Raw genomic sequence first — 55,019 nt, 5'->3', positions numbered from 1 at the left:
CGGCGTGATCTGGTGCAGCAGGCTCATCGCCATGGGCTGCACCGAGCCCAGCGCAAAGCCCAGCAGCACCGAGCACGCGCCCATGGCCAGGGCGCTGCCCAGCAGCGGATAGACGCCGAACAGCAGGGCCGTGGCCGCCATGGCGCCCGCCACCACCACACGCTCGCGCAGTCGCTCGGCCACCAGCGGCATCAGCAGCCGCACCACGGCGGCGGCCACGGCAAAGGCGCCCAGGATGGAGCCGATGACCGAGGCCGACAGGCCCCGCTCGTGCCCCAGCAGCGGCACGACGAAGGTGTGTACGTCCCAGCAGGACGACAGCAGCCAGTTGACGATGATCAGGCGGCGAAACGGCGGCTCGTTCAGCAGGTCCCACGCGCGCTGCGGCGGCCCCCCTTCGGCGGCGATGACGGGCGGCAGCTCCACCGTGCCGCGCACCCAGAACCAGGTGAGCAGCGGCAGCACGGCCAGCAGCGCGAACGCGGCGCGGTAGCCCTCGTTGCTGCCCGCCCCGGCGCCCGAGATGGCGCCCGCGTGGTCGATCATGATCCCCGCGAAGAACGGGCCAATGAAGTTGGACACCGCAGGCCCGATGGCGAGCCAGCTGAACACCTGCTTGAGCTGCGTGGCGTCGTGCGCCGCGCGCCCCACGTGGCGCTGCAGGGCGATGACGGCCGCGCCGGAGGCCCCGCCCGTCATCAGCGCGGCCAGGCACAGCACGGGGAAGACGGGGAACACCAGCGCCAGCCCCGCCCCCGTGGCGGCCACGGCCACGGCCAGGCCCACGGGGCGCTTCAAGCCATGCCGGTCGGCATAGCGGCCTGCGGGCAGCGCCAGGAACACCTGCGTGAGTGCGAACAGCGCCAGCAGCACGCCCACCGCCGCCGCGCTCATGCCCTCGCGCAGCGCGAGCAGCGGTGCGGCCATGCGCATGCCCGCCATGCTGGCGTGGATGCAGATCTGCCCCGCGATCAGCCGGGCCAGCGCCCAGTTCACGGCAGATCGTCCTCCAGCCCCGGCAAGGTCTGCGTGACGGGGGCGTCGGCGCCGGGCGCGGGCAGCTCCTGCACGTCGCGCAGCCTGCGCTGGATGGCGCGGGTGCGCACGCCCACCTCGTCGAACTTGCGGGCCGCCGCGTCGATGGATTTCTTGGTGGCTTCCACCACGTCGCCGAACTTGGCGAACTCGGTCTTGACCGTGCCCAGCAGGCTCCACACCTCGGACGAGCGCTTCTCGATCGCCAGGGTCTTGAAGCCCATTTGCAGGCTGGAGAGCATGGCTGCCAGGTTGGCCGGGCCGGTGATCATCACGCGGCAGCCGTTCTGCACGGCCTCGACCAAGCCAGGGCGGCGGATGACCTCGGCGAACAGGCCCTCGGTGGGCAAATACAGCACGGCGAAGTCGGTGGTGTGCGGCGGCGAGACGTATTTGCTGAAAATCTTCTTCGCCTCGGCCTTGATGGACGCCTCGAAGGCATTGCCCGCCGCCGCGATGGCGCCCTTGTCCGCCGCGTCCTGCGCGTCCAGCAGGCGCTGGTACTGCTCCACCGGGTACTTGGAGTCGATGGGCAGCCACACCGGGTGCTCGTCGCTCTTGCCCGGCAGGCGGATGGCGAACTCCACCAGCTCGTCGCTGCCCGGCACGGTCTTGACGTTGCGGGCGAACTGCTCGGGCGTGAGCACGTTGTCGATGATGGCGCCGAGCTGCATCTCGCCCCAGGTGCCGCGCGTCTTCACGTTGGTCATCACGCGCTTCAAGTCGCCCACGCTGCCCGCCAGGGTCTGCATCTCGCCCAGGCCCTTGTGGACCTGCTCCAGCCGGTCGCTGACGAGCTTGAAGGACTCGCCCAGGCGCTGCTCCAGCGTGGCGTGCAGCTTTTCGTCCACCGTGCGGCGCATTTCTTCGAGCTTGGCGGCGTTGTCGGCCTGGATGGCGGCCAGGCGCTCATTGAGCGCCGTGCGCAGCTGCTCGGCACTCTGCTGGCTGCCGCGCACCAGGCCCGCCAGCGTGTCGGACAGCTTGGCCTCGAACTGGCCGAAGGCGGCCAGCAGCTCGGCGCGGCCATGGCGCGACTCGGCCACGGCCTGGTTCAGCCGCTCGTCCACGGCCTGGCGCAGCGATTCCAGCGCGTGCTGCGTGGACTGCGTGAAGCCGCTGATCTGCTGGGCCAGCGCGTCCATGGCGCCGTCGTTGCGGGCCACGGCCAGTTGCGTGGCCTGCGCGGTGCGCTCCAGCGCGGACAGGCGCTCCAGCCATTCGGGCGGCAGCTCCACGCGCGGGCGGCGTATCAGCAGCAGTACCAGCAAGAGCACTACCAGGGCCAGCGCGGCCAGCAGGATAAGGGTGTCGGTCGTCAAGGTATTTACTATGATTTGTATAGCTGCCTGTGCTTGCTGCATAAGCGATAGAGGCCAATTTGGCTTAGATTTTGTTGACTGGCGTCAGCGGCCCGCGCCCGCCAAAGAAAGCGATGAGATTGTCCGCCGCCAGGTCGGCCATGGCGCGGCGCGTGGGCACGGTGGCGCTGGCGATGTGGGGCGTGAGCACCACGTTGGGTACGGTCAGCAGGTCGGGGTACACGTTGGGCTCGCCCTCGAAAACGTCCAGGCCCGCCGCCGCGATGCGCCGGTCCTTCAACGCCAGGGCCAGCGCCGCGTCGTCCACGATGCCGCCGCGCGCGATGTTGACCAGCGTGGCCGTGGGCTTCATCAGCGCCAGCTCCGCGCTGCCTATGGTGTGGTGCGCCTCGGGCGTGTAGGGCAGCACCAGCACCACGTGGTCTGCGGTGCGCAGCAGCTCGTCCTTGCTGACGTAGGTGGCCTTGCACTCGGCCTCCAGCGCGGGGGCCAGGCGCGAGCGGTTGTGGTAGATGACCTTCATGCCAAAGCCGTGCGCGCCGCGCTTGGCAATGCCCTGCCCTATGCGGCCCATGCCGATGATGCCCAATGTGCTGCCGTGGATGTCGCTGCCCGCGAACATGTCGTAGCGCCACTGGGTCCACTTGCCGGCGCGCAGGTAGTGCTCGGACTCGGTCATGCGGCGCGCCGTCGCCATCAGCAGCGCAAAGCCGAAGTCGGCCGTGGTCTCGGTCAGCACGTCGGGCGTGTTGGTGCCCTGCACGCCTGCGGCAGTCATGGCCTGCACGTCGAAGTTGTTGTAGCCCACGGCCATGTTGGCGACGATCTTCAGGCGCGGCGCTGCCGCCAGCAAGGCGGCGTCGATGCGCTGGCTGCCGGTGGAAAGCAGGCCGTCCTTGTCGGCCAGGCGCTGTGCCAGCTCGGCGGGCGTCCACAGGGCGTCGCCGGGGTTGTCCTGCACGTCGAAGTGCTGGCGCAGGCGATCGACGGTTTCCGCAAAGATGGCGCGGGCGACGAGGATTTTGGGTTTGTTGCTCATATCAACGGAACCAGATGAAGGTCATGACGACGAAAAGCGGCACCAGGATGCCGCCCGACCACAGCATGTAGCCGAAGAAGCTGGGCATCTTCACGCCCCGGTCTTCGGCGATGGCCCGGACCATGAGGTTGGGTGCGTTGCCGATGTAGGTGTTGGCGCCCATGAACACGGCCCCCGCCGAGATGGCGGCCAGCGTAGGGGCCAGTGTGGTCATCAGCATGGCCGCGTCGCCGCCCGCCGTGTTGAAGAACACGAGGTAGGTGGGCGCGTTGTCCAGAAAGGACGACAGCGCGCCCGTGGCCCAGAAGTACATGGCCGGGTCGGGCGTGCCGTCGGCGCGGGTGACGGCGGAGACGACGGGGCCGAACGGCCCGTGTGCGCCCGCCTTCAGCATGGCGATGACGGGGATGATGGTCAGGAAGATGCCCGCAAAGAGCTTGGCGACCTCTTGCATCGGCGCCCAGCCGAACTGGTTGTCCTGGTAAACCTTGCGCGGCGTGAGCCACAACGACAGCAGCGTCACCCCCACGAGCCCCGCGTCGCGCACGATGGCGGGCAGGCCGACGGGTGTGCCCGCCACGTCGAACGCCACGGGCGACTTCCACAGGCCGCTCGCCAGCACCAGCACCACGGCCACACCCAGCAGCGCGACGTTGACCTTGCCGTCGAAGCCGATGCGCCGGGTGCCGGGCGCCGGGTCGGGGCGGGTGGCTGCTTCGCGGCGGTGGCAATACCAGGAATCCAGCGCGAAGAAGATCGCCAGCAGCGCGCCGACCAGGAACAGCGTCTGCGCGAAGATGTGGCGCACCGTCCAGAAAAAGTCCACGCCTTTCAAGAAGCCCAAAAACAGCGGCGGGTCGCCCAGCGGCGTGAGCGCGCCGCCCGCGTTGCCCACGATGAAGATGAAGAACACCACCACGTGCGCGACGTGCCTGCGGTGGCCGTTGGCGCGGATCAGCGGGCGGATGAGCAGCATGGACGCGCCCGTGGTGCCCATGAAGCTCGCCAGCACGGCGCCCACGCCCAGCATGGCGGTGTTCAGCCCCGGGCTGCCGTGCAGGTTGCCCCGGATGTGGATGCCGCCCGCCACCGTGAACAGCGCGGTGAGCAGGATCACGAACGGCAGGTACTCGGCCACCAGCGCATGCACCAGGCCGGCGCCCGCCGCGCGCGGCCCGAAGACGAAGGCGCACGGCACCAGAAAGGCCAGCGCCCAGGCGGCGGCAACCTTGCCGTAGTGGCGGTGCCAGAAACGGGGCGCCACGAGCGGCACCAGGGCGATGGACAGCAGCGTGCCCGCAAAAGGCAGGCCCCACAGCACAGAAAGGCGGCTTCCGTCCAGGTCGGCGGCCATGGCGCTCTTTCGCCAATCGGTCAGGCCGCAGGCGCGTCGAACACCTGGCGCAGATAGGCCAGGTATTTTTCGTCGTCGCACATGCCCTTGCCGGGGGTGTCCGACAGCTTGGCCACCGGCTGGTCGTTGCAGCGCGTCATCTTGATGACGATCTGCAGCGGCTCGTGGGCGGGCGGGCTGCCCAGATCATTCGTCAGGTTGGTGCCTATGCCGAACGCGAGCTGGCAGCGGCCATGGAACTGGCGGTGCAGTTCCACGATGCGCGGCACGGTGAGCGCGTCGCTGAAGATCAGCGTCTTGGTCAGCGGGTCCACGCGGTTCTTGCGGTAGTGCTCCAGCAGGCGCTCGCCCCAGGCGAAGGGGTCGCCGCTGTCGTGGCGCGCGCCGTCGAAGAGCTTGCAGAAGTACAGGTCGAAGTCGCGCAGGAAGGCGTTCATGCCGTACACGTCCGACAGCGCAATCCCCAGGTCGCCCCGGTATTCCTTGGCCCACATCTCGAAGCCGTACACCTGGCTGTCGCGCAGGCGCGGCCCCAGGGCCTGGCAGGCTTGCAGGTATTCGTGCGCCATGGTGCCCAGCGGCGTCACACCCAGCTTCATGGCGTACAGCACGTTGCTGGTGCCCGCGAACTGGCCCGGCCCCGCTGGCGCGCCGGGGCGGCGGTCGCCCGTGCCCAGGCGGGCCACCAGCACGCGCAGCACTTCCTCGTGCCAGGCGCGGCTGAAGCGGCGGCGCGTGCCGTAGTCGGCGATTTTCAGGTCGGACAGGCCCTCGCCCTGCAACTGGGCGATCTTCTCGTCGAGGCGCCTGCGGCCCTCGGGGAAGTCGGGCACTTTCTGCGTGTTGCGGAAATAGACCTCGTTGACGATGGCGAGCACCGGAATCTCGAACAGGATGGTGTGCAGCCACGGCCCGCGGATGGTGATGTCGATCTCGCCGGTGTGCAGGGGCGTGACGGTGATGTACTTCTCGTTGAGTCTGAACAGCCCCAGAAAATCCACGAAGTCGCTCTTGATGAAGCGCATGGAGCGCAGGTAGGCCAGTTCGGAGTCCTGGAACTGCAGGCCGCACAGCGCGCGGATTTCGTCCCGGATTTCGTCGGCGAACGGAGCGAGGCGTACGCCGGGGTTGCGGCACCTGAACTTGTATTCGACCTGCGCGCCCGGAAACTGGTGCAGCACCACCTGCATCATGGTGAACTTGTACAGGTCGGTGTCGAGCAGGCTGGTGATGATCATGGGCACAGAGTGTAGGCCATCGCCTCCGCCTTCACCGGGCCGGGGAATTCAGGCCAAATTGGCCTCCAGCGCTTGCCAGTCAATCGCAAGCAGCTATCAATTTGATGGCACCAGCAGCGCCTGCAGCACCTCGCGCAGCGGCGCGGGCACGGGCACCGGGCGGCGCGTGGCGCGGTCCACATAGACGTGGATGAAGTGCCCCGCCGCCGCCGTGAACGGCTCGCCCTGCGCGAACAGGCCCACCTCGTAGTACACGCTGGAGCCGCCCAGGCGCGCCACGCGGATGCCCGCCTCCACCGTCTGCGGGAAGGCCAGCGGGGCAAAGTAGTTGCACTGGGTCTCGATCACGAGGCCGATGGTCTGGCCCGCGTGGATGTCCAGCACGCCCTGCTCGATCAGGTGCGCGTTCACCGCCGTGTCGAACCAGCTGTAATAGACGACGTTGTTCACGTGGCCGTACACGTCGTTGTCGGCCCAGCGCGTGGTAATGGGGCGGAAGGCGCGGTAGGCGCTGCGCGGCTGCGGCGCAGGGCGGGCAGATGCGGATGCGGATGCGGTGGAGGTCATGGCTGGGCATTCTGCCAGCGCCACCCCGCGCTACCGGCATGGCGTGACGCCGCGGTGACGGGCGGCCTGTTTGGGTGTTCTCACCTAATTTGTTGCAGTGCAGCAAAAAACACTTGCAATAACGCGCCGAGTGCCTAAAATTCGCCCTATGCTGCACTGCAACATGCCCCGCCGGGTCAGAGCCAGCGCAGATATCCGATGACCACCCGCCCTGTTTTGGGGCACGATTTTTTAGGAGATATGACATGACGCTGACCGCAGAACAAATCCTGGCCTCGCACAAAGCCAACCTGGAAACCCTGTTTGGCCTGACCACCAAGGCTTTCGAAGGCGTGGAAAAGCTGATCGAGTTGAACGTGACCGCATCGCGCGCCGCGCTGAACGAAGCCGCCAGCCACGCCCAGGCCGTGCTGAGCGTGAAGGACGCGCAAGAGCTGCTGACCCTGCAAGCGGGCCTGCTCCAGCCCCTGGCCGAAAAGACCGCCGCCTACAGCCGCCATCTGTACGACATCGCCGCTGGCACTGGCGCCGAGTTCACCAAGGCTTTCGAAGCCCAGACTGCTGATTCGCAAAAGGCATTCACCAGCCTGGTGGACAGCATCTCCAGGAACGCCCCCGCCGGTTCCGAAACCGCCGTGGCCGTGATGAAGAGCGCCGTCTCCGCCGCCACCAACGCCTTCGAGTCCGTGCAAAAGGCCGTGAAGCAGGCATCCGACATGGCCGAAGCCAACTTCAACGCCGTGGCCACCACTGCCGCCAACGCCGCCAAGACGGCTGCCCCCCGCAAGCGCTGAGCCGCGTACCGAACGGTCTGGAGTGAAAGCTCTAGGCCGCCGCAAGGGAATACCCTGATAATCCAACCCATGCGCTGCGGCTGGTTCCGTGGCGCCCCAGTTGTCTCCTTGGATCCTCTCGAAACCCCCGTTTCAAGGATCCCTTCAAAGCCCGGCTCTGCCGGGCTTTTTTTTGCCCCGATGGCCGCCTCCCATACCCCGCCGAAGTCCAGGCACTTATTAAGAACAATTCGCGTTGGGGCCTATCATGGGGCGGTTCCAACCCTGAAAGACGCACATCCCATGTCGAAGACCGTGAAAGCCCTGCTCGGCGCCTGCGCGCTGGCCGCCGCTGCGGGCACCGTTTCTGCCCAGGACCAGGTGGTCAACCTCTACTCCGCCCGCCACTACGCCACGGACGAGGCGCTGTACAGCGGCTTCACCAAGGCCACCGGCATCCGCATCAACCGCGTGGATGCCGACGACGCGGGCATCCTGGCCCGCCTGAAGGCCGAGGGCACGGCATCGCCCGCCGACGTGATCCTGCTGGTGGACGCCGCCCGGCTGTACAAAGGCGAAGTGGACGGGCTGTTCCAGCCCATCAAGTCCCAGGTGCTCAACGACGCCATTCCGGCCAACCTGCGCAGCGCGCCCGCCGCCGACGGGGGCATCGCCTGGTTCGGGCTTTCAACCCGCGCGCGCGTGATCGTCTATAGCAAGGCCAGGGTGCAGAAGGAAGATGTCGATACCTACGAGGAACTGGGCGCCCCCAAGAACAAGGGCAAGCTGTGCATCCGCTCCGGCTCGCACCCCTACAACCTGAGCCTGTTCGGCGCCGTGACCGAGCACATGGGCGAGCAGAAGGCCGAAGCCTGGCTCAAGGGCATGGTCGCCAACCTGGCGCGCCCGCCCAAGGGCGGCGACACCGACCAGATCAAGGCCGTGGCGTCCGGCGAGTGCGACATCGCCGTGAGCAACAGCTACTACCTGGCCCGCATGATGCGCTCCAGCAAGCCCGAGGACCAGGCCGTGGTGAGCAAGGTGGCCGTGGTGTTCCCCAACCAGAACTCCTGGGGCACCCACATGAACATCGCCGGGGGCGCCGTCGCCCGCCATGCCAAGAACCGCGCCAACGCCATCAGGTTTCTGGAATACCTGGCCAGCCCCGAGGCGCAGAACTACTTCGCCAACGGCAACAACGAATGGCCCGCCGCCAAGGGCGTGACGCTGGACAACCCTGCCCTCAAGGCCATGACCGGCGGTGCGCCCTTCAAGAGCGAGACCATCCCGATCAGCGCCGTGGGCGCCCACATGACCAAGGTACAGCAGATGCTGGACCGCGCGGGTTTCCAGTAACCCCCTGCCCTGCGCTCCCCTTGCAAGCCCGGCTGGTCCGGGCTTTTTTTCGTCCCGCCCAGGCATAATTGACGTTTACGTCAACGTCACTCACTGGAGACATTCATGGACATCAAGGGCAAGGTATTCATCGTGACCGGCGGCGCTTCGGGCCTGGGCGAAGGCACGGCGCGCATGCTGGCCGCGCAGGGCGGCACGGTCGTCATCGCCGACATGCAGGCAGAAAAGGGCGTAGCCGTGGCGAAGGAGATCGGCGGCACCTTCGTCAAGTGCGACGTGAGCAGCGAGGCCGACGGCCAGGCCGCCGTCGCCAAGGCCGTGTCCCTGGGCAAGCTCATGGGCCTGGTGAACTGCGCGGGCATCGCCCCCGCCGAGAAGACCGTGGGCAAGAACGGCGCCCATGCGCTGGCCGTGTTCAGCAAGACCATCACGGTGAACCTGATCGGCAGCTTCAACATGATCCGCCTGGCCGCCGAGGCCATGAGCAGGAACGAGCCAGAGCCCACGGGCGAGCGCGGCGTGCTCATCAGCACCGCCAGCGTGGCCGCCTACGACGGCCAGATCGGCCAGGCCGCCTACTCCGCGTCCAAGGGCGGCGTGGTCGGCATGACATTGCCCATCGCCCGCGACCTGGCACGCAACGGCATCCGCAACATGACCATCGCCCCCGGCATCTTCGGCACGCCCATGCTGTTCGGCATGCCCCAGGAAGTGCAGGACGCGCTGGCTGCGGGCGTGCCCTTCCCCAGCCGCCTGGGCACGCCGCAGGACTACGCCAAGCTGGTGCGACACATCTTCGAGAACGACATGCTCAACGGCGAGGTGATCCGGCTGGACGGCGCCATCCGCCTCGCGCCGAAGTGATGATGGGACGGCATCAAAAGCAAAAAGGGCTGCATCTTGCGATGCAGCCCTTTTGGGTCTCTGGCGGAGTGGACGGGACTCGAACCCGCGACCCCCGGCGTGACAGGCCGGTATTCTAACCAACTGAACTACCACTCCTGGCAGACAGCTTTTGTGGCTCTTGCGAGCCCAAGTGCTGCAAACTTGGCGACCCTACGGGGATTCGAACCCCGGTACTCACCGTGAAAGGGTGATGTCCTAGGCCTCTAGACGATAGGGTCAAAACCTAGAAAACTGACAATCCTGGTGGAGGTAAGCGGGATCGAACCGCTGACCTCTTGCATGCCATGCAAGCGCTCTCCCAGCTGAGCTATACCCCCACTCGATGACAGCAACACGGTGGCGTTGTTGTCATTATCAGAGCCTTGGATTATAGACCGGTTTTCAGCGCTTTCGCAAACGCGCTACAACTTTTTCACGCCCCACCAGTTCGAGCACAGCATCCACCGAAGGCGTGTGCGCGGTGCCCAGCACCAGCACACGCACAGGCATGGCGAGCTGCGGCATCTTGAGGCCCTGGGCCTTGAGCACGTCCTTGATGGCTGCCGCTATCGCATCCTTGTTCCACTCCACCGCTTCCATGGCGGCGGCGAAGGCGTCGAGCGCCGGGACGGCGGCCTCGGTGATGTGCTTGGCGTAGTCGTCGGCGTTGCGCTCGATGGCGTCGGCGTAGAACAGGCGCGCCCAGTTCGCCAGATCGACCAGGGTGTCGCAGCGGTCCTTGAACAGGCCGCAGATGCGCGACAGGCGGTCGTCGGCGCCCACATCCACAAGGAAGGGCTTGAGCATGTCGGCCAGCAGCGCGTCTTCAGTGGCCTTCAAATGCTGGGCGTTCACCCAGCGCAGCTTGGCCTCGTCGAACTGCGCGGCGCTCTTGCCCAGGTGGTCGAGGTTGAACCATTGCAAAAACTGCGCGCGGCTGAAGATCTCGTCGTCGCCGTGGCTCCAGCCCAGCCGGGCCAGGTAGTTGACCATGGCGTCGGGCAGGTAGCCCTCGTCGCGGTATTGCGTGACGGGCTTGGCGCCGTTGCGCTTGCTCATCTTCTCGCCCTGCTCGTTGAGCACGGTGGGCAGGTGGGCATAGACCGGCGGTTCCTTGCCCAGGGCGCGGAAGATGTTGATCTGGCGCGGCGTGTTGTTCACGTGGTCGTCGCCGCGGATCACGTGGGTGATGGCCATGTCGATATCGTCCACGACCACGCAGAAGTTGTACGTGGGCGTGCCGTCGGGGCGGGCAATCACCAGATCATCCAGCTCGTCGTTGCTGATCTCGATGCGGCCCTTGACCTTGTCGTCCCAGGCCACCACGCCGCTCTGCGGGTTCTTGAAGCGCAGCACGGGCTGCACGCCTTCGGGCACGCGCGGCAGGGTCTTGCCGGGCTCGGGGCGCCAGGTGCCGTCGTAGCGCGGTTTTTCCTTGGCGGCCATTTGCTTTTCGCGGAGGGCGTCGAGCTCGGCCACGCTCATGTAGCAGGGATAGACGTGGCCTGCGGCCTGCAGGTCGGCCAGCACGGCCTTGTAGCGGTCCATGCGCTGCATTTGGTAGAACGGGCCTTCGTCATGATCCAGGCCCAGCCAGGCCATGCCTTCGATGATCACATCGACCGCGGCCTGGGTGGAGCGCTCCAGGTCGGTGTCCTCGATGCGCAGGATGAAGTCGCCGCCCGTGGCGCGGGCGAAGGCCCAGGGGTACAGCGCCGAGCGGATGTTGCCCAGATGAATGAAGCCCGTGGGAGACGGGGCGAAGCGGGTGCGGGTTTTCTGCGTCATGTTCGTTTACTACAAAAACAATAGCTTCTTGCGCTTGCTGCATAAGCGCTGGAGCCTGTTTTTGCCATTAATTTTGCTGTGCGTTCGGCAGTGACAGGCGCGAGGTGTCGTCGGCCTCGTCCTCGCCGCCACGGTTGCGGCCTTCGTTGAGGGCGGTGACCTCCTCGTCGGAGATGTCGCCGGTGATGTACACGCCGTCGAAGCACGACGCCTCGAAGCCTTCGATGCGCGGGTTGATCTTGCCCACGGCCTGCTTCATCGCCTCCACGTCCTGGTAGATGAGCGCGTCGGCGCCGATGGCCTGGCGGATTTCTTCCACGGTGCGGCCATGCGCGACGAGTTCGCCGCGCGTGGGCATGTCGATGCCATAGACGTTGGGGTGGCGCACCGGCGGCGCGGCGGACGCCAGATAGACCTTGCGCGCGCCCGCGTCGCGGGCCATTTGCACGATCTCTTTCGACGTGGTGCCGCGCACGATGGAGTCGTCCACCAGCAGCACGTTGCGGCCCTTGAATTCGCTGCCGATGGCGTTGAGCTTCTGGCGCACGGACTTCTTGCGCGCGCCCTGCCCCGGCATGATGAAGGTACGGCCTACGTAGCGGTTCTTGACGAAGCCCTCGCGGTACGGAATGCCCAGCAGCTGCGCAAGCTGCATGGCGCTGGGGCGGCTGGATTCGGGGATGGGGATGATGGCGTCGATCTCGCTCGGCGGCACGGTGGAGACCACGCGCTTGGCGAGTGTTTCGCCCATGTTCAGGCGGGCCTGATAGACGGAGATGCCGTCCAGCACCGAGTCGGGCCGCGCCAGATAGACGAACTCGAAGATGCAGGGGTTCAGGCGCGGGTGCTCGGCGCACTGCGCGGTTTCGATGCGGCCATCGGTGTGGATGAACACGGCCTCGCCAGGGGCCACGTCGCGCTCCAGCTTGTGCAGCGTGCCTTCGAGCGCCACCGATTCGCTGGCGAGCATGACGGTGCCGTCCGCGCCGTGGCCCATGCACATCGGGCGGATGCCGAAGGGGTCGCGGAAGGCCAGCAGCCCATAGCCCGCGATGAGCGCGATCACCGCATACGAGCCCTTGACGCGCCGGTGTACGGCACCCACGGCGGCGAACACGTCTTCGGACTTGAGCGGCGCGCCGCTGCTGGCGCGCGCCAGTTCGTGCGCCAGCACGTTGAGCAGCACCTCGGAATCGCTCTCGGTGTTGGTGTGGCGGTGGTCGGTGTCGGCCAGTTCGCGGCGCAATTGCTTGGCGTTGGTCAGGTTGCCGTTGTGGACCATGACGATGCCGAACGGCGCGTTCACGTAGAAGGGCTGGGCCTCTTCCTCGCTGGACGCATTGCCCGCCGTGGGGTAGCGCGCCTGCCCCAGGCCCACCGTGCCCGGCAGCGCGCGCATGTTGCGCGTGCGGAACACGTCGCGCACCATGCCCTTGGCCTTGTGCATGAAGAACTTGCGCCCCTGCTGGGTGACGATGCCCGCCGCGTCCTGGCCCCGGTGCTGCAACAGCAGCAGGGCGTCATAGATCAACTGGTTGACGGGCGCTGTGCTGACGACGCCGACGATTCCACACATAGTCGTTTTCCAATCACGAAGGCAGATGCCTGCCAAATTCTTCCGGCAAGGCCGGTTTCAAACCCTTGAGCACTTGCGCCAGCACGGGGGCGCCGCGCGACTCCTGCCACCAGGGCGCCTCGTGCAGCGGGGTCAGCCCCGCCACCACGGCCACCGCCAGCAGCAGCACCAGCCCGCGCAGCACGCCGAACACCGCGCCCAGCGCGCGGTCCGCCGGGCGCAGGCCGATGGCTTCGACCAGCTTCTTGGCCAGCCAGCTCAGAAAACCGCAGGCGAACACCGCCGCCACGAACACCACCACAAACCCCGCCGCGTAGCGCAGCGCGCCCGAGGACTCGCCCATGGGCAGCCGCGCGGCCACGTCCTCGGCGAACCACTGCGCCGCAAAGAATGCCGCCACCCAGCCCAGCAGGGACAGCACCTCGAACACCAGCCCGCGCCAGGCCCCGATGAGCATCGACGCCAGCAGCACCGCCACGAAAACCCAGTCCAGGGCGGCCATTGCAAAGATCAGAGCGTCAGCACGGATGCCGACAAGTCCAGCGCCTTGATGCGCGCCGCCGCCTTGTCCGCCTCGGCCCGGCTGTTGAACGGGCCCACGCGCACGCGGGTGAGCTTGCCCGCCACCTGGGTGTAGGTCTTGAGCCCGGCGCGCTCCACCTTCATGCGCACTTCGCGGACCTTGGCCGCATCCTCGAACGCGCCGACCTGGACGATGAAACGCTCCTCGGCGGCAGCGGCTGCAGGCTCCGACGGGCGGCCTTCGAGCAGGGCGCGCGCTCGCACGGCGTCGTCGGGGCGCTGCGGGGCGGGTTTGGGCTCTGGCTTGGGCTCCGGCTTGGGCGCTGCCGCAGCGGCGGGCCGCGACGCCGCCGGGCGGGTGGAGGGCACGAACTCCTCGCCGTCCGCGAGGCCATTGCTGGCGGCGTTGCTGGCGGCGTTGCTGTTGCGCACGGGGGCGGCGGGCGCTGCGGGCGCCCTGACGGCTGCGGGTTGTTCTACCGGTGCTGGCGTGACCAGGGGGGCGACCTTGTTGCGGTCCGGGATTTCAATGGGAATGTCCACCGGGATCGGGCGGGGCTGGGTGTCGAACAGCATGGGGAACCCGATCACCCCGATCAGCACCAGCACCGCCGCGCCGATCAGCCGGTGGCGGGCGCGTCGGCGCATCACCTCGATGCTTTCCGCCTGGGGAGCGTTGCGCGGGCGCCGGGCCGTCTTTTCGGCCTGCTGGGATGGCTGTTCGCCCTGGCCGGGCCACCGAAACTTGAAAAATGCCATGGGGTAACGACTCGTGCAGGCCCAAAAAACGTATGTCTGCGGCCCTATTGGTCCAGGTGCTTGGCGTGCAGGCGCGGCGTTCCGTTGATCAGCACGCCGCCCACTGTGTAAAACGAGCCAAAGACGACGATTCTATCAGCCGGGTCCGCCGCATCGACTGCGGCCTGCAGGGCCGCCAGAGGGTCGGCGTGCAGGCTCGTGGCGACCTCGCGCCGCCCGCCTGCCACCATCTGCAGGGCGTTCCATTTCTGCTGCAGGGCCGCAGCAGTTTCGGCGCGCGGCGTAGGCAGGTTGGTGAAATACCAGCGGTCCACCAGCGGCCCCACCTTGGCGAGCATGGGCGCCAGGTCCTTGTCGGCCATGGCGCCAAAGACGGCGTGCGTGGTCGGAAAGAACCCCATCGCATCCAGGTTGGCCGTGAGCGCGGCCACGGAATGCGGGTTGTGCGCCACGTCCAGCACCAGCGTGGGCTGGCCCGGCACGATCTGGAAGCGCCCGGGCAGCTCCACCATCGCCATGCCGTTGCGCACGGCCTGGGCCGTGACGGGGATGCGGTCGCGCAGGGCCTCCAGCGCGGCCAGCACGCCCGAGGCGTTGATGAGCTGGTTGGCCCCGCGCAGCGCCGGGTAGGCCAGGCCCGCATAGCGGCGGCCCCGCCCGGCCCAGCTCCACTGCTGCTTGTCGCCCGAGAAGTTGAAGTCCGTGCCGAAGCGCCACAGGTCGGCGCCGACCTCCCGCGCATGGTCCACGACGCTCTGCGGCGCCATGGGGTCGCTCACCACCGCCGGACGGCCCGTGCGCATGATGCCCGCCTTCTCGCGGCCGATGCTTTCGCGGTCCGGCCCCAGGTATTCGGTGTGGTCGATGTCGATGCTGGTGATGACGGCGCAGTCGGCGTCGATGACGTTGGTGGCGTCCAGACGCCCGCCCAGGCCCACTTCGAGGATGGCCACATCCAGCCGCGCACGGCTCATCAGCCGCAGGATGGCAAGCGTGGTGAACTCGAAATAGGTCAGCGAAACTTCAGTGCCATTTTGCGTCCTGGCGCTTTCCACATCTGCGAAGTGCGCTATCAAATCAGAAGCATTTACGATGTCGCCATGGATGCGGCAGCGCTCCTCGAAGCGCACCAGGTGCGGCGACGTGTACACCCCCGTGCGGTAGCCCGCCTGCAGCGCCACGGCCTCCAGCATGGCGCAGGTGGAGCCCTTGCCGTTGGTGCCCGCCACGGTGATCACTGGGCAGTCGAAGGCCAGGCCCATGCGGCGCGCCACCTCGCGCACGCGCTCCAGGCCCATGTCGATGTTTTGGGGGTGCAGCCGCTCGCAGTGGGCAAGCCAGCCGTCCAGGGTCTGGGGAAGGTCGTGGTGCATGGGGGCAGAATTGTCGCCCATGAGCACACCCACCATCACCCTCTACGGCATTCCCAACTGCGACACGGTCAAGAAGTCCCGCGCCTGGTTCGCGGAGCACGGCGTTGACTACACCTTCCACGACTTCAAGAAACAAGGCGTACCCGCCAGCCTGCTGCCCGGCTGGATGGACGCCGTGGGCTGGGAAAGGCTGCTCAACCGCCAGGGCACGACCTGGCGCAGGCTCGAGCCCGCCACGCAGGCCGCCGTGACGGACGCCGCCAGCGCCCGCGCACTGATGCAGGCGCAGCCCAGCGTCATCAAGCGCCCGGTGGTGGTCTGCGGCACGCGGGTCACCGTGGGCTTCGTGCCCGACCAGTGGCAGGCGTGGTGTAGATAGCGCGCAAAACTGCACAAATCTTTACGGTCGTTTACGCCGCCCAGGCCCGGGGTTGACGTGTACGGCCTAAACTTTTTTTCAGTCTGGTGCGTTATGTACCGACCTTGAAAGGAGTTTCTCCATGACCATGAAAAAGATCGTCGCTTTCTCCGCCCTGGCCGCCGTGGCCGTTGCCGCCAGCGCCCAGGAGCAAGGCCGCGTGCTGTCGGCCACGCCCGTGGTGCAGCAGGTCGCCATTCCGCAGCAGGTCTGCGGCAATGAAACCGTGTACAGCGGCAGTCGCAACAGCGGCGCGGGCGCCGTGCTCGGCGCCATCGCAGGCGGCGCGGCGGGCAATGCCATCGGCAGGGGCAGCGGTCGCGCGGCGGCCACCGCCATCGGCGTGATCGGCGGCGCGGTGATCGGCAACCAGATCGAGGGCAACGGCCAGCCCCAGTACCAGAACGTGCAGCGCTGCACCACCGAGACGTACTACGAGAACCGCACCGTGGGCTACGACGTGGTCTATGAATACGCGGGCCGCCAGTACACCACCCGCACGCAGAACGATCCGGGCCGCTGGATCCCGGTCAGCGTGCAGCCTGCAGCGCAGCCAGCGTATTCCAGCGACCCCTACGCGGGCGAGCGCGTGTACAGCCAGCCGGGCGTGGTCACGTCCACCTATTCCACCTACCCGCAGCAGCCGGTGTACCAGCAGCCGCCCGCCTACGCAGCGCCGGCGGTGGTGATCGAGTACGGCTACGACCGCCGCCCGTACCACCGCCACGGCGACCCCTACTGGCGTTGAGCCCCCCAGCACCCAAGAGCCCCGCAAGGGGCTTTTGTGTTTTTGGCGCGCTCTAAAATGCTGGGTTTTCCTCCATTCAACCAACCCGGCGCATCTTTCCATGACCACCGAAAAAATCGACGGCGTGTCCGTCACCACCCAAGCCAACGTCTATTTCGACGGCAAGTGCGTGAGCCACGGCATCACGTTCGCCGACGGCACGAAAAAATCGGTGGGCGTGGTGCTGCCCGCGACGCTGACCTTCAACACCGGCGCGCCCGAGATCATGGAATGCGTCGCAGGCGCGTGCGAATACAAGCTGGCGGGCAGCGATGCGTGGGTGAAGTCGTCGGCTGGCGAGAAATTCAGCGTACCCGGCAACTCCAGCTTCGACATCCGCGTGACCGAGGCTTACCACTACATCTGCCACTTCGGCTGAACCGAAAGCGCCCACACACCATGGCCACCATCCTGCAAAACCTGCCCAAGGGGCAAAAAGTCGGCATCGCCTTCTCGGGCGGCCTCGACACCAGCGCCGCGCTGCGCTGGATGAAGAACAAGGGCGCCCTGCCCTACGCCTATACCGCCAACCTGGGCCAGCCCGACGAGCCCGACTACGACGCCATCCCGCGCAAGGCGATGGAATACGGCGCCGAAAAGGCCCGCCTGATCGACTGCCGCGCGCAGCTTGCCCACGAAGGCATCGCCGCGCTGCAGGCCGGCGCCTTCCACGTGCGCACCGCAGGCGCCACCTACTTCAACACCACGCCGCTGGGCCGCGCCGTCACCGGCACCATGCTGGTGGCCGCGATGAAGGAAGACGACGTACACATCTGGGGCGACGGCTCCACCTTCAAGGGCAACGACATCGAGCGCTTCTACCGCTACGGCCTGCTGACCAACCCGTCGCTGAAAATCTACAAGCCCTGGCTGGACCAGCTCTTCATTGACGAGCTGGGCGGTCGCGCCGAGATGTCGGCCTTCATGACCCGCGAAGGCTTCGGCTACAAGATGAGCGCCGAGAAGGCGTACAGCACCGACAGCAACATGCTGGGCGCCACGCACGAGGCGAAAGACCTGGAGTTTTTGAACAGCGGCATCCGCATCGTGAACCCCATCATGGGCGTCGCCTTCTGGAAGGACGACGTGCCAGTGAAGGCCGAGGAAGTCTCCGTGCGCTTCGAGGAAGGCCAGCCCGTGGCCCTGAACGGCGTGGAGTTCAGTGACCCGGTGGAGTTGTTCCTCGAAGCCAACCGCATCGGCGGCCGCCACGGCCTGGGCATGTGCGACCAGATCGAGAACCGCATCATCGAGGCCAAGAGCCGCGGCATCTACGAGGCCCCCGGCCTGGCCCTGCTGCACATCGCCTACGAGCGCCTGGTCAGCGGCATCCACAACGAGGACACCATCGAGCAGTACCGCATGAACGGCCTCAAATTGGGCCGCCTGCTCTACCAGGGCCGCTGGTTCGACCCCCAGGCCATCATGCTGCGCGAAACCGCCCAGCGCTGGGTGGCCCGCGCCATCACCGGCACCGTGACGCTGGAGCTGCGCCGGGGCAACGACTACAGCATCCTGAACACCGAAAGCCCCAACCTGACCTACGCGCCCGAGCGCCTGTCGATGGAGAAGGTGGAAGACGCGCCGTTCAGCCCGCTCGACCGCATCGGGCAACTGACCATGCGCAACCTCGACATCGTGGACACCCGCGGCAAGCTGGGCGTGTATTCCAAGGCCGGGCTGCTGTCGCTGGGCGGCAATGCGGCGCTGGCGCAGCTGGAAGACGGCGCCAAGAAATAATCCAAGCCAAATCGGCCTCCCGCGCTTGCCAGACAAGCGCGGGCTGCTATCAAAATATCAGACAGCAGAACTTCCGGCCGGGTGGAGGACTGGCGTGCGGCGGTTGAATTCATCCCAGCCTTTGGCGCGCAGCTTGCACGCCGGGCAGGTGCCGCAGCCGTGGCCCCAGGGGTGCAGCCGGTCGCGCTGGCCCAGGTAGCAGGTGTGGGAGTCGCGCCGGATCAGTTCCACCAATGCGCTGCCGCCCAGTTCGTCGGCCAGCGCCCAGGTGGCGGCCTTGTCGCGCCACATCAGCGGCGTCTCCAGCGTCAGCGCCCGGTCGATTCCCAGGCTCAACGCCACTTGCAGGGCCTTGAGGGTGTTGTCGCGGCAGTCGGGGTAGCCGGAATAGTCCGTCTGCGACATGCCGCCCACCAGCACGTCGATCCCACGCCGATAGGCCAGCCCCGCCGCCAGCGTGAAGAACAGCAGGTTGCGCCCCGGCACGAAGGTGTTGGGCAGGCCGTCGCTCTGCAGGGTGATGGCCACGTAGTCGGTCATGGCGCTGGTGCCCAGCTGGCCGAGCACGTCCACGGTCAGCAGGTGGTCGTCGCCCAACTGGCCCGGCCACTGCATGCGCAGCAGCCCTTCGCGCAGCCGCGCGCGGCAATCGAGCTCCACGCGGTGGCGCTGGCCGTAGTCAAAGCCCAGCGTCTCCACGTGCGCGTAGCGCGACAGCGCCCAGGCCAGGCAGGTGGCGGAATCCTGCCCGCCCGAGAACAGCACCAGAGCGCGCCGGCTCATGCCGCAGCCGCAGTGGTCGGCGTGCGCATGGCACGCACGATGGCGGCCAGCGCCACGCCGTAGGCGGGCACGAAGAGCAGCAGGCTCACGGCCAGCTTGATGACGTAGTCCACCAAGGCAATCTCGCCCCAGTGCGCGGCCATGAACGGGTCTGTGCTGCGCCAGAAGGCGATGGAGAAGAACGCGACCGTGTCCAGCGCCTGCCCGAACACCGATGCGGCGGCGGGCGCGAGCCACCAGGCATGGCTTTTCTGGCGGATGCGGTCGAACACCTGGATGTCGAGCAACTGCCCCAGCACGTAGGCCGCAAAGCTGGCGAAGGCGATGCGAAATACGAAGGTGTTGAAGTCACCCAACGCGCCCCAGCCGTTGAAGCGGCCTTCATGGAACAGCACGCCCACGATGTAAGAAGCCACCAACGCGGGCAGCATGGCGCGCGTGATGACGCGGCGCGCGGGCTGCTTGCCGATCAGCCGCACGGTGAGGTCGGTCGCCAGGAAGATGAACGGGAAGCTGAACGCGCCCCAGGTGCTGTGAAAGCCGAACAGGGTGATCGGCAACTGCACCAGGTAGTTGCTGGCAATGACGATGGCGATGTGGAACGCCACCAGGAGGGAGAGGTAGAGCGGCACGCGCGAGGGCGGCGCCTGAACGGGCGTCATGGCTGTCCTTTTTGGTGAATGGGGGTGAGGGAACCCATGGATTGACGTAAGGCGCGGATTCTACGCGCATTGCGCCCGCGCATGCATGGTTTCAGCATCAAATTGGCCTCCAGCGCGCGTCCAGCAAGCGCCTGGAGCTATTGTTTTTGAACCTTCTTCGCAGCATACTGGCACACTAAGTGCTTGACGCCCTTCCTCCCTCCATCCCTACCGAAAAGCCCCACCATGACCCTCGACCCACGCAAACGCACCCTGCTCCGCCTTGCCGCTGCCGCCACCGCGCTCGGCGCCGCCGCCCTCGCGGGCTGCGGCAAGAAGGAAGAACCCGCACCCGCTGCCGCACCGGCCCCCGCCGCAGCGCCAGCCGCCGCCGAGCCGCTGAAGGCCGCGTGGATCTACGTGGGCCCCGTGGGCAGCGCGGGCTGGAGCTATGCGCACGACCAAGGCCGCAAGGCGGTGGAGGCGGCGTTCGGCGACAAGATCAAGACCACCTTCATCGAGAGCGTGCCCGAGGGCGCCGACACCGAGCGCGTGCTGCGCGACCTCATCAGCCAGGGCAACACGCTGATCTTCGGCACCAGCTTCGGCTTCATGGAGGCCATGGTGAAGCTGGCGGGCGAGTTCCCGCAGGTCAAGTTCGAGCACGCCACGGGCTACAAGACGGCGCCCAACCTGAACGTCTATGACTCGCGCTTCTACCAGGACACGTACCTCGCGGGCATCATCGCGGGCCACATGACCAAGTCCAACACGCTGGGCTACGTGGGCTCGATGCCCATCCCTGAAGTGCTGCGCAACATCAACGCCTTCACGCTGGGCGCGCAGAGCGTGAACCCCAAGGTCAAGACCCGCGTGGTGTGGACCAACAGCTGGTACGACCCGCCGCGCGAGACCGAGGCCGCCACCTCGCTGCTCAACGGCGGCGCCGACGTGCTGCTGCAGAACACCGATTCGCCCGCCGTCATCCAGGCCGCCGACAAGGCAGGCAAGTTCGCCTTCGGCTGGGATTCGGACATGAGCGAGTTCGGCGGCAACGCGCACCTGGGCTCGGCCATCGCCGACTGGAGCCACTACTACAAGAAGAGCGTGCAGGCCGCGCTGGACGGCACCTGGAAGGGTGGCCAGGTCACGCGCTGGGGCGTGCCCGAGGGGCAGAACGATCTCATCAAGCTCTCCGACAAGATCCCGCCCGAGGTGCGCGCCAAGGTCGAGGAGGTGAAGGCCAAGATGAAGGACGGCAGCTTTGACGTGTTCAACGGCCCCGTGGTCGATACCACGGGCAAGGAGCGCCTGGCCCCCGGCACGCGTGCGGACGATGCCTGGATGGGCGCCATCGACTTCTTCGTCAAGGGCGTCGAAGGGCAGATTCCCGCTACGAAATAAATAGCTGCCAGCGCTTGTCCATCAAGCGCTGGAGCCCAATTTGACTCATAAAACCACGATGCAACTCGAACGAACCCTCTGGCACCCCGTGGCCCTGAGCCACGTGGTGGGCAGCCAGCCCCGGGCCGCCACCCTGCTCGGCGAAGAACTGGTGCTGTGGCGCGACGGCGAAGGCCGCGCCCGCGCCTGGGACGACCAGTGCCCGCACCGCGGCGCGCGCCTGTCGCTGGGCCGGGTGCAGCAGGGGCAGCTCGAATGCGCCTACCACGGCTGGCGCTTCGAGGGCAGCGGCCAGTGCACGCACGTCCCTGCCGTGCCCGACTTCGAGCCCGGCCCGCGCCACTGCGCCCGCACCTTCGCGGCGCAAGAGGCGTACGGCATGGTCTGGGTGCGGCTCGACGAGCCCGAGGGCGACCCGCTGCCGATCCACGAACTGCCCCTGTTCCCTGCCGAGGCCGAGCCGCGCCTGCGCAAGACCACCAGCGGCCCCTACTTCGTGCAGGCCAGCGCGCCGCGCATCATCGAGAACTTCCTGGACATGGCGCACTTCGGCTACGTACACGAGGGCTGGCTGGGCAGCCGCGACCACACGGCCATCCCGCCCTACGAGGTGACCAGGACGGAGCGCGGCGTGCTCGCCACCGGCTGCCTCGCCTGGCAGCCGCGCTCGTCCATCCACGCCGAGAGCGGCGCGCAGGTCGAATACACCTACGAAGTCACCGCGCCCTACATGGCCGTGCTGACCAAGGTGCCCGAGGCGGGCACCACCGCCATCGACGGCATGCGCGAGGCCATCGCCATGTTCGTGTGCCCCGTGACCGAGGAAACCAGCGTGGCCTGGACGCGCATGGCGATGACCGATTTCGAGTCGCCCGACGCGCGGCTGATCGACTTCCAGGACACCATCTTCGGCCAGGACCGGCCGATCCTCGAATCGCAGCGCCCCAAGCGCCTGCCGCTGACGCCGAATGCCGAGCTGCCCACGGTCGCCGACCGCATGTCCAGCGCCTACCGGCGCTATCTGAAGGACAGCGGCATCACCTTCGGTGTGATTCTTTAAACGACCACCGGCTCCGGCTCCAGCCGGATGCCGAAGCGCTCATACACGCTGGTCTGGATGGCGCGCGCCAGCGTCATCACCTCGCCGCCGGTCACGCTGTCCTCGCGCGTGCCGCGGTTGACGAGCACCAGGGCCTGCTTTTCATACACGCCCGCCTTGCCCACGCTCTTGCCCTTCCAGCCGCAGGCGTCGATGAGCCAGCCCGCCGCCAGCTTGATGCTGCCGTCGGGCATGGGGTAATGCACGATCTTCGGCTCGCGGGCGATGATGTCCTGGCACTGTTCGGGCGTGACCGTGGGGTTCTTGAAGAAGCTGCCCGCGTTGCCGATGACGGCGGGGTCGGGCAGCTTGGCGCGGCGGATGTCGCACACCCATTCAAAGATTTGTTGCGCCGTGGGTGCAGCCACGCCCAGCTCGGCGCGGCGGCGCAGGTCGAGGTAGCCCAGCTCGGGCTTCCAGTCCCTGGGCAGCGCCAGCCGCACCCGCAGGATGACGGCGCGCCCGCCCAGGCCCATGCCGCCGGGCTGGGCCGGGGCGTGCTTGAACACCGAGTCGCGGTAGCCGAAGCCGCACTGGGCGGCGTCGAGGGTGAAGACCTCGCCCGTCGTCAGGTCGAAGGCGTCGAGGGAGTGGAAGCGGTCTTGCAGCTCCACGCCATAGGCGCCGATGTTCTGCACGGGCGCGGCGCCCACGGTGCCGGGGATGAGGGCCATGTTCTCCAGGCCGGGCAGGCCCTGGTCCAACGTCCAAGCCACGCAGTCGTGCCACGCCTCGCCCGCGCCCGCTTCCACGACCCAGGCTTTCTCGGTGGCATCCATCAGGCGCAGGCCCTTGATTTCCATCTTCAGCACCACGGGCCGGGTCACGTCGCCGGTCAGCACGATGTTGCTGCCACCGCCGAGCACGAACTTGGGCGCGGGGGCCAGAGCGGGGTCGGCCAGCACGGCGCGCAGGTCGTCCACCGAGCGCACGCGCACCAGGGTTTGCGCGCGCGCGGCGATGCCGAAGGTGTTGCACGGCTGTAACGGGACGTTTTTCTCGACTAACATTGGCCGGATTGTCTCATTGCCTTTTCTACACAAATGCCCTCTTTTGACACCGTCTGCGAAGCCAACCTGGTCGAAGTGAAGAACGCCGTGGAGAACACCGCCAAGGAGATCGGCACGCGCTTCGACTTCAAGGGCACGTCCGCCGCCATCGAGATCAAGGACAAGGAGATCACGCTGTTCGGCGACGCCGAGTTCCAGCTCCAGCAGGTCGAAGACATCCTGCGCGCCAAGCTCACCAAGCGCAATGTCGATGTGCGCTTTCTGGACGTGGGCAAGCCGCAGAAGATCGGCGGCGACAAGGTCAAGCAGGTGGTGAAGGTCAAGAACGGCATCGAGAGCGAACTGGCCAAGAAGATCCAGAAGCTGCTCAAGGAAAGCAAGCTCAAGGTGCAGGGCGCGATCCAGGAGGACAAGGTGCGCGTGACCGGCGCCAAGCGCGACGACCTGCAGGCGGCCATGGCGCTGATCCGCAAGGATGTGACCGATACACCGCTTTCTTTCGACAACTTCCGCGATTGAACCTCATGGTCACCCGCACCCTGCTCGCCCCTGCACTGGCCGCATTGCTTCTTGCCCCCGCCGGGGCCCACGCCCAGGCCGTGGCGCTGGCGGGCCTGCTGGGCAGCAAGGCCCTGATCGTGGTCGGTGACCACCCGCCCAAGGCCGTGGGCGCGGGCGGCGAGTTCCAGGGCGTGAAGGTCATCGCCGTCACCAAGGACGACGCCACCGTCGAGGTTCAGGGCGCGCGGCGCGTGCTGCGCCTGGGCGACGCGCCGGTCAGCGTGGGCGGGCGCGGCGGCAGCGGCAAGCGCGTGGTGCTGGTGGCCGACAGCCGGGGGCACTTCATCAACAGCGGCAGCATCAACGGCCGCACGATGCAGTACATGGTGGACACGGGCGCATCCACCGTCGCCATCGGTCGCTCCGACGCCGACCGCATGGGCCTGAATTACCAGAACAGCCAGCCCGTGCGCATGAGCACCGCCAACGGTGTGGCGCAGGGCTGGCGCATGAAGCTCGACTCGGTGCGCATCGGCGACGTGGAGGTGTTCGGCGTTGACGCCATCATCACGCCCCAGCCCATGCCCTACGTACTGCTGGGCAACAGCTTTCTGACCGAGTTCCAGATGACGCGCACCAGCGACCAGATGGTGCTTGAGAAACGCAACTGAAGCCGCCATGTCCGCACGCCCCCACACCATTGGCCAGCAACAACCGGCAGAAGGCGAATACGAAGACCTGCTGGGCCTGTGGTCGGACCTGGAAGCCGCGTTGTCGGTGCTTCTGTCGCGCCCGCTGCAGGTGCAGGACTTCGCGGGCAAGGTGCGCCTGTTCGATGCCTGGCTGCAGGACCTGGTGGCGCACGACATCGACGCAGCGCTGTACCTGATGTTCCAGCTCGCGTCCACGTCCACCGTGGGCTACAGCGCCTCGCACGCGCTGGTGTGCGGCACGCTGTGTCACATCATGGCGCACGAACTCGCCCTGCCCCCGCACGAGCGCGACAGCCTGGTGCGGGCAGCGCTCACCATGAACATCGGCATGACGGCCCTGCAGGACGAGCTGGCCGAGCAGCGCGAACGCCCTACCCCCGCGCAGCAAGAGGCCATCCGCAGCCACCCCGAGGACGGCATGCTGCTGCTGCAGCGCCTGTTCATCACCGACGACCTGTGGCTGGACGTGGTGGGCCAGCACCACGCGATCATGCCCGACCGCGTGCCCCTGGCCCAGCAGGACCCGCAGGACCGGCTCACGCGCATCCTGGGCGTCATCGACCGCTACGCCGCCATGATCAGCCCGCGCAAGTCGCGCGCCGGGCGCAGCGCCACGGACTCGGTGCGCGCCATCGTGGGCCAGGAGATCGACCAGCGCGACGAGGTGAGCTACACCCTGGTGCGCTCCGTCGGCCTGTGCCCGCCGGGCACCTTCGTGAAGCTGGACAACGGCGACACCGCCATCGTGCTGCGCCGCAGCGAGAAGGCCAACCACCCGCTGGTCGCCAGCCTGCTGGACAGCGCAGGCCACCACCTCGCCCAGCCCAGCCTGCACCAGACGGCGCGCGGCAAGCCCCGCATCCAGTCCGCGCTGGCCCGCTCCGCCGTCGCCCTGGAACTGAACCACCGCACCATGGTGCGGCTGGGCCTGTACGCGGCCCAGCACAGCGCCGGGCTGCGCGGGCTGGTGACCACGCCGGGCGCGCTGTAGCCTCGGTTACTTGCCGGGCGCGGGGGGCTTCTTGCTGCCCAGGCGCGATTCTTTGCCCTCGATCAGCCGCTTGATGTTGTCCTTGTGCCGCCAGGCCAGCAGCATCGCCATCACCACGATGGCGACGGCGATGGGCGTCTCGGCATTCCACACCACGCCATCGACCAGCAGGTAGTACACCGGCGCGAACGCCGCCGCCGCCAGCGAGGCCAGCGACGAATAGCGAAAGAACGCCGCCACGATCACCCAGGTGAGCAGCGTCGCCAGCCCCAGCCAGGGGCTGATGCCCATCAGCACGCCCGCAGCCGTCGCCACGCCCTTGCCGCCCTCGAAGCGGAAGAACACCGGCCACAGGTGGCCCACGAAAGCCGCCAGGCCCACCAGCGCCACGGTGCCGTCCCCCAGCCCGTAGGGCTTGCCGAACCACTGCACCAGCACCACGGGCAGCCAGCCCTTGACGGCATCGAGCAGCAGCGTGATGACGGCGGCGGCCTTGTTGCCCGAGCGCAGCACGTTGGTCGCGCCGGGGTTCTTGCTGCCGTAGGTGCGCGGGTCGGCCATGCCCATGGCGCGGGTGACGATGACGGCGAACGACAGCGAACCCAGCAGGTAGGCGGCCACGGTGGCAAGAAGGGAAAGAACGGTGCTGTTCACGGCAGGCAGGCGAATGGGTGGAAAGAAAGTTCGGGCTATTCTGCCAGCGCGCACTGCACGGGCCGCGCGCCCAGCAGTTGCACGCACACCTGCGGGTCGATCTGCACCAGGAACCCGCGCCGCCCGCCGTTGATGGCGATGCGCGGCAGTTGCAGGATGCTTTCCTCGACGTACACCGGCATGGCCTTGCGCGTGCCGAACGGCGACGTGCCACCCACCAGGTAGCCGCTGTGACGGTTGGCAACCTCGGGCTTGCACGGCTCCACGCTCTTGGCGCCGATCTGGCGCGCCAGGTTCTTGGTGGACACCTTGCGATCGCCGTGCATCAGCACGATGAGGGGCTTGGCGTCCTGGTCCTGCATGACCAGCGTCTTGACCACCATGTGCTCGTCCAGCCCCAGTTGCCTGGCCGACTCGGCAGAGCCGCCGTGCTCCACGTAGTCATACGGGTGCTCGGTAAAGGCTACCTTGTGCGCGCGCAGCAGTTGCGTAGCGGGGGTTTCGCTGACGTGGGCGGTTTTGTCCTTCTTCGCCATGGTGCAAGAAAAAATCTAGGGGGTGAGCACCGTTGCCACCGGCCAGTGCTTGCGGGCACGCCGCACCAGGCGCACGTCGAAACTGGCAAAGCCTTCGTCCGCGCCCAGACTGGACGCAACGTGCAGCGCATCGGCGAAGTCCATGCCCTCGGCCATCGCGTCCAGGGCTGCGGTGACGGCGGCCAGGTCTTCGCAGCGCACGCGCGGCAGCGCCGCCAATGCGCGCAGCGCCTGTGCGACCTCGGCGCGCTCGAAGCCGAAGGCGCTGCGCAGCACCCATTCGCACTCCAGCAGCACCGTCTTGGGCAGCCACACCACATGCTTGCGGAACAGTGCCACGGCGCGCCGGTGCTGGGCCGGGTCGTCATCCACCAGGAAGCGGATGACGACGTTAGTATCGACCGCGAGCATGGCGTGCCTGGGCTTCGCGCGCGATGGCGGCGTCTATCTCGTCCAATCCCACGCGCGGGCCGCGCGGCTTGAGGCAGCCCGCCACTTCGTCGATGCTCGTTGCCCGCGCACTGGCAACGGGCTTGAGCAGGATGCCTTCCGCCGTGTCTTCCACGACGAACTCGGTGCCGGGCTGCCACCGGTGCGCATGGCGGATGCTGCCGGGCAGCACGACCTGGCCTTTGCTGGACAGCCGCGTGGTTTCGGGCATGGCGGGCTCCTGGGGTAAGACGTTGGTAAGACGAATTCTAGCGACTCATCACTGCGCCGGGTCACTGTGCTGGATCACGCACTTCCCAGCGGATGCGGTCGATCTCCGCCAACAGCTCTGGCGACAGCGTGGTGCCCCAGGCGTCCAGATCTTCATCCAGTTGCGCGAGCGAGGTCACGCCGATGATGGTGCTGGCCACGCGCCAGTTGGCGTAGCAGAAGGCCAGCGCCAGTTGCGTGGGCGAGAGGCCATGGTCGCGCGCCAACTGGTTGTAGCGGCGCGCGCCGGCCAGTGCCTCGGGGCGGCCCCAGCGCTGCTTGCGCACCGATTCGTAGCGGGCGATGCGCGCACTCTGCGGCGCGCCGGGGTCGGTGGGCGCGTGCTGGTCGAACTTGCCGGTGAGCAGGCCGAAGGCCAGCGGCGAGTAGGCGAGCAGCGACACATCCAGCCGGTGGCAGGTCTCGTCCAGGGCGTTTTCCCAACTGCGGTTGATGAGGCAGTACGGGTTCTGCACCGCCGCCACGCGCGGCAGGCCGTGCTGCTCGGCCAGGCGCACGAACTCGTGTACGCCGTAGGGCGTCTCGTTGGACAGGCCCACGTAGCGCACCTTGCCCGCCTTGACCAGCCCCGCCAGCGCGTCGAGCTGTTCGCGGATGGGCGTCTGCGACGTTTCCTTGGCAGGGTTGTAGTACAGGCCGCCGAAGGCGGGCACGTGGCGCTCGGGCCAATGGATTTGGTACAGGTCGATCACGTCAGTCTGCAGGCGGCGCAGGCTGCCTTCGCAGGACGCGACGATGTCCGCCGCCGTCAGCCCCAAGCCTTCGCGCACCCAGGGCATGCCGCGCGACGGCCCCGCCACCTTGGTCGCCAGCACCAGCTTTTGCCGCACGCCGGGGTTGCTGGCGAACCAGTTGCCGATGATGGTCTCGGTGGCGCCAAACGTCTCGGCGCGGGCGGGCACGGCGTACATCTCGGCCGTGTCGATGAAGTTCACGCCGCGGGCCAAAGAACGGCTGAGGATGGCGTGGGAATCGGCTTCGTTCACCTGCTCGCCGAAGGTCATGGTGCCCAGGCAGATGGGGGTGACTTGCAGGTCGCTGCGACCGAGGGGGATGGTTTTCATGCTCATGCTGGCGGGCTCCGTTGAGAAGCAGGCAGTTTACGGGCCGCCGCGCTTTCGTGCAGTCAACCCGAGGGCAGCCCTTGTCGAGCGCAGCAGAGACTGCGTGGCAACGAAGGCCGGGTCGTGCTCGACCATGCGCGTCACGCGGTCCAGCTTGGTCGGCGTGACGAAGGCATGCAACTGGTATGTCTCCATACAGGCAGCGCAGCGCGCCTTCAGCGGTCGAGAAAGCGCACTTGCTTGGGATCGATGCCGAGGCGCACCTCGGCGCCCGGTGCGAACATCGCCAGGCCCGCATAGTGCGGCTGGTCGGTCACCATGGCCACCTCGCCCACGCGCACGCGGTAGCGCGAGAACTCGCCCAGAAACTCGGCGCTCTCCACCCGGCCGTTGATCCACAGGCGCGAGGCGTCCACCTGCTCGTCGCGCACGCGAATGCTCACCTGGTGCGGGCGGAAGGCGAGCGCCGCCGCGCCCAGCGCAGGCGGCTGGTCGGGGCGCGGCAGCGTGAGGCTGCCCAGGCCCTGCACCTGGAAGGCAATGGTTGCGCCGTCCACCGCCGTCACCTCGCCTTCGAGCAGGTTGGCCGTGCCCACGAAGCCCGCCACGAAGCGATTCACCGGGAAGTCGTACAGCGCTTCGGCGGCGCCCACCTGCTGCAGGATGCCTTTGTCCAGCACGGCCATGCGGTCGGCGGTGGTCATGGCCTCTTCCTGGTCGTGCGTGACGAAGATGGTGGTCAGGCCCAGCTTGCGCTGCAGGTTCTTCAGTTCCTCGCGCATCTGCACGCGCAGCTGCTTGTCCAGGTTGGACAGGGGCTCGTCGAGCAGCAGCAGCTTGGGCTCGATGACCACGGTGCGCGCCAGCGCCACGCGCTGCTGCTGCCCGCCCGAGAGCTGGCCCGGCCTGCGCTGGGCGTAGGCGGCCAGGCCCACCAGCTCCAGCACCGCGCCCACCTTGCGGCGGATGGCGTCCTTGGTCTCGCGCCGCTCCACGAGGCCGAAGGCCACGTTGTCCCACACCGTCATGTGGGGCCACAGCGCGTAGTTCTGGAACACCATGCCCACGTTGCGCGCGTGCGGCGGCGTGCCGGTGATGTCCTGCCCGTCCACCAGCAGCTCGCCGCGCTGGTGCCGGTTGAAGCCAGCGATGAGCCGCAGCAGCGTGGACTTGCCCGAGCCCGAGGGCCCCAGCAGCGCGAAGAACTCGCCGGGCTCGATCTTCAGGTTCACGTCGCGCAGCACGGAGGTAGCGCCGTAGCTCAGGCTGATGTGCCGGGCTTCGAGGGAGACTTTGTTCAGGTGCATGGCGATCAACCTTCTTCCTTGGCTTGCACCGTGGCGCGCGAGCGCTCCACGAAGCGGTGCGAGAAATACGTGCCCAGGCCCACCACCACCACGGCCAGCACGCCCAGGGCCGCGCCCGGCCCCCGGCCCGAGATGCTCTGCATGTACAGGTAGATGCCGTAGCTCATGGGCGCCTGGCTTTCGGTGGATGCGAGCAGCAGCGTGGCCGACAGCTCCACCGCCGCTGTGATGAAGCTGGTGACGAAGCCCGCCAGGATGCCGCCCGCCATCAGCGGCACCATCACGCGGCGGATGGTGGACAGGCGCGTGGCGCCCAGGCTCTGCGCCGCTTCTTCCAGCGACACGTGTACCTGCTGCAAGGCCGCCATGCACGAGCGCAGCGCATACGGCAGGCGCCGCACGGCGTAGGCCAGCATGATGAGCACCCAGGTGCCGACCAGCGGCGTCTCGGTGAACGGAAGCTGAATGCCCTTGAACAGCCGCAGGTAGCCGATGGCCAGCACCAGCCCAGGGATGGCGAGCGCGGCCGAGGCCAGGTAGTCCAGCCAGCGGCGCGCGGGCAGTTGCGTGCGCAGGATCAGGTAGGCGATGGCGGTGCCGATCACCACGTCCAGCCCGGCGGCCAGCAGGCAGTACAGCAGCGTGTTGCCGATCATGTGGTTGGCGTCCGAGAACACCGTGCCGTAGTGCTCCAGCGTGTAGGCGTCGGGCAGCACCGAGAAGCTCCAGACCTTGGCGAACGACATCAGCAGGATGCCGATGTGCGGCGCCAGCGTGACCAGCAGGATGAGCACGATCCAGCCGTAGGCCAGCGCCGACTCCCAGGCGGCCAGGCGCCGCTTTTGCAGCGCGCTGCCGCCCTTTTGCAGCGTGGCGTAGTCCTTGCCCTTCATCACGCGCGCGGCCATCCACAGCGCCAGGATGGAGAAGGCGATCATGATCACGCTGATGACGTAGCCCAGCGGGTCGTCCACCCCCACCGAGGTGATGCGCAGGTAGGCCTGGGGCGCGAGCATGTTGGTCACGCCCATGACCAGCGGCGTGCCCAGGTCGTCGAACACCTTCACGAACACCAGCGCCGCGCCCGCCAGGTAGCCCGGCATGGCCAGCGGGAAGATCACGCGCCGGAACAGCCGCCAGCCGCGCGCGCCCAGGTTCAGGGCCGACTCCTCCATGGCCCCGTCGATGTTGCGCATGGCGGCCACGAGGTTGAGCAGGATGAACGGGAAGTAGTGGATGCTCTCCACGAAGGTCACGCCCACCAGCCCGTCCATGATGGGGATGGTGAAGCCAAAAGCATCGTCCAGCAGCAGGTTCACCGAGCCGCTGCGCCCGAAGATGAGCTGCAGCGCCACGGCCCCCACGAAGGGCGGCATGATGAGCGGCAGCACGCCCAGCGTCTGGATCAAGAGCGCCCCACGGAACTCGAAGCGCACCGTGAGGTAGGCCAGCGGCACCGCGATCACACTGGCGAAAAAGGTCGCCGCCAGCGCCACCCACAGGCTGTTGAAGAACGACTCGCGGAACACGCCCTGGCTGAAGAAATTGGCGAAATGCCCCAGGGTCAGCACCCCGCCCTCGTTGACGAAGGCGGTGTAGATCACCGTACACACGGGCAGGACGAGGAAGACCAGCAGAAAGGCCAGGATCAGCCCGAAGGCGATCCATGGCCCCGGCCCGGCACTGCCGGGCCGCAGCGCAGCGGCTTGCATGGCGACGTGCGCTGGTTACTTGGCCAGGCCGCGCGCCTGCTCGGCCAGCTCGCGGGCGCGCTCGTAGTTGGCGCGCGCCTTGTCGGCCCACATCTGCTCCAGGCCGGTGAGCTGCTTGGAGACATCCACGTCGCGGCGGCTCTTGCGGAACAGATCCAGGAACTCGGGGTTCTTCACGTTCTCGGCCCCCACCAGCGGCGTGTAGGCCAGGCTGCGCGCCTGCGCCAGCAGATCGCTGCCCTTGGCGTTGGGCTTGGCCTTGAGCGCGCGCGTGGCCTCGTGGATGGCCTTGGTGGCGGCCTGCAATTCCTTGAGGCGGAAGGTCACCATCTGGTCGAACAGGCTGATGACCACGGGGTAGCGCGCGCCCGAGAGCTGCGAGTCGAACTGCACCTTGGCGCGCTTGGCGATGTCCTGCGGCACCGGGTAGCCCGCCGGGGCCTTCAGCATGCTGTAGGGCAGGATCGGCAGGCGCGCAATCTTGGGGTCGAACAGCAGCTGCTGGCCCGGCACGGACATGGTGTAGGCCATGAACTTCTTGGCCTCGTCGGGGTTCTTGGCCCCGGCGATCAGCGCGATGTTGGCGGGCACCACCGCCGTCATGCTGGGATAGACGAAGTCCACCGGGTAGCCCGAATACTTGCCCGCCAGCGCCAGGAAGTCGATCACGATGCCGATGCCGTACTGGCCGTTGTTCACGCCGTCCGGCACGGCGAAGCTGCGGTCGGTGACGGCGGCGGCGTTGCCCATCATCTCCAGCAGCTGCGCCCAGCCCTTGTCCCAGCCCTCGCCCTGCAAAATGGTCTCCACCGTGAGCTGCGTGGTGCCCGAGCGCGAGGGCGACGAGATGGCGATGTGGCCGAAGTACTCGGGCTTGAGCAGGTCCGTCCACTCCCGGGGCTCGGCCAGCTTGTGCGCCTTCAGGTAGCGCGTGTTCCAGGATATGCCGTAGCCCGCCAGCGCCTGCCCGTAGTACATGCCCTTGGGGTCGTTGAGCGGGTAGTTGCCGATCTTGGCCGGGGCGGACTTGTTCACCACCTCGGGCGCGCTTTGCAGCAGCTTGTAGCTCGCCAGCACCTCGAACGCATCGGGCGCGCTGGCCCACATCACGTCGGGGCGCTGGCCCTCGGGCAGCTCGCGCACGTAGGCCACGGAGGCCGTGGTGTTCTTGTTCAGGATCTCGATCTTGATGCCTGGGTTGGCCGCCTCGAAAGCCTTCTGGTAGGCCGTGGTCAGCTCCTTGGGGAACGAGGTGAGCACCGTCACGGTGCCCGCCTGGGCGGCCAGGCAGGCGGCGGCAAGGGTGGCCGCGATAACTCTGCGTTGCATGCTTGTCTCCTAGTGTCTTCGTAGTCCGTACCGGGCCCACTCTAAGGGCACAGGGTACGGTGCGCCAATCATTGTTTCTGATGCGTGGCATCCAACGTGACAGACATCGGGTAAACCCCCAGGAATAATCACCCCCATGTACCAGCCCCTGCGCCCCTGCCGCTGCGAATTCATCCGCATCCGCACCCTGAACTACCACGTGCGCCTGTGGGGCGACGCACAGCCCGGCACGCCGCCGCTGGTGCTGGCGCACGGCTGGATGGACGTGGGCGCCTCGTACCAGTTCGTGGTGGATGCGTTCAGCGCAGCCTTTGCCACGGGCCGCCAGATCATCGCGCCCGACTGGCGGGGCTTTGGCCTCTCTACCCTGCCCGCTCCGTGCGACCACTACCAGATGGCCGACTATCTGGCCGACTTGGATCAGCTGCTGGACCACTACGCGGGCGGTGCCCCGGTCGATCTCGTGGGCCACAGCATGGGCGGCAACGTGGCCATGATGTACGCGGGCGTGCGGCCTGCGCGCATCCGCCGCCTGGTCAACCTGGAAGGCTTCGGCATGCCCGCGACACAGCCTGCGCAGGCCCCCAAGCGCTATGCGCAGTGGATCGACGAGATCCGCCAGTTGGAGCGCGGCGAGATGGCCCTGAAAGCCTATGACGACCTCGCGGGCGTCGCCCAGCGCCTGATGAAGACCAACCGCCGCCTCGCCCAGAACAAGGCCGACTGGCTGGCCGGGCACTGGGCGCGGCCCAACGCGCAGGGTCGCTGGGAGATATTGGGCGACCCTGCGCACAAGGTCATCAGCGCCCAGCTTTTCCGCGTCGATGAAGCACTGGCCCTGTACGCCGCCATCACCGCGCCGGTGCTGGCGGTGCAAGCCAGCGACGACAGCCTGGGGATGTGGTGGAAGGGCAAGTACTCGCTCGACGAATACCACCAGCGCCTGACGCATGTGCCCAACTGCCGCACGGCCGTGGTGCAGGACGCGGGCCACATGCTGCACCACGACCAGCCGCAGGCGGTGGCCGAACTGATCGAAGGCTTTCTCTCAGAAGTTTAGGCAAAATTGGCCGCAAGCGCTTATCCAGCAAGCACAGGCAGCTATTATTTTTATAGCATACGTCACAGGCTGCGCGCCATGGCAATGTGGGCAATCCCGGCCTCTTCATACGGCTCGCCCACCACGGCGAAACCCGCGCGGCGGTAGAAGCCCTCGGCGCTGCACTGGGCGTGCAGCCGCAGTTCGCGGTCGCCCCGGGCGCGGGCGGCGTCGGTCAGGGCCTGCAGCAGTTGCCGCCCCCATTGCGTGCCGCGCACCCCCCTGTCCACGGCCATGCGGCCTATGCGGCCCACGCCGGGCGACTCCTGCAGCAGGCGGCCCGTGGCGATGGGAGCGCCCAGGCGGTTGAAGGTGACGGCGTGGAGGGCTGTGGCGTCCAGCGCGTCCACTTCCAATTCGGGCGCGATGCCCTGCTCCTGCACGAACACGGCGGTGCGCAGGCGGGTGGCGTCGCGGCCCAGGGTGATCCAGTCGCCGGTGACGGTTTCGGTCACGTCGGCGCCTGACTCGAAGCCGTCGAAAACGGCGCGCAGCGCGGCGGGCACGGGGCGCGATGTCTGCGTGGCCGGGTCGGCGAACACATAGACCAGTTCGCCCGTGACCAGCAATTTGTGACCCGCGAAGATGCCCGCCTGGAACAGAATGGACGATTTGCCCACGCGGGCGCAGCGCATGCCCACGTCCAGCGTGTCGTCCAGCCGCGCGGATGCGTGGTATTCGACGGTGGCCTTCTTCACGTACAGGTCGCCGCCCAGGGCCTGCATGCTGGCCTCGTAGGGCAGTGCCACGGCGCGCCAGTAGTCGGACATGGCCGTGTCGATGTACATGAGGTAGTGGGCGTTGAAGACGATCTTTTGCATGTCCACCTCGGCCCAGCGCACGCGCAGGCGGTGGACACAGCGGAAGTCACTGCGTTGCATGGTGTTCTCTTTCAATCGGGTTGGAAGGCGCGGCGCAGGGCGCGGGCCGCGTCGGCGTGGGCCTGGCGTGCCTCGGGGATGGCGCGGCCCATCTTGATGAATTCGTGGGTCACGCCACGGTAGATGTCCAGATCCACCGGCACGCCCGCCATGCGCAGCTTGTCGGCGTAGGCGATGCCTTCGTCCACCAGCGGGTCGCATTCGGCCAGGCCCACCCAGGCGGGGGCCACGCCATCGACATCGGGCGCGTGCAGCGGGGCGAAGCGCCAGTCCTCGCGCTCGGCGCGGCTGTGTACGTAATTGCCGAAGAACCAGGTGATGGCCGGTTCTTCGAGCACCAGGCCGTGCGAATAGGTGGCGTGCGAGGGCGTGTCCTGGTGCGCGGCGCAGCCGGGGTAGATGAGCAGTTGCAGGGCCAGCGGCAGGCCCGCGTCGCGCGCCAGGATGGCGTTGACCGCCGCCAGCGTGCCGCCCGCGCTGTCGCCGCCGACGGCCAGGCGGGCCGGGTCTGCGCCCAGTTCGCCCGCGTGGGCAGCCAGCCACGCAAGCGCGTCCCAGGCGTCGTTGCTGGCCGTGGGAAAGCGGTGCTCGGGCGCGAGGCGGTAGTCCAGCGACACGACCATGCAGCCCGCCAGGCGCGCCAGTTCGCGGCACAGCGTGTCGTGCGTGGCGATGCTGCCGACGGTGAAGCCGCCGCCGTGCATGTACAGCAGCAGAGGCAGGCCCGCGTCCGCGCTGGGAGCGTACAGGCGCGCTGGCAGCGGATGGCCGTCGCGGGCGGGGATGTGCAGGTCTTGCACGCGCGGCAACGGGGCCTTGGGTACCTCCAGCACGTCCGCCCCAGCCTCGTAGGCGGTGCGCGCGTCCTGCGGCGTGCGCGTGTGCAGCGGCGGGCGGCCCGCGCGCGCCATGCGGTCGAGCACGCTGCGCATCTGCGGGGTCAGGCGGGGGTGGTGCGCCGTCACTTGAAGGTCACGCGCACGGGCGCGGCGCCCGGCAGGCCGTCGTAGGTGGCGGTGACGGCCAGGCCCGGCTTGGGCGGCAGCAGCGGCGAGAACGAGCCCAGGCTGATCAGGTCGCCCGGCTGCATCGTCAGGTCTTCCCGCGCCAGGGCGCCCGCGAGCCAGATGACGGCGTTGAGCGGGTGGTCGAGGATGTCGCTGCCCTTGCCTCCGCCCAGGCGCGCGCCGCTGGCGTCCGTCAGCGACACGTTCATGTCGGCCAGCGCTTTCAGCAGCGCGTGGCGCTCGGCCCGGTAGGCGGGCACGGGCAGCGGCGTGCCCGCCACGCCCAGGCGCGCGCCCACGTTGATGGCGGCCACGCCCGCGCCGTTGAGTTGCGGCGGGGCCTGCACCATCAGGTCGGGCAGCTCGATGAAGGGGATGACCTGGTCGATGGCATCGAGCACTTCCTCGGGCGTGCGAGCGTGGTTGATGGCGGCGCTTTTCACGCGCACCAGCATGTCGGCCTCGTACAAGGGGCGGGCGCCGAAGGCGGCGTCCACCGTGGCGCCGTTTTGCAGCACCATGCCCTCGTAGAGCTTGCCCCACACGGGTTTGTCGGTGTTGAAGCGCTTTTGCACCGCCGGGTTGGTCAGGCCCGCCTTGTAGCCCACCACCTTGCCCAGCTTTTGCGCCAGCAGCGCGTTGAGCTTGGCGCGGGTGCAGGCGCCGTCGGCGTCCGACAGGTTCTGCGGGTTGGGCGCGGGGGTCTTGGCGGCGTAGTGGGTCGCCAGCTCTGCGGCCTGCACGTCGGTCAGGCAGTCGGCCTGCGCGGCTGTCGCGCAGGCGACGGCCAGGGCCAGGGCGGTGAGGGTTTGCTTCGTGTTCATGCGCGTCTCCTGGTTGTAAAGTCGTCTTCGATCATCGTAACTGCACCCAGCACGCAACCAAGCCATGGCCTTCATCTACTACGTCACCCAGATCCAGCTTGAATTCGGCGCCGTCAAGCTCTTGAAGCAGGAGTGCGAGCGCGTGGGCATCACCCGCCCGCTGATCGTGACGGACCCTGGCGTGAAGGCCGCAGGCGTGCTGCAGAAGGCGCTGGACGCCCTTCACTCCCCATCCGGCGGCCTGCCCACCGCCGTGTTCGACCAGACGCCGTCCAACCCCACCGAGGCCGCCGTGCGCGCCGCCGTCGAGGTCTATAAGGCCAATCACTGCGACGGCCTGATCGCAGTGGGCGGCGGCAGCGCCATCGACTGCGCCAAGGGCATCGCCATCGCGGCCACGCACGAGGGGCCGCTGAAGCACTACGCCACCATCGAGGGCGGCTCGCCGCGCATCACCGAGCGGGCGGCGCCGCTGATCGCCGTGCCCACCACCAGCGGCACGGGCAGCGAGGTGGCGCGCGGGGCCATCATCATCGTGGATGACCACCGCAAGCTGGGCTTTCACTCGTGGCACCTGGTGCCCAAGGCCGCCATCTGCGACCCGGAGCTGACGCTGGGCCTGCCGCCCATGCTGACGGCCGCGACGGGCATGGATGCGATCGCGCACTGCATGGAGACCTTCATGTCCGCCGCGTTCAACCCGCCCGCCGACGGCATCGGGCTGGACGGCCTGGCGCGCGGCTGGGCGCACATCGAGGCGGCCACCAAAAACGGCTCCGACCGCGAGGCGCGCCTGCAGATGATGAGCGCCAGCATGCAGGGCGCCATGGCCTTCCAAAAGGGCCTGGGCGCGGTGCATTCGCTCAGCCACAGCCTGGGCGGCGTGAACCCGCGCCTGCACCACGGCACGCTGAACGCCATGTTTTTGCCCGCCGTGGTGTACTTCAACGCGCAGGCCGAATCGGTGCAGAAGGACAAGCGCCTGGAGCGCATGGCGCACGCCATGGGCCTGGCATCAAAGGGCGACATCCCGGAGGCCATCCGCGACATGAACGCCCGCCTGGGCCTGCCCACGGGCCTAGCCGCCATGGGCGTGACGCCCGACATGTTCGACGACGTGATCAAGGGCGCGCTGGCCGACCACTGCCACAAGACCAACCCGCGCATCGCCACGCCCGAGGAATACCGCGAGCTGCTGCACGCCAGTCTGTAATATCTTCAAGCCTTTTTGGCCTCTAGCGCTTGCTGGACAAGCGCAAGCAGCTATTGTTTCAGTAGCATCAGGCACCACCCCCACCCGGGGCCCGGCGGTAGTCGTGCGGCACCTTGCCCGTCCATCGCGTGAAGGCGTGGCGGAAGTTGGAGGCATCGCTGTAGCCCAGGCGGCTGGCGATTTCCTCGGTGGTCATGCGCGTCTTGCGCAGATAGTCGATGGCGAGCATGCAGCGCACTTCCGACAGGATCTGCCGGTACGAGGTGCCCTGCGCCTCCAGCCTGCGGCGCAGCGTGCGGGGGTGCATGGCCAGTTCGTCGGCCATCAGTTCGATGCGCGGAAAGCGCCACGGCTGCTGCGTGACCAGCACGCGCCGCACCGTGGCCGCCACGCCGCTGCTGTGCGGCAGGTCGGCCAGGAACTGCTGGCAGATGCTGCGCGCCGTGGCGTGCGTCACCGGGTCGGGCATGCGCGGGGCGCGCTGGCTCCAGGTGCCGCCGATCTGCACCTCGTTCACCGGCTGGTCGAACTGCACCGGGCACTGGAACCAGTCGCGCAGCTCTTGCGCATGCCCCGGCGCCGGATAGGCCAGGCGGATGGCCGAGAACGCGAACGCATCGCCATACAGGTCGCGGCACAGCGCCTGGTGCGCCGCCAGGGCGAACTCCACCATGAAGCGGTACGTTGCACTCTCCGGGTCGTGCGCGAGCAAGGGCTCGTGGCGGAAGGCGTCCACGCCGTCCTCGCGCGTGAAGCTGATGTCGGTCAGCGGCCCCATGCTGCGGTGGTAGCGCACGGCAAAGTCGATCACCTCGGCGGTGGATGCGCTGGACAGCAGCGCGTAGCTGTACATGCCGTACGAGGTCAGCCGCATCTGCATACCCGCGCGCAGCGCCGCCGTGGGCGTGCGCGCCAGGCGCGCGGCGTTGTCGAACACCTGGCCCATCTGCGCATACGACACGCGCGTGTCGGGCAGCGGCAGCGCCTCGGCGCCCAACCCGCTGCCCGCCAGCACCTGCTCGGGCTCCACGCCGTCCTGCGCCATGACGACGACGACGGCTGCGATGCTGCGGGGGCCATAGACGCGGGGTTCGAGGTCAACGGGGTTGCGGTAGGCCATGGAATGCAAGATGCGGATGCGCGAAAGCGGGCCAGACAGTGTGCCGGACAGCGCGCCAGCGGACGGATCGGTGATTTCCCTGGGTCGGCCCTAATTCACCAGATCATGGCCCCAAATCACCAGCCCCCCCGGGTACAAACAAGCCATGCACACACAACAGCCCGCTCCCCGCTACGCATCGGCCAACGGCATGCAGTTGGCCTACGACACCTTTGGCGACCCTTCGGCCCCCGCGCTGCTGCTCGTCATGGGGCTGGGCACGCAGATGATCGCCTGGGACGAGTCCTTCTGCGAACAGCTCGCGGCGCAGGGCTACCACGTCATCCGCTTCGACAACCGGGACATCGGCCTGTCCACGCGCCTGACGCTCACGGGCGTGCCCAACATTCCCTCGCTGCTGCTGCGCGCCCTGGCCGGCCGCTCCATCCGCGAAGGCAGCGTGCCCTACACGCTGCGCGACATGGCGGCCGACGCGATCGGGCTGCTGGACGCGCTGGGCATCGAGCGCGCGCACGTGGTGGGCGCGTCGATGGGCGGCGCCATCGGGCAGGAGATGGCGCTGCGCTATCCGCAGCGCGTCATCAGCCTGACCAGCATCATGGCCACCAGCGGCGGGCGTGGCCTGCCCGGCCCGCGTGCCGATGCGCTGGGCCTGCTGCTGCAACCCGCGCCGCGCGACCGCACGGGCTACGTCAAGCGCCACCAGCGCGCCATGCGCGTGCTGCGCGGCACCGCGTCGCCCGACGAGGTTCGCCAGGACGCGGAGCGCGCCGAGCGCACCTTCGCCCGAAGCACGCACCCCGAGGGCTTCAAGCGCCAGTTCGCCGCCATCCTGGCCTCGGGCAGCCGCCGCGAGCGGCTGTCCACGCTGCGGGTGCCCACACTGGTCATCCATGGCGACAGCGACCCGCTGGTGCCCCTGGCCTGCGGCGAGGACGTGGCGCGGGCCGTGCCGGGCGCGCGCATGCTGGTGGTGCCGGGCATGGGCCACGCGCTGCCGCCGCGCGACTGGCCGGTCATCCTCGACGCCATTACCCAACATACGCGCCACAACGGGCTGCATCCTGAAGGAAAATCCGCATGAATCCATTTCTGTTCCCATTCGCGCAAACCCAGGAGACAACTGCCCCGATGGCTACCCAGCACCCCCACAAAGGCCCACCGCATGCGCTGCACTCCGTGCTGGAGCTTCGCGTGTTCCAGGAACTCGCCACCCTGCCCCTGGCCTGGCCGCTGCTGATGAACACGCCCAAGGGCGACGGCCACCCCGTGCTGCTGTCGCCCGGCTTCATGGGCGACGAAGGCTCTCTGTTCGCGCTCAAGCGCTTTTTGAAGACGCGGGGCTACGAGGTACACACCTGGGGCCTGGGCCGCAACGTAGGCTTTCAGCGCAGGCATGCCGAGGCGCTGGTGCAAAAGATCCGCCACCTGCACCACCAGAGCGGCCGCACCGTCAGCCTGGTGGGCTGGAGCCTGGGCGGCATGTTCTCGCTGTACGGCGCGCTGCACGCGCCTGAATGCGTGCGCCACCTGATCACGCTGGGCAGCCCCGTCACCGTGGACCCGGTGCATGGCAGCCAGTCGCCCGAGACAGTCAAGCGCCTGTACCGCCTGATCGCCCACCCCCTGGGCCCCAGCGCGCACATCATGCAGCCGCGCGTCAAGCGCCTGCGCGAGCGCGAGCTGCCCAACGTGCCGATCAGCTGCCTGTACTCCATCAGCGACGGCGTGGTGCCCGCGCAAGAGGCCACCATCACCGGCGACCCGAGCCACTGCGAGAACATCCGCGTGTATAGCAGCCACATCGGCCTGGGCTTCAATGCCATGGTGCTGGCGATCCTGGCCGACCGGCTGTCGCAGCCCGAGGGTGACTGGAAGCCGTTCGACCCGCAGGGCGTCAACGGCATGCTGTACCGCGCGGCCACGCACGCGGCAGTGCCCATTTGATAAGAGCCAAATTGGCCTCTAGCGCTTGCTGGACAAGCGCGAGCAGCTATCAAAAAAAGAGCGACCCATGGGTCGCTCTTTTTTCTTGCTTCACGCCGCCTTCTTGCGACGGCTGGGCAGGAGCTTCGTCTTTGCCGTGGCCTGCGCCAGGCTGGCCTGGAAACTGTCGCGCAGGCACAGGGCGAAGTGCTCGGGGTCGGGCAGCAGTTCGCGGCAGCCCGTGGGGGAGATCACCACGCGGCCGTCGTAGCGCGTCACCGCAAAGGCCAGGCCCGCGCCGTCGCGGATGGGCAGCATGGCCGAGGTGTAGCTCATGCGCGCGCCGCACAGGTACTGCGTGGCCTGCGGCACGGGGATGAAGCGGATCAGGCAGTGCGTGGTGACCTCGCCGCTGGCCGGGCCGCGCACGGACAGCTCGACCACGGGGCGCTGCTTGACGGGCGGGTGCGCCCCGGCCCGGGCATGCACGGCGGCCAGGCGGGCGGCAGGGTCGGCCACGTCGGTGGCGAGGGCGCGCGCCTGCCAGGTGGATTCGGCGGCAGAAGCGTGCTTGCCCTGCGGCGCATCGCCCCCGGCGCCCGCCTGCCAGACCATGGCGTTGAGCGTGGCCTCCGGCAGCTCGCCCTGCTCGTCCAGATACTGGCGCAGCGCGCCGCCGCAGACGGCGATCACCGCGTCTTCAAAGGTGGCGCCGGGCACACTGGCGGCGATGGTCTCGAACTCCTGCTCGGTGAAGCGCCGCGTCTCGAACACGCGGTGGGGCGAAACGACCGAATTGAAGCGCGTGACCGGGCGCAGCTCGGTCAGCCCGCCTGCCAAGGCCCGGGCCATGGGGAGCAGGCGGCCCGCCAGCCACGGCGCCTGCCACGGCGCGAGCATGGAGCGCAGCATGCCCCGCTGCAGCAGCGCGGCGGTGCCGGGCGGCGAGTCGGCAAACCACGAGGGCGCGGGCGCGGCCTTGGACGGCTTGGCGCGCGTATCGCACAGCACCTCGGTCAACAGGCCCAGGTCGGCCAGGTCGAGCGCGGCCAGGTGGGTCTTGAGCAGCAGCGCGAAGCTGCCCTCGGGCAAGTCCAGAAAGCTGTCCAGGCCCTCGATCACGTAAAGCTCCCACGGCGGGCGGTCCATGTCGAGCGCGCGCGCATGCAGGCGCGACGCCTGGATGCAGAACTGCCGCCAGTCGCCGGGCTTGGGCAGCGCGATGTGGCGCACGTGGTATTCCAGGTCGAACTGGTCGTCGTCCACCCAGTAGGGCTTGTCGAGCCCCAGCGGCACGCGCAGCAGGCGCTTGCGGAACTTGGGCCACAGGTGCAGGCGCTGCTCCAGTTGCGCCAGGATGCTCTTGAAGCGCACCACGCCGCCGGGCGCGCTGCGCTGGTCGTGAATCTGGATCAGGCTGACGTTGGCGTTGGCGTGCGTGCTGTCGGCCAGCAGGTGGCCTGCGGCGCGGTCGTCGAGCTGCTGCAGCGCGTCGAGTTCGGGGCTTGCGGGGATGAAAGGTGTCATGCGGTGATGGGGAAGGATGCGAAGTGAAACGAGGCCGCGAAACGGCATAGCCCGACGACTCTAACCCGGACTGCGCACACGCAGGAAGTGCGCTTAGGGTTTGTGATAGGGCCTGTTTTACGGGCTGCCACAACCTGTCCCAAGTTCACCGCAACATGGCCCCGTCACACCTTCCAGAGCACGCGCCAATGCGGAAAGATGCGCCTGTCCGTACATGGTGCGGACGTGAACACAACGACAACTCAGGAGACAAGCAATGAGCAGCGACAAGCCCTGGCTGGCCTCGTACCCCGCCAGCATGCGGTGGGATCTGGCCATCACCCCCACCCCGGTGCAGAAAATTCTGGAAGACACCGTCAAGCGATTCCCCGACCAATACGCCGTCGATTTCATGGGCAAGCGCATCACCTACCGCGAGCTGGGCGCGCTGACCGACCGGGGCGCCAAGGGCTTGCAGGCGCTGGGCGTGGGACCTGGCGTACACGTGGGCATCTTCCTGCCCAACTCGCCGCACACCATCATTGCGTTCTTCAGCATCCTGAAGGCGGGCGGCACGGTGGTCAACTACTCGCCGCTGGACGCCGCCAAGGTGCTGGAGCACAAGATCGAGGACAGCGAGACGGACTTCCTCTTCACGCTCGACCTGGCTGCGCTGTACCCGCAGATGGGCAGCATGCTGGGCAAGACACGGCTCAAGAAGCTCATCGTCGGCAACGTGGGCGAGATGACGCCCGCGCCCGAGGCCGTCGCGGCCAAGATGAAGGAAGCCAAGGAAACGGTCGAAGTGCCCTGGGACGACCGGCACGTGAAGTTCGCCGACCTGCTGGCGAACGACGGTGCCTACACCCCGCACCCCATCGACAACCCCGCCGACGCCATCGCGGTGCTGCAGTACACGGGCGGCACGACCGGCCTGCCCAAGGGCGCCATGCTCACGCACGGCAACCTGAGCGCCGCTGCCGAGCAGTACCACGAATCCACGCAATACGACCCGCCGCTGATCGCTCCCGGCACGGAGCGGCTGCTGGGCGTGCTGCCGCCGTTCCACATCTACGCACTCACGGTCAACATGCTGTTCGGCATCCGCCTGGGGGCCGAGATCGTGCAGCACATGCGCTTCGACCCCAAGGCGGCGCTGGAAGACATCGCCAACAAGAAGATCGCCATGTTCTGCGGCGTGCCCACCATGTTCACGGCGCTGATCTCGCACCCCGACACGCCCAAGTACGACCTGCGCTCGCTCAAGTACTGCGGCTCGGGCGGCGCGCCGCTGCCGGTCGAGGTGGGACAGCGCTACACGGCCATCACCGGCACCGAGGTCTCGGAGGGCTGGGGCATGACGGAAACCTCGCCCACGGGTACCTTCTCGCCCATCAAGAAAAGCAAGCCCGGCTCCTGCGGCATTCCGCTGCCCGGCATCACCATCAAGCTGCTGTCGCTCGACGACCCCACCAAGTACGTTCCGCTGGGTGAAAAGGGCGAGATGTGCATCAGCGGCCCCAACATCATGAAGGGCTACTGGAAGAACCCCGAGGCCACGGCGGCGGACACCACGTTCGACGGCTTCTTCCGCACCGGCGACGTGGCCTACATGGACGAGGATGGCTACCTGTTCATCGTGGACCGCTGCAAGGACATGCTGCTGTGCAGCGGCTTCAACGTCTATCCGCGCGTGCTCGAAGAAGCCATCTACCAGCACCCTTCCGTGAACGAGGTGTGCGTGATCGGCATCCCCGACACCTACCGGGGCCAGTCGCCCAAGGCCTTCGTTGTGCTCAAGCCCGGCGCCGAGCCGTTCACGCTGGAGCAACTGCAAGCCTTCCTCAAGGACAAGCTGGGCAAGCACGAAATGGTGCATGCCCTGGAGATCCGCGACGCGCTGCCCAAGACGGCCGTGGGCAAGCTGTCCAAGAAAGACCTTGTGGACGAGGAAGCGCGCAAGCGCGCCGCCACGGCCTGACCCTGGGAGAACCCTGATGCGAAAAAGTTTCAAAAGGGCCTGCCTGGCCGCTGCGGCTGCGGGCCTCTTTGCCAGCGCCGCTCAGGCGCAGGTGATACAGCCCGCGCAATTGCAGGACCTGGGCCAGCGCGTCGAGGCGCTGCAGGCCAAGATGGTGGCCTGGCGGCGCGACCTGCACCAGCACCCCGAGCTGTCGGGCCAGGAAGTGCGCACCGCCAAGATCGTTGCAGACCACCTGCGCGCCCTGGGCATGGAGGTGAAGACGGGCGTCGGTGGCACCGGCGTGGTCGGCCTGCTCAAGGGCGGGCTGCCGGGCGCCACCGTGGTGGCGCTGCGCGCCGACATGGATGCGCTGCCGGTCAAGGAGAACACCGGCCTGCCCTTTGCCTCCACCGCCATCGGGCGCAACTTCGGCAAGGAAACGCCGGTGATGCACGCCTGCGGGCATGACGGCCACGTCGCCATCCTGATGGGCGTGGCCGAGGTGCTGGCAGGCATGCGCGCGCAACTGCCCGGCACCGTCAAGTTCGTCTTCCAGCCTGCGGAGGAAGGCCGCTCCGAGCACCCCAAGCACGAGGAGGAGCCCTTCGGCGCCAAGGCCATGATCGCCGAGGGCGTGCTGGACAACCCCAAGGTTGATGCGATCTACGGGCTGCACCTGGCGCCCGGACCGGCCACGGGCAGCGTCGGCTACCGCGTGGGCCCGATGATGGCGGGCGCGGACGGCTTCACCATCAAGGTGACGGGCCGCCAGACGCACGGCTCGCGGCCCTGGGACGGGGTGGACCCCATTACCGCCTCGGCGCAGATCATCACCGGCCTGAACACCATCGTGAGCCGCCAGCTCGACATCACGGCGGTGCCCACGGTGGTGAGCATCGGCGCCATCAACGGCGGCAACCGCGAGAACATCATCCCCGACACCGTGGACATGCTGGGCACGCTGCGCACCTTCGACAACAAGCTGCGCGACGATGCCCGCAAGCGCATCGCCCACACGGCGGCCACCATCGCCGACTCCAGCGGCGCCAAGGCCGAGGTGAAGTTCAGCGCCGTGTCCTACCCGCCCACGGTCAACCCGGCAGAGCTGTCCAAGCAGGCCGTGCCGGTGCTGCAGGCTGCCACGGGCGGCAAGGCCATCCAGATCCCGCTGGTCAGCGGGTCGGAGGACTTCTCGGACTTCCAGCTCAAGGTGCCGGGCTTCTTCTTCATCCTGGGCGCACCGCCCAAGGGCCGCGCCCCCGCGCCCAACCACTCGCCGCTGTTCGACTTCGACGAGGACGCCATGCCCGTGGGCGCCAAGGCGCTGGCAGCGCTGGCGATCGACCGACTGGCACAGCCGCGTTAACCCCCTTTTTTCGAGACACTGACATGAATCACCTGAGCAGCCTGGACGCCTCGTTCCTGCACTTTGAAACCCCTGAAACCCCCATGCACGTCGGCAGCCTGCTGCTGCTGGAGCTGCCCCCGGGCTACAAGGGCGACTACTTCGAGGAAGTGAAGGCCATGATCGCAAAGCGCGCGCACCTGAGCACGGTGCTCACGCGCAAGCTGGCGCAAATGCCCTTCGAGTTGGCCGAACCGGTATGGATCGAGGACGACGACATCGACTTCGACTACCACATCCGCAGCCTCACCCTGCGCCGACCCGGCTCCATGGAGCAGTTGGAGCAGCTTGCAGCCCGCCTGCATTCGAGCCTGCTCGACCGCAGCCGCCCGCTGTGGGAGATGTACGTGATCGAGGGCCTGCAGGACGGTCGCGTCGCCTTCTACACCAAGGCCCACCACAGCGGCGTGGACGGCAAGGCCGGCACCGAGATGGCCAAGGTGCTGTACGACATCTCGCCCACCATCCGCGAGGTGCCCGCCCCCCGGCGCAAGGCTGCGAACCGCAACTCCGGCTACCAGCTCGGCGTGGCCGAGCTGCTGCAGGCGGCCGTCTCCAACACGGCCGAGCAGTACCGCAAGCTGGCCGGCCTGCTGCCCACGGCGGCGCGCGCGCTGACCACGGCGGGCAAGGTCGTCGCCCAGCAGCGCCGGGGCAAGGACGAGCGCCCGCTGAACCTGGGCATGGCACCCAAGACGGTGTTCAACGAGCCCATCACCAACCAGCGTTCGTACTCCACCATGTCGCTGCCCTTCGACGAGCTCAAGGCCCTGGGCAAGCGCGTGGGCGGCACCGTCAACACCATCGTGATGGCCATGGCCAGCGGCGGCCTGAGCCGCTTCTTGAAAGAGCGCGACCTGCTGCCCAAGGAAGCGCTGATCGCCGCCGTACCGGTGAGCCTGCGCGCCGAGGGCGACGACTCGATGAACAACCAGGTGTCCATGGTGCGCGTGGACCTGGCGACCGACATCGCGGACCTGGCCGAGCGCTTCAAGGCCATCCACGCCTCGTCCGAGGCCGCCAAGGCCGTGGTGCGCGAGCTCAAACCCGTGCTGGGCGTGGACATGCCCATGACCGGCTCGCCCTGGCTGATGACCAGCATGGCCTCGCTGTACGGTCGCTCCAACCTGGCGCGGCGGCTGCCGCCCATGGCCAACGTGCTCATCTCCAACGTACCCGGCCCGCAGGTGCCGCTGTACGTGGCGGGCGCGCGCATGACGGCCTTCTACCCGCTGTCCATTCCGTACCACGGCAGCGCGCTCAACATCACGGTGCAGAGCTACGCCGGGTCGCTGGACTTCGGCATCACCGCCTGCCGCCGCGTGCTGTCGCAGGACGAGTCGTACGAACTGCTGGAGCACATGCGCGCCGCGCTCAAGGAAATCGAGCGCCTGCCCGGCGTGCAGGCCGACGAGCCCTCTGCGCCTTCCAAGGCCAAGGCCGATGCGGCACCGGCGGCGGACAGACCCGCGCGCAAGCCCCGCGCAGCCACGCCCGCCAAGAAAGCCCCCGCAAAAAAGGCCCCGGCAAAGAAGGCAGCCGCCAGCAAGAGCAGCGCCACGGCCTGACGGCACCTCCACATAAAAAATACAGGAGACAACCATGGCTCACGCCCCCTTGCCGACGGGCCCCGTCGTCACGTACAGCCCTGAGGACGAGGCGATGTTTTCCAAGATCAGCTGGCGGCTGCTGCCGCTGCTGGTCGCGTGCTACATCATCGCCTTCCTCGACCGCGTCAACATCGGCTTCGCGCAGTTGCAGATGCGCGAGACGCTGGCCTTCAGCGACGCCGCCTACGCCTTCGGCGCGGGCGTGTTCTTCATCGGCTACTTCCTCTGCGAGGTGCCCAGCAACCTGATCCTGGAGAAGATAGGCGCGCGCAAGACGCTGCTGCGCATCATGTTCTGCTGGGGCGTGGTCGCCTCGTGCATGATGTTCGTGCAATCGGCCGGGGTGTTCTACGTGCTGCGCTTTTTGCTCGGCGCGTTCGAGGCCGGGTTCTTCCCCGGCATCATCCTGTACCTCACCTACTGGTATCCGGGGCCCCGGCGCGGCAAGGTCATCGCCGTGTTCATGACCGGCGCCACCATCGCCTACCTGCTCGCGGGCCCGCTGTCGGGCGCCATCATGAAGTACATGGACGGCCTGATGGGCTACCGCGGCTGGCAATGGCTGTTCGTCACGCAGGGCCTGCCCGCGTCGATCCTGGGCATCGTCGCCTACCTGTACTTCAAGGACAAGCCCGAGGACGCGAACTGGCTCACCGCCAGCGAGAAAACCCGCCTGCGCAAGCTGCTCGACGAGGATGCCGCCGCCGTCGGCCACGGCGCGTCGCACGGCTCGCTACGCGCCCTGATGGGCACCCCGCAGGTGTGGGTCATGTCGCTGGTGTACTTCCTGTTCCTGGGCGCCACCTACGTGATGGTGTTCTGGACGCCCACGCTCATCAAGGGCTGGGGCGTGAAGGACGTGTTCACCGTGGGCCTGCTGTCGTCCATCGGCCCGGCGGTCACCATCTTCGCCATGGTGCTGATCGGTCGCAGTTCCGACAGGCACAACGAGCGGCGCAAGCACTTCATGTTCTGCTGCACCCTGTCGGCCATCGGCGCGCTGATCCTGATCTTCACGCAAGGCACGCTGGCGCTGTCGGTGCTGGGCCTGATTGTGCTGACCATCGGCCAGTCCTCGTCCACGCCGCTGTTCTTCACGGCCACCAGCGAGGTCATTCCCAAGAAGATCGCCGCAGGCGGCATCGCGCTGGTCAGCAGCCTGGGCAACCTCGGCCCGGCGGTCATGCCGTCGGTGGTGTCCTTCGTGAACACCAGCACCGGCACGCCCGTCGCGTCGCTGTACCTGGTCGCGGCCCTTTGGCTGGTGTCGGGCGTCATACTGATGCTGGCCGTACGCCCCAGGGCAGCCGCCCCCTCGGCCCGACTGGCCGCTGCGTAACCCTTTTTCAACCCTTCAGGAGACACCATGGCAACTTCCAAGAAAACCACCGCACCCGAGATCCCCGGCATTCCCACGCTGGACGACCTCAAGAAAATGGCCCAGCAGTTCAAGCTGCCCGGCGTGGACGTGAGCGCCCTGATCGAATGGCAGCGCAAGGACCTCGAAGCGCTGGCCGAGGCCAACCGCCAGGCCTACGAGGGCATGCAGGCCCTGGCCCAGCGCCGCGCCGAGATGCTGCGCGAGAACTTCGCCCAATGGCAGGATGCGCTGAAGAACGCCGCAGGCGCCGACGCCCTGAGCAGGAACACCGAGGCGGTGCAGCGCGGCGTGCAGCAAGCCATCGACAACATGCGCGAGATGGCCGCCCTCGAAGCCGCCACGCGCACCAATGCCTGGAAGGTGCTCCAGGACCGCATGCAGGAGAACATGGCCAACCTGGGCCAGCTCCTGAAGCCGCGCAAGTAACCCCAAAGAGCCGCTACAGCGGCTCGACGCGGCCCATGTCCGGTCGCGCGAGCCACTCGGCGAACTCATTGGCCAACCGGCCCGCCGCGCCCGCTGCCTGCCCCCAGGCGCGGGCGCGCGCTTTTGCGTTGGTGCCGTAGTCGGTGAAGTCCTTGCGGTCGGGCAGCTTGGCGCCAGGCAGGGTACGCACCCAGTCCGGGTCGGGCGAGAGCACCACCATGCCGTCCAGCGCAGGCGTGGCCTTGTGGCGCCACTTCAGGCCCTTGTCCAGCCAGCCGGGCACCACGCGGTGCTGGAAATGGGGGTACAGCACCAGGCTGCCAGGTTCAGGGTCTTTTTGGCCTGTAGCGCTTGTCTGGTCGGCACTGGCAGCTATCAAATTGGTAGTTTTGTAGGCCAGGTGCAGGTGGTAGTCGGTGATGCCACCGTCCCAGTACGCGCCGCGCGGCGCGCCGGGAATGTCGTGTACGGCCTGCAGCACGAAGGGGATGGAGCAGCTTGCCTGCAGCGCCTGCATGAAGTTGGCGGCAGACAGCGGCACCTGCCGCGTGCGGTAGTCCGCCGTGCCGAAGGGCAAGTCACCCTGGGCCGAGGAAAACACCACGCGCTCCAGCCACGCGCCCATGGCCTTGCGGTGTACGGTGTTGGTCAAAAAGGCACCCAGATAGCCCAGCGGCGTCGCCACGCCGTGCTCGCGCCCCAGCAGGTGGCGCCCGCGCGCGGTGACGATGTGCAGCCGAAAGCGCGGGTGGCCCAGCACCTCTTGCACACGCCCGCCGTAGAAGGCTTGCAGGTTCTGCCCGAAACGCTCGCTCACGTGGGCGGCCGTGGGGCGCTTCTGGCCCGGGGGCAGTTCGTAGTCCTGGTGGATGTAGTCGTGCTCCAGCCGCTCGAACGCGGCCACGGCGTTGTCCAGGCAGGCCGTCGCCATGCGCCAGGCGCCTATGGACGCGCCCACCAGATGCACGGGCTGGCTCGAACGGGGCAGCCATTCGCCGAAGATGAAGCGGTCCAGCGGCCCCAGGATCAGCCCCTTGGGGCCGCCCGCCGCGCCGGGGATCACGCCCACGTCGGCGGGGCCCAGGCCGTGCCGCTCGATGTGCGCACGGGCGCGCGGCCCGGCGTGGATGCGCAGCGCCTGGGTCATCACACCATGTAGTCGAGTTCGTCGGGGCGGGCCGTCCAGTCGATGGGGTCTTGCTGCAGCACCATGTCGATGTCCAGCCCCAGGGCCAGGCCCACCTCGCCGGGGAAGGAGACGGCCAGTTCCTTCTCGTCCAGCCCGGACTCACGCGCACGCGCACGCCAGGACGCCAGGTGGATCACGCCCGCCAGCGGCTCGTAGGCATTGTTCTCGAACGGCTCGCCCTGGTGCCGCAGGGCATCGACCAGCGACGGCGGGAGCTGCCAGCGGCGCGCCAGCCCGGCGGTCACGTGGCCGTAGTCGTAGCCGAAGATGCGCTGCTCGATCTTGCCGCGCCGCAGGTCGAACGGCGCCACCAGGGTGTTGACCGCAGCCGCGCGCTCCGGCGCGGCCAGGTGGATCACGAGTTCGCCCAGGGCATGCAGCAGGCCCGCCGAGTAGGCTGCGATCTGGTTCTGCCGCACCAGGCCCGCCAGCGACCGGGCCTGCTTGGCGGTGTTGAGGCTGTAGCGCCAGAACTGCTGCATGTTCACGCCCGGCACCGAACGCGACGTAGTGCCCAGCGGCGCCGACGACACCAGCGTGCGCAGCTGTGCCGTGCCCAGCAGCGCCAGCGCCTCGGGGATGCCCGCGATCTGGCGCGGCGCCTGGAACGCGGGGGAGTTGGCCAGCTCCAGCAGCCGCCCGCCCAAAGCCGGGTCGGTGCCGAAGAGCTGGCTCAGGCGCCGCAGGCTGGGCTCGGGGTGGGCCAGCTCGCTCATCAGCAGCGCCACGGCGCGCGGCAGGCTGGGCAAGGCCACGGGGTGGGACAGCAGTGCGCTCAGTTCCATGACTCTCGGCCCTTCACGCCATCACCACGGGAGGGTCGGCAGCCACGCGCGCGCCACGCGTCACGAAGCGCGCATCAAAGGTGGCGAGCTCGTCGCAGTCCGCCGCCAGCGCAAGGTGCAGCGCGTCGGCCAAATCCAGGCCCGTCGCCGCGTGGCGCAGCGCAGACTGCCATGCCGCTGCGTGCTGCCACGCCATGCCGGGCAAACCGTGCAGGTGGCGGAAGGCGCGCAGCATGTCTTCCTTGGGCACGCCCTGGGAGCGCAGCACCCAGGCCAGCTCCAGCCCCACGGTGACGGGCACGAAGAATTGCGCGCCGGATTCGAGCAGGCGCGTGGCGCGCTCGGCCTGCGCCTGGTCATCGGCCAGCAGGTAGCGCGCGAGGATATTGGTGTCCAGCGCGACCCGGCGCATCGCCTCAGCCATGGGTCTGCCGGTCGTCCTCGTGAACGGCGCGCAGCAGGGCGGCGTCGCCGCCATCGTCCTCGCGCACCAGGCCCGTGCGGCCCGCCAGCATGCCCCGGCCCGCGCGCACCCCGGTGGGCGCAATGGAGGGGATCGGGGTCAGCACGAGTTCGCCCGCAGGCGTGACCCGGGCCTCGACTTCATCCTGCGCGGCCAGACCCGCCTGCCGCACCAGCGTGGCAGGCAGGCGTATGGCAAGACTGTTGCCCCAGCGGGCGATTTGCAGTGACATGGTGTTCTCCAGCCAGACGGGTAGCAAGTAATACCAGCAGCGTATCACTTTCAGTGATACAAGGCTACCGCCGCAGCCGTGCAAAGGCATCCGCCATGGCGCTGTTGCCCACGGGCGCGTCGCGGCGCGGCCCGCCGCCGCCCCGGCTGGGCGGGGGCTGGTAGCGGTTGTCGCCAGCGCGGGGGTCCTTGGGGCGGCTGACGGCGTCCAGCTTCATCGACAGGCCGATGCGCTTGCGCTCCACGTCCACCTCCATCACCTTGACCTTCACGATGTCGCCGGTCTTGACCACCTCGCGCGCGTCGTTCACGAACCGGTTGGAGAGCTGGCTCACGTGGACCAGCCCGTCCTGGTGTACGCCCAGGTCCACGAAGGCGCCGAACTGGGCCACGTTGCTCACCGTGCCCTCCAGCACCATGCCCTCCTTCAGGTCCTTGATGTCTTCCACGCCCTCGTTGAAGCGCGCCACCTTGAAGTCCGGGCGCGGGTCGCGACCGGGCTTTTCCAGCTCGGCCAGGATGTCGCGCACGGTGATGATGCCGAACTTCTCGTTGGCGAACAGCTCGGGCTTCAAGGTCTTGAGCATGTCGGCGCGGCCCATGATCTCGGCCACGGGCTTGCCCGTCTTTTGCATGATCTGCTCGACCACCGGGTAGGTCTCGGGGTGTACGCCCGTCATGTCCAGCGGGTTGTCGCCGCCGCGTATGCGCAAAAAGCCCGCCGACTGCTCGAAGGTCTTGGCGCCCAGGCCCGCCACGTCCATGAGCTGCTTGCGGTTCTTGAACGCGCCGTTGGACTCGCGCCAGCGCACCACGGCCTTGGCGACGCTGCCCGACAGGCCGGAGACGCGGCTCAGAAGCGGCACGCTGGCCGTGTTCAGGTCCACCCCGACGGAGTTCACGCAGTCTTCCACCACCGTGCCCAGGGTGCGGGCCAGCTCGCTCTGGTTCACGTCGTGCTGGTACTGGCCCACGCCGATGCTCTTGGGGTCGATCTTGACCAGCTCGGCCAGCGGGTCCTGCAGGCGCCGCGCGATGCTGGCGGCGCCGCGCAGGCTCACATCGACATCGGGCATCTCCTGCGATGCGTATTCGCTGGCGCTATAGACGGATGCGCCTGCCTCGCTCACCACTATCTTTTCGATAGCTTCCTGCGCTTGTCCAGCAAGCGCTGGAGCCTGTTTTTGCATCAACTTTATCAGCTCGGCGGCCAGCTTGTCCGTCTCGCGGCTGGCCGTGCCGTTGCCGATGGCGATGAGCTGCACGCCGTGCTTCATGCACAGGCGGCCCAGCGTGGCCAGGCTGGCGTCCCACTCGCGGCGCGGCTCGTGCGGATAAACGGTGGCGGTGTCCACCAGCTTGCCCGTGGCGTCCACCACGGCCACCTTCACGCCGGTGCGAATGCCCGGGTCCAGCCCCATGACCACGCGCGGGCCTGCGGGCGCGGCCAGCAGCAGATCGCGCAGGTTGTCGGCAAAGACCTTGATCGCCACCTTCTCGGCCTCGTCGCGCAGGCGGGCGAACAGGTCGCGTTCGGTGGACAGACTCAGCTTCACGCGCCAGGTCCAGGCCACGCACTTGCGGATCAGGTCGTCGGCCTTGCGTCCGGCGTGGCTCCAGCCCAGGTGCAGGGCAATGCGGCCCTCGGCAATGCTGGGCTTGCCCGGTTCAGGTTCCACGGACTGCGCCAGCTTGGCTTCGAGGATCTCCAGCGCCCGCCCTCGAAAGACCGCCAGCGCCCGGTGCGAGGGCACGCGACCGATCGGCTCGTCGTAGTCGAAATAGTCGCGGAACTTGGACACCTCGGGGTCGTTCTCGTTCTTGCCCTCGACCTTCTTGGAGCGCAGCAGGCCCTCGGCCCACAGCCATTCGCGCAGGGACTGCACCAGCGCCGCGTCCTCGGCCCAGCGCTCGGAGAGGATGTCGCGCACGCCGTCGAGCACGGCAGGCACGGTGGAGAAGTCGGCGCCGGGCCTGCCGTCGTCCAGCACCTCGGGCGGCTTGGTGAACGCCGCCGCCTCGGCGACCGGGTCCAGCGTGGGGTCGGCAAACAGCCTGTCGGCCAGCGGCTCGATGCCAAACTCGCGGGCGATCTGGCCCTTGGTGCGGCGCTTTTGCTTGAAGGGCAGGTAGATGTCCTCCAGCTCCTGCTTGGTCGGCGCGGCGGCAATCGCGGCGCGGAGCTGGTCGGTCAGCTTGCCCTGCTCGTCGATGGCTTTCAGCACGGCCACGCGGCGGTCTTCCAGCTCGCGCAGGTAGGACAGGCGCGCCTCCAGCTCGCGCAACTGGATGTCGTCCAGCCCGCCCGTCACTTCCTTGCGGTAGCGCGCGATGAAAGGCACCGTGGCGCCGCCGTCCAGCAGTTCCACCGCCGCGCTCACCTGTTGTGTACTGACCCTGATTTCTGCGGCCAACTGCCGGATGATCTGCTGCATGCCTCAACGCACCTGAAAAGCAAAGCGCGGGAGTTTGCCACAGCCTTCTAGAATGCTCGCGCACCCATGACCGCCCCGCCCTTCCCCCTCCGCACCGAGTGCCCGCCCGGCACCTGCAACTGTGGGCGCGGCGCACTGTTGCAGGCCCCGGGCGGCGACCTGCGCGCCCTGCGCCTTACCCGGGCCGAGGAGAAGAAGCTCGTCGAGCGCCTGGAAAACCTGAGCAGCCTGGCCGACCTGCGCCACATGCAGGCGCGCATGGAGCAGCAGCTGGGCCTGCGCCTGGCCATCACCCTCAGTCCGCACGAGGTGCGCAGCCTGCGCGGCATCGCCATCGGTGTGCTGGAGCAGCCCGGCCTGTGCCGCAAGACGCGCCAGGCCATCCCCGCCGCCATCAAGAAAAGCATGGACCGGCACCCCGCCATCGCCTATGCGCTGCTGGACGAAGGCGGGCTGTTCGGGGCCGCATAGTGCAGGACGACCTGTTCGGCGCCCCGCCTGCACCGGCGCCGCCGCCACCCCCGCCCCCGCCGGAGCGCAAGCCCCGCAGCACCGGCGT

The 55,019-nt window shown here is 67.9% G+C and carries 55 protein-coding genes and 3 tRNA genes (1 of these 58 running past the window's edge); 22 read left to right on the top strand and 36 right to left on the bottom strand.

What is annotated here, in order from left to right; all coding sequences use genetic code 11:
* From QM569_RS13305 to QM569_RS13280, 6 genes are all read right to left on the bottom strand, one after another.
* Window positions 1-996: the 5' portion of an MFS transporter gene (locus QM569_RS13305; protein ID WP_414987710.1), read on the bottom strand. Its footprint begins 192 nt before the window's first position; only the first 996 of its 1,188 coding nucleotides appear in the window; the start codon lies at window positions 994-996; the stop codon falls past the left edge of the window.
* Window positions 993-2,357 (bottom strand): DNA recombination protein RmuC, encoded by a 1,365-nt coding sequence (gene rmuC, locus QM569_RS13300; protein WP_414987709.1) that lies wholly within the window; start codon window positions 2,355-2,357, stop codon window positions 993-995. Before rmuC ends, QM569_RS13305 begins: the two co-directional genes overlap by 4 nt.
* A gap of 64 nt (window positions 2,358-2,421) precedes the next feature.
* Complete coding sequence (locus tag QM569_RS13295; protein ID WP_414987708.1) at window positions 2,422-3,396, bottom strand: 2-hydroxyacid dehydrogenase; 975 nt, start codon at window positions 3,394-3,396, stop codon at window positions 2,422-2,424.
* A 1-nt stretch (window position 3,397) separates the two neighbouring features.
* Complete coding sequence (locus tag QM569_RS13290) at window positions 3,398-4,750, bottom strand: sodium:proton antiporter (protein ID WP_414987707.1); 1,353 nt, start codon at window positions 4,748-4,750, stop codon at window positions 3,398-3,400.
* 20 nt (window positions 4,751-4,770) lie between these two features.
* A complete protein-coding gene (gene pncB / locus QM569_RS13285; protein ID WP_414987706.1) occupies window positions 4,771-5,988 on the bottom strand; it encodes a nicotinate phosphoribosyltransferase in 1,218 nt (405 codons plus the stop codon).
* A gap of 96 nt (window positions 5,989-6,084) precedes the next feature.
* Window positions 6,085-6,555 (bottom strand): acyl-CoA thioesterase, encoded by a 471-nt coding sequence (locus QM569_RS13280; protein WP_414987705.1) that lies wholly within the window; start codon window positions 6,553-6,555, stop codon window positions 6,085-6,087.
* A gap of 245 nt (window positions 6,556-6,800) precedes the next feature.
* Between QM569_RS13280 and QM569_RS13275 the strand changes: the two genes are divergently transcribed.
* From QM569_RS13275 to QM569_RS13265, 3 genes are all read left to right on the top strand, one after another.
* Complete coding sequence (locus QM569_RS13275; protein WP_414987704.1) at window positions 6,801-7,349, top strand: phasin family protein; 549 nt, start codon at window positions 6,801-6,803, stop codon at window positions 7,347-7,349.
* A gap of 282 nt (window positions 7,350-7,631) precedes the next feature.
* Window positions 7,632-8,684, top strand: a complete 1,053-nt coding sequence (locus QM569_RS13270) for an extracellular solute-binding protein (protein ID WP_414987703.1) — start codon at window positions 7,632-7,634, stop codon at window positions 8,682-8,684.
* A 105-nt stretch (window positions 8,685-8,789) separates the two neighbouring features.
* A complete protein-coding gene (locus QM569_RS13265; protein WP_414987702.1) occupies window positions 8,790-9,548 on the top strand; it encodes a 3-hydroxyacyl-CoA dehydrogenase in 759 nt (252 codons plus the stop codon).
* A gap of 61 nt (window positions 9,549-9,609) precedes the next feature.
* On the opposite strand, the gene QM569_RS13260 is transcribed toward QM569_RS13265, so the two are convergent.
* The 8 genes from QM569_RS13260 to folC all read right to left on the bottom strand — a co-directional run bounded on the left by QM569_RS13260 (window position 9,610) and on the right by folC (window position 15,587).
* Window positions 9,610-9,686: transfer RNA gene (locus tag QM569_RS13260), tRNA-Asp, on the bottom strand.
* Between the two features lie 46 nt (window positions 9,687-9,732).
* Window positions 9,733-9,808, bottom strand: a tRNA-Glu gene (locus QM569_RS13255).
* Window positions 9,809-9,831: 23 nt separating this feature from the next.
* A tRNA-Ala gene (locus QM569_RS13250) sits at window positions 9,832-9,907 on the bottom strand.
* Between the two features lie 64 nt (window positions 9,908-9,971).
* Window positions 9,972-11,357, bottom strand: a complete 1,386-nt coding sequence (gene gltX / locus QM569_RS13245; protein ID WP_414987701.1) for a glutamate--tRNA ligase — start codon at window positions 11,355-11,357, stop codon at window positions 9,972-9,974.
* A 67-nt stretch (window positions 11,358-11,424) separates the two neighbouring features.
* The gene (gene purF / locus QM569_RS13240) at window positions 11,425-12,933 is read right to left on the bottom strand and encodes an amidophosphoribosyltransferase (RefSeq protein WP_414987700.1); all 1,509 of its coding nucleotides are present in this window, start codon (window positions 12,931-12,933) and stop codon (window positions 11,425-11,427) included.
* A 13-nt stretch (window positions 12,934-12,946) separates the two neighbouring features.
* On the bottom strand, window positions 12,947-13,435 hold the full coding sequence (locus QM569_RS13235) for a CvpA family protein (RefSeq protein ID WP_414987699.1): 489 nt from the start codon (window positions 13,433-13,435) through the stop codon (window positions 12,947-12,949).
* A gap of 8 nt (window positions 13,436-13,443) precedes the next feature.
* A complete protein-coding gene (locus tag QM569_RS13230; RefSeq protein WP_414987698.1) occupies window positions 13,444-14,214 on the bottom strand; it encodes an SPOR domain-containing protein in 771 nt (256 codons plus the stop codon).
* 44 nt (window positions 14,215-14,258) lie between these two features.
* Window positions 14,259-15,587 carry a bifunctional tetrahydrofolate synthase/dihydrofolate synthase gene (gene folC, locus QM569_RS13225; RefSeq protein ID WP_414987697.1) on the bottom strand — a complete coding sequence of 443 codons (1,329 nt, stop codon included), beginning with the start codon at window positions 15,585-15,587 and terminating at the stop codon, window positions 14,259-14,261.
* A 19-nt stretch (window positions 15,588-15,606) separates the two neighbouring features.
* Here folC and QM569_RS13220 point away from each other — a divergent pair, with 19 nt between their 5' ends.
* The 4 genes from QM569_RS13220 (at window position 15,607) to argG (ending at window position 18,532) form a co-directional block, all read left to right on the top strand.
* On the top strand, window positions 15,607-15,966 hold the full coding sequence (locus tag QM569_RS13220; RefSeq protein WP_414987696.1) for an ArsC family reductase: 360 nt from the start codon (window positions 15,607-15,609) through the stop codon (window positions 15,964-15,966).
* Window positions 15,967-16,093: 127 nt separating this feature from the next.
* The gene (locus QM569_RS13215; protein ID WP_414987763.1) at window positions 16,094-16,753 is read left to right on the top strand and encodes a glycine zipper 2TM domain-containing protein; all 660 of its coding nucleotides are present in this window, start codon (window positions 16,094-16,096) and stop codon (window positions 16,751-16,753) included.
* A 100-nt stretch (window positions 16,754-16,853) separates the two neighbouring features.
* A complete protein-coding gene (locus QM569_RS13210; protein WP_414987695.1) occupies window positions 16,854-17,171 on the top strand; it encodes a pyrimidine/purine nucleoside phosphorylase in 318 nt (105 codons plus the stop codon).
* A 20-nt stretch (window positions 17,172-17,191) separates the two neighbouring features.
* Window positions 17,192-18,532, top strand: coding sequence for an argininosuccinate synthase (gene argG, locus QM569_RS13205; RefSeq protein ID WP_414987694.1), 1,341 nt, complete (start codon window positions 17,192-17,194; stop codon window positions 18,530-18,532).
* A gap of 57 nt (window positions 18,533-18,589) precedes the next feature.
* On the opposite strand, the gene queC is transcribed toward argG, so the two are convergent.
* Window positions 18,590-19,315, bottom strand: a complete 726-nt coding sequence (gene queC / locus QM569_RS13200) for a 7-cyano-7-deazaguanine synthase QueC (RefSeq protein WP_414987693.1) — start codon at window positions 19,313-19,315, stop codon at window positions 18,590-18,592.
* On the bottom strand, window positions 19,312-19,977 hold the full coding sequence (locus tag QM569_RS13195; RefSeq protein WP_414987692.1) for a 7-cyano-7-deazaguanine/7-aminomethyl-7-deazaguanine transporter: 666 nt from the start codon (window positions 19,975-19,977) through the stop codon (window positions 19,312-19,314). Before QM569_RS13195 ends, queC begins: the two co-directional genes overlap by 4 nt.
* A 225-nt stretch (window positions 19,978-20,202) precedes the next feature.
* Between QM569_RS13195 and QM569_RS13190 the strand changes: the two genes are divergently transcribed.
* Window positions 20,203-21,360: a BMP family ABC transporter substrate-binding protein gene (locus QM569_RS13190; protein ID WP_414987691.1), complete on the top strand. Its 1,158-nt coding sequence runs from the start codon at window positions 20,203-20,205 to the stop codon at window positions 21,358-21,360.
* Between the two features lie 58 nt (window positions 21,361-21,418).
* Window positions 21,419-22,420 carry a Rieske 2Fe-2S domain-containing protein gene (locus QM569_RS13185; RefSeq protein ID WP_414987690.1) on the top strand — a complete coding sequence of 334 codons (1,002 nt, stop codon included), beginning with the start codon at window positions 21,419-21,421 and terminating at the stop codon, window positions 22,418-22,420.
* Here the strand turns inward: QM569_RS13185 and murB are convergent.
* Entirely contained in the window at window positions 22,417-23,469 is a 1,053-nt protein-coding gene (gene murB / locus QM569_RS13180; protein ID WP_414987689.1) for a UDP-N-acetylmuramate dehydrogenase, read from the bottom strand. The genes QM569_RS13185 and murB overlap by 4 nt on opposite strands.
* A 33-nt stretch (window positions 23,470-23,502) precedes the next feature.
* Between murB and QM569_RS13175 the strand changes: the two genes are divergently transcribed.
* From QM569_RS13175 to QM569_RS13165, 3 genes are read left to right on the top strand one after another with little or no spacing between them, the layout of a single operon-like run.
* Window positions 23,503-23,988 (top strand): YajQ family cyclic di-GMP-binding protein, encoded by a 486-nt coding sequence (locus QM569_RS13175; protein ID WP_414987688.1) that lies wholly within the window; start codon window positions 23,503-23,505, stop codon window positions 23,986-23,988.
* A gap of 5 nt (window positions 23,989-23,993) precedes the next feature.
* On the top strand, window positions 23,994-24,641 hold the full coding sequence (locus QM569_RS13170; RefSeq protein ID WP_414987687.1) for a TIGR02281 family clan AA aspartic protease: 648 nt from the start codon (window positions 23,994-23,996) through the stop codon (window positions 24,639-24,641).
* 7 nt (window positions 24,642-24,648) lie between these two features.
* Window positions 24,649-25,674, top strand: coding sequence for an HD-GYP domain-containing protein (locus tag QM569_RS13165; RefSeq protein WP_414987686.1), 1,026 nt, complete (start codon window positions 24,649-24,651; stop codon window positions 25,672-25,674).
* Window positions 25,675-25,680: 6 nt separating this feature from the next.
* Here QM569_RS13165 and plsY read toward each other — a convergent pair whose 3' ends face one another.
* The 9 genes from plsY to QM569_RS13120 form a co-directional block, all read right to left on the bottom strand.
* On the bottom strand, window positions 25,681-26,328 hold the full coding sequence (gene plsY / locus QM569_RS13160; protein ID WP_414987685.1) for a glycerol-3-phosphate 1-O-acyltransferase PlsY: 648 nt from the start codon (window positions 26,326-26,328) through the stop codon (window positions 25,681-25,683).
* A 35-nt stretch (window positions 26,329-26,363) separates the two neighbouring features.
* Complete coding sequence (ybaK, locus tag QM569_RS13155; protein WP_414987684.1) at window positions 26,364-26,864, bottom strand: Cys-tRNA(Pro) deacylase; 501 nt, start codon at window positions 26,862-26,864, stop codon at window positions 26,364-26,366.
* Window positions 26,865-26,879: 15 nt separating this feature from the next.
* Window positions 26,880-27,275 carry a type II toxin-antitoxin system VapC family toxin gene (locus QM569_RS13150; RefSeq protein ID WP_414987683.1) on the bottom strand — a complete coding sequence of 132 codons (396 nt, stop codon included), beginning with the start codon at window positions 27,273-27,275 and terminating at the stop codon, window positions 26,880-26,882.
* Window positions 27,256-27,525 carry an AbrB/MazE/SpoVT family DNA-binding domain-containing protein gene (locus QM569_RS13145; protein WP_414987682.1) on the bottom strand — a complete coding sequence of 90 codons (270 nt, stop codon included), beginning with the start codon at window positions 27,523-27,525 and terminating at the stop codon, window positions 27,256-27,258. The genes QM569_RS13150 and QM569_RS13145 overlap by 20 nt, the downstream gene beginning before the upstream one ends.
* A gap of 61 nt (window positions 27,526-27,586) precedes the next feature.
* Window positions 27,587-28,648: an aldo/keto reductase gene (locus QM569_RS13140; protein ID WP_414987681.1), complete on the bottom strand. Its 1,062-nt coding sequence runs from the start codon at window positions 28,646-28,648 to the stop codon at window positions 27,587-27,589.
* A 36-nt stretch (window positions 28,649-28,684) separates the two neighbouring features.
* Window positions 28,685-28,843 (bottom strand): hypothetical protein, encoded by a 159-nt coding sequence (locus QM569_RS13135; protein WP_414987680.1) that lies wholly within the window; start codon window positions 28,841-28,843, stop codon window positions 28,685-28,687.
* A 20-nt stretch (window positions 28,844-28,863) separates the two neighbouring features.
* Window positions 28,864-29,949 carry an ABC transporter ATP-binding protein gene (locus QM569_RS13130; RefSeq protein ID WP_414987762.1) on the bottom strand — a complete coding sequence of 362 codons (1,086 nt, stop codon included), beginning with the start codon at window positions 29,947-29,949 and terminating at the stop codon, window positions 28,864-28,866.
* 11 nt (window positions 29,950-29,960) lie between these two features.
* The gene (locus tag QM569_RS13125) at window positions 29,961-31,667 is read right to left on the bottom strand and encodes an ABC transporter permease (protein ID WP_414987679.1); all 1,707 of its coding nucleotides are present in this window, start codon (window positions 31,665-31,667) and stop codon (window positions 29,961-29,963) included.
* A gap of 15 nt (window positions 31,668-31,682) precedes the next feature.
* Window positions 31,683-32,996, bottom strand: a complete 1,314-nt coding sequence (locus tag QM569_RS13120; protein ID WP_414987678.1) for an ABC transporter substrate-binding protein — start codon at window positions 32,994-32,996, stop codon at window positions 31,683-31,685.
* A 136-nt stretch (window positions 32,997-33,132) separates the two neighbouring features.
* Here QM569_RS13120 and QM569_RS13115 point away from each other — a divergent pair, with 136 nt between their 5' ends.
* Window positions 33,133-34,056, top strand: coding sequence for an alpha/beta fold hydrolase (locus QM569_RS13115; RefSeq protein ID WP_414987677.1), 924 nt, complete (start codon window positions 33,133-33,135; stop codon window positions 34,054-34,056).
* A 62-nt stretch (window positions 34,057-34,118) separates the two neighbouring features.
* On the opposite strand, the gene QM569_RS13110 is transcribed toward QM569_RS13115, so the two are convergent.
* From QM569_RS13110 to QM569_RS13100, 3 genes are read right to left on the bottom strand one after another with little or no spacing between them, the layout of a single operon-like run.
* Window positions 34,119-34,976 carry a YbgC/FadM family acyl-CoA thioesterase gene (locus QM569_RS13110; protein WP_414987676.1) on the bottom strand — a complete coding sequence of 286 codons (858 nt, stop codon included), beginning with the start codon at window positions 34,974-34,976 and terminating at the stop codon, window positions 34,119-34,121.
* A gap of 11 nt (window positions 34,977-34,987) precedes the next feature.
* A complete protein-coding gene (locus tag QM569_RS13105; RefSeq protein ID WP_414987761.1) occupies window positions 34,988-35,908 on the bottom strand; it encodes an alpha/beta hydrolase in 921 nt (306 codons plus the stop codon).
* Window positions 35,909-35,937: 29 nt separating this feature from the next.
* The gene (locus tag QM569_RS13100) at window positions 35,938-36,807 is read right to left on the bottom strand and encodes a 2-keto-4-pentenoate hydratase (protein WP_414987675.1); all 870 of its coding nucleotides are present in this window, start codon (window positions 36,805-36,807) and stop codon (window positions 35,938-35,940) included.
* 64 nt (window positions 36,808-36,871) lie between these two features.
* On the opposite strand from QM569_RS13100, the gene QM569_RS13095 reads away from it, so the two are divergent.
* The gene (locus QM569_RS13095; RefSeq protein WP_414987674.1) at window positions 36,872-38,020 is read left to right on the top strand and encodes an iron-containing alcohol dehydrogenase; all 1,149 of its coding nucleotides are present in this window, start codon (window positions 36,872-36,874) and stop codon (window positions 38,018-38,020) included.
* A 67-nt stretch (window positions 38,021-38,087) separates the two neighbouring features.
* Here the strand turns inward: QM569_RS13095 and QM569_RS13090 are convergent, their stop codons facing one another.
* Window positions 38,088-39,140, bottom strand: a complete 1,053-nt coding sequence (locus QM569_RS13090; protein WP_414987673.1) for an AraC family transcriptional regulator — start codon at window positions 39,138-39,140, stop codon at window positions 38,088-38,090.
* 145 nt (window positions 39,141-39,285) lie between these two features.
* On the opposite strand from QM569_RS13090, the gene QM569_RS13085 reads away from it, so the two are divergent.
* Window positions 39,286-40,224, top strand: coding sequence for an alpha/beta fold hydrolase (locus QM569_RS13085; protein ID WP_414987672.1), 939 nt, complete (start codon window positions 39,286-39,288; stop codon window positions 40,222-40,224).
* A 47-nt stretch (window positions 40,225-40,271) separates the two neighbouring features.
* Entirely contained in the window at window positions 40,272-41,087 is an 816-nt protein-coding gene (locus tag QM569_RS13080; protein ID WP_414987671.1) for an esterase/lipase family protein, read from the top strand.
* A gap of 90 nt (window positions 41,088-41,177) precedes the next feature.
* Here the strand turns inward: QM569_RS13080 and QM569_RS13075 are convergent, their stop codons facing one another.
* On the bottom strand, window positions 41,178-42,593 hold the full coding sequence (locus QM569_RS13075; RefSeq protein WP_414987670.1) for a wax ester/triacylglycerol synthase domain-containing protein: 1,416 nt from the start codon (window positions 42,591-42,593) through the stop codon (window positions 41,178-41,180).
* Window positions 42,594-42,849: 256 nt separating this feature from the next.
* On the opposite strand from QM569_RS13075, the gene QM569_RS13070 reads away from it, so the two are divergent.
* From QM569_RS13070 to phaP, 5 genes are read left to right on the top strand one after another with little or no spacing between them, the layout of a single operon-like run.
* Window positions 42,850-44,553, top strand: a complete 1,704-nt coding sequence (locus QM569_RS13070) for a long-chain-fatty-acid--CoA ligase (RefSeq protein ID WP_414987669.1) — start codon at window positions 42,850-42,852, stop codon at window positions 44,551-44,553.
* Between the two features lie 16 nt (window positions 44,554-44,569).
* A complete protein-coding gene (locus QM569_RS13065) occupies window positions 44,570-45,901 on the top strand; it encodes a M20 metallopeptidase family protein (RefSeq protein WP_414987668.1) in 1,332 nt (443 codons plus the stop codon).
* A 23-nt stretch (window positions 45,902-45,924) separates the two neighbouring features.
* Window positions 45,925-47,508: a WS/DGAT/MGAT family O-acyltransferase gene (locus QM569_RS13060; protein WP_414987667.1), complete on the top strand. Its 1,584-nt coding sequence runs from the start codon at window positions 45,925-45,927 to the stop codon at window positions 47,506-47,508.
* A 34-nt stretch (window positions 47,509-47,542) separates the two neighbouring features.
* The gene (locus QM569_RS13055; protein ID WP_414987666.1) at window positions 47,543-48,889 is read left to right on the top strand and encodes an MFS transporter; all 1,347 of its coding nucleotides are present in this window, start codon (window positions 47,543-47,545) and stop codon (window positions 48,887-48,889) included.
* A gap of 27 nt (window positions 48,890-48,916) precedes the next feature.
* Window positions 48,917-49,357, top strand: a complete 441-nt coding sequence (gene phaP, locus QM569_RS13050) for a TIGR01841 family phasin (protein ID WP_414987665.1) — start codon at window positions 48,917-48,919, stop codon at window positions 49,355-49,357.
* A 13-nt stretch (window positions 49,358-49,370) separates the two neighbouring features.
* Here phaP and QM569_RS13045 read toward each other — a convergent pair whose 3' ends face one another.
* The 5 genes from QM569_RS13045 to QM569_RS13025 all read right to left on the bottom strand — a co-directional run bounded on the left by QM569_RS13045 (window position 49,371) and on the right by QM569_RS13025 (window position 54,460).
* Window positions 49,371-50,504, bottom strand: coding sequence for a patatin-like phospholipase family protein (locus tag QM569_RS13045; protein WP_414987664.1), 1,134 nt, complete (start codon window positions 50,502-50,504; stop codon window positions 49,371-49,373).
* Window positions 50,504-51,331 carry an HDOD domain-containing protein gene (locus tag QM569_RS13040; protein ID WP_414987663.1) on the bottom strand — a complete coding sequence of 276 codons (828 nt, stop codon included), beginning with the start codon at window positions 51,329-51,331 and terminating at the stop codon, window positions 50,504-50,506. The genes QM569_RS13045 and QM569_RS13040 overlap by 1 nt, the downstream gene beginning before the upstream one ends.
* A gap of 13 nt (window positions 51,332-51,344) precedes the next feature.
* A complete protein-coding gene (locus QM569_RS13035) occupies window positions 51,345-51,755 on the bottom strand; it encodes a PIN domain-containing protein (RefSeq protein ID WP_414987662.1) in 411 nt (136 codons plus the stop codon).
* The gene (locus QM569_RS13030; RefSeq protein WP_414987661.1) at window positions 51,748-52,026 is read right to left on the bottom strand and encodes an AbrB/MazE/SpoVT family DNA-binding domain-containing protein; all 279 of its coding nucleotides are present in this window, start codon (window positions 52,024-52,026) and stop codon (window positions 51,748-51,750) included. Before QM569_RS13030 ends, QM569_RS13035 begins: the two co-directional genes overlap by 8 nt.
* A gap of 64 nt (window positions 52,027-52,090) precedes the next feature.
* Window positions 52,091-54,460: a Tex family protein gene (locus QM569_RS13025; protein WP_414987660.1), complete on the bottom strand. Its 2,370-nt coding sequence runs from the start codon at window positions 54,458-54,460 to the stop codon at window positions 52,091-52,093.
* A gap of 66 nt (window positions 54,461-54,526) precedes the next feature.
* On the opposite strand from QM569_RS13025, the gene QM569_RS13020 reads away from it, so the two are divergent.
* Window positions 54,527-54,931, top strand: coding sequence for a hypothetical protein (locus QM569_RS13020; protein WP_414987659.1), 405 nt, complete (start codon window positions 54,527-54,529; stop codon window positions 54,929-54,931).
* Window positions 54,932-55,019: the final 88 nt, after the last annotated feature.

Source organism: Acidovorax sp., from assembly GCF_047607405.1.
Lineage (GTDB): Bacteria > Pseudomonadota > Gammaproteobacteria > Burkholderiales > Burkholderiaceae_C > Acidovorax.
The sequence above is the reverse complement of the archived record's forward strand: the minus strand, read 5'-3'. Positions and strand labels throughout refer to the sequence as shown.

Coding starts and splice junctions, on each gene's coding strand:
- QM569_RS13195 (WP_414987692.1), bottom strand. CDS start 19,977: ATGACGCCCGTTCAGGCGCCGCCCTCGCGCGTGCCGCTCTACCTCTCC.
- argG (WP_414987694.1), top strand. CDS start 17,192: ATGGCCACCATCCTGCAAAACCTGCCCAAGGGGCAAAAAGTCGGCATC.
- QM569_RS13220 (WP_414987696.1), top strand. CDS start 15,607: ATGAGCACACCCACCATCACCCTCTACGGCATTCCCAACTGCGACACG.
- QM569_RS13025 (WP_414987660.1), bottom strand. CDS start 54,460: ATGCAGCAGATCATCCGGCAGTTGGCCGCAGAAATCAGGGTCAGTACA.
- QM569_RS13080 (WP_414987671.1), top strand. CDS start 40,272: ATGGCTACCCAGCACCCCCACAAAGGCCCACCGCATGCGCTGCACTCC.
- queC (WP_414987693.1), bottom strand. CDS start 19,315: ATGAGCCGGCGCGCTCTGGTGCTGTTCTCGGGCGGGCAGGATTCCGCC.
- QM569_RS13275 (WP_414987704.1), top strand. CDS start 6,801: ATGACGCTGACCGCAGAACAAATCCTGGCCTCGCACAAAGCCAACCTG.
- QM569_RS13165 (WP_414987686.1), top strand. CDS start 24,649: ATGTCCGCACGCCCCCACACCATTGGCCAGCAACAACCGGCAGAAGGC.
- QM569_RS13280 (WP_414987705.1), bottom strand. CDS start 6,555: ATGACCTCCACCGCATCCGCATCCGCATCTGCCCGCCCTGCGCCGCAG.
- QM569_RS13105 (WP_414987761.1), bottom strand. CDS start 35,908: ATGCGCAGCGTGCTCGACCGCATGGCGCGCGCGGGCCGCCCGCCGCTG.
- QM569_RS13120 (WP_414987678.1), bottom strand. CDS start 32,996: ATGCAACGCAGAGTTATCGCGGCCACCCTTGCCGCCGCCTGCCTGGCC.
- QM569_RS13145 (WP_414987682.1), bottom strand. CDS start 27,525: ATGCCCGAAACCACGCGGCTGTCCAGCAAAGGCCAGGTCGTGCTGCCC.
- QM569_RS13075 (WP_414987670.1), bottom strand. CDS start 42,593: ATGACACCTTTCATCCCCGCAAGCCCCGAACTCGACGCGCTGCAGCAG.
- QM569_RS13065 (WP_414987668.1), top strand. CDS start 44,570: ATGCGAAAAAGTTTCAAAAGGGCCTGCCTGGCCGCTGCGGCTGCGGGC.
- QM569_RS13125 (WP_414987679.1), bottom strand. CDS start 31,667: ATGCAAGCCGCTGCGCTGCGGCCCGGCAGTGCCGGGCCGGGGCCATGG.
- QM569_RS13265 (WP_414987702.1), top strand. CDS start 8,790: ATGGACATCAAGGGCAAGGTATTCATCGTGACCGGCGGCGCTTCGGGC.
- ybaK (WP_414987684.1), bottom strand. CDS start 26,864: ATGGCGAAGAAGGACAAAACCGCCCACGTCAGCGAAACCCCCGCTACG.
- QM569_RS13035 (WP_414987662.1), bottom strand. CDS start 51,755: ATGGCTGAGGCGATGCGCCGGGTCGCGCTGGACACCAATATCCTCGCG.
- QM569_RS13215 (WP_414987763.1), top strand. CDS start 16,094: ATGAAAAAGATCGTCGCTTTCTCCGCCCTGGCCGCCGTGGCCGTTGCC.
- QM569_RS13115 (WP_414987677.1), top strand. CDS start 33,133: ATGTACCAGCCCCTGCGCCCCTGCCGCTGCGAATTCATCCGCATCCGC.
- purF (WP_414987700.1), bottom strand. CDS start 12,933: ATGTGTGGAATCGTCGGCGTCGTCAGCACAGCGCCCGTCAACCAGTTG.
- QM569_RS13070 (WP_414987669.1), top strand. CDS start 42,850: ATGAGCAGCGACAAGCCCTGGCTGGCCTCGTACCCCGCCAGCATGCGG.
- murB (WP_414987689.1), bottom strand. CDS start 23,469: ATGTTAGTCGAGAAAAACGTCCCGTTACAGCCGTGCAACACCTTCGGC.
- QM569_RS13100 (WP_414987675.1), bottom strand. CDS start 36,807: ATGAACACGAAGCAAACCCTCACCGCCCTGGCCCTGGCCGTCGCCTGC.
- QM569_RS13055 (WP_414987666.1), top strand. CDS start 47,543: ATGGCTCACGCCCCCTTGCCGACGGGCCCCGTCGTCACGTACAGCCCT.
- QM569_RS13140 (WP_414987681.1), bottom strand. CDS start 28,648: ATGAAAACCATCCCCCTCGGTCGCAGCGACCTGCAAGTCACCCCCATC.
- QM569_RS13095 (WP_414987674.1), top strand. CDS start 36,872: ATGGCCTTCATCTACTACGTCACCCAGATCCAGCTTGAATTCGGCGCC.
- QM569_RS13040 (WP_414987663.1), bottom strand. CDS start 51,331: ATGGAACTGAGCGCACTGCTGTCCCACCCCGTGGCCTTGCCCAGCCTG.
- pncB (WP_414987706.1), bottom strand. CDS start 5,988: ATGATCATCACCAGCCTGCTCGACACCGACCTGTACAAGTTCACCATG.
- QM569_RS13185 (WP_414987690.1), top strand. CDS start 21,419: ATGCAACTCGAACGAACCCTCTGGCACCCCGTGGCCCTGAGCCACGTG.
- QM569_RS13110 (WP_414987676.1), bottom strand. CDS start 34,976: ATGCAACGCAGTGACTTCCGCTGTGTCCACCGCCTGCGCGTGCGCTGG.
- QM569_RS13210 (WP_414987695.1), top strand. CDS start 16,854: ATGACCACCGAAAAAATCGACGGCGTGTCCGTCACCACCCAAGCCAAC.
- QM569_RS13170 (WP_414987687.1), top strand. CDS start 23,994: ATGGTCACCCGCACCCTGCTCGCCCCTGCACTGGCCGCATTGCTTCTT.
- gltX (WP_414987701.1), bottom strand. CDS start 11,357: ATGACGCAGAAAACCCGCACCCGCTTCGCCCCGTCTCCCACGGGCTTC.
- phaP (WP_414987665.1), top strand. CDS start 48,917: ATGGCAACTTCCAAGAAAACCACCGCACCCGAGATCCCCGGCATTCCC.
- QM569_RS13090 (WP_414987673.1), bottom strand. CDS start 39,140: ATGGCCTACCGCAACCCCGTTGACCTCGAACCCCGCGTCTATGGCCCC.
- folC (WP_414987697.1), bottom strand. CDS start 15,587: ATGCACCACGACCTTCCCCAGACCCTGGACGGCTGGCTTGCCCACTGC.
- QM569_RS13295 (WP_414987708.1), bottom strand. CDS start 3,396: ATGAGCAACAAACCCAAAATCCTCGTCGCCCGCGCCATCTTTGCGGAA.
- QM569_RS13290 (WP_414987707.1), bottom strand. CDS start 4,750: ATGGCCGCCGACCTGGACGGAAGCCGCCTTTCTGTGCTGTGGGGCCTG.
- QM569_RS13045 (WP_414987664.1), bottom strand. CDS start 50,504: ATGACCCAGGCGCTGCGCATCCACGCCGGGCCGCGCGCCCGTGCGCAC.
- QM569_RS13150 (WP_414987683.1), bottom strand. CDS start 27,275: ATGCTCGCGGTCGATACTAACGTCGTCATCCGCTTCCTGGTGGATGAC.
- QM569_RS13175 (WP_414987688.1), top strand. CDS start 23,503: ATGCCCTCTTTTGACACCGTCTGCGAAGCCAACCTGGTCGAAGTGAAG.
- QM569_RS13030 (WP_414987661.1), bottom strand. CDS start 52,026: ATGTCACTGCAAATCGCCCGCTGGGGCAACAGTCTTGCCATACGCCTG.
- QM569_RS13190 (WP_414987691.1), top strand. CDS start 20,203: ATGACCCTCGACCCACGCAAACGCACCCTGCTCCGCCTTGCCGCTGCC.
- QM569_RS13085 (WP_414987672.1), top strand. CDS start 39,286: ATGCACACACAACAGCCCGCTCCCCGCTACGCATCGGCCAACGGCATG.
- QM569_RS13230 (WP_414987698.1), bottom strand. CDS start 14,214: ATGGCATTTTTCAAGTTTCGGTGGCCCGGCCAGGGCGAACAGCCATCC.
- QM569_RS13235 (WP_414987699.1), bottom strand. CDS start 13,435: ATGGCCGCCCTGGACTGGGTTTTCGTGGCGGTGCTGCTGGCGTCGATG.
- QM569_RS13020 (WP_414987659.1), top strand. CDS start 54,527: ATGACCGCCCCGCCCTTCCCCCTCCGCACCGAGTGCCCGCCCGGCACC.
- QM569_RS13270 (WP_414987703.1), top strand. CDS start 7,632: ATGTCGAAGACCGTGAAAGCCCTGCTCGGCGCCTGCGCGCTGGCCGCC.
- QM569_RS13060 (WP_414987667.1), top strand. CDS start 45,925: ATGAATCACCTGAGCAGCCTGGACGCCTCGTTCCTGCACTTTGAAACC.
- QM569_RS13135 (WP_414987680.1), bottom strand. CDS start 28,843: ATGGAGACATACCAGTTGCATGCCTTCGTCACGCCGACCAAGCTGGAC.